Source organism: Candidatus Polarisedimenticolaceae bacterium (genome assembly GCA_036376135.1).
Taxonomy (GTDB): domain Bacteria; phylum Acidobacteriota; class Polarisedimenticolia; order Polarisedimenticolales; family DASRJG01; genus DASVAW01.
In genome coordinates this window covers 1-57,381 of the sequence record DASVAW010000153.1, presented here as the reverse complement: position 1 = coordinate 57,381, position 57,381 = coordinate 1, and the positions used below count along the sequence as shown (strand labels likewise).

The following is a 57,381-nucleotide window of genomic DNA, read 5'->3' as shown; positions in this document are numbered from 1 at the left end:
GTGCCGGTGGAGCGCCCACGGCGGAACGTCGAACTCGGCGATCGAGCGCCCCGCGCGAAGATCGGACACGATCTCGTCCACGAACTGCTGCTCCTCGCCCCGGTGGCCGGAGAAATGCCGCAGTCGGCGCAGCCGGAGCCGGTCGATGCTCTCGAGGGACTTGGCGCCGGCGAGCTGCGCCCAATACACGAGCGTCGGAAGGTCGAGCCCTTCGGTGCGCGACGCCGAGCGTGCGAGCGCCTCGGTCATGGCCGGCCCGCCGATCCTCCGTGCGGCCCAGGCCGCCGTCGCGCGGATCGGCGTCGTCTCGACGTCGTCGAAGGCGGGGTCGTCGAGCACCCGCTCGGCGAGAACCGCCGCCGCCGGCTGCGGATGACGTGCGAGTGCCGTCAGGATCGTCTCGCGGTCGTCGGGTCCTGCGGTGGCGAACCGCGTCTCGAGCGCGGCGAAGGCGGCCGGGCCTCCGATGCGGGCGAGGCGCTGCGCGGCCAGCTCGCGCATGTCCGCCTCGGGGGAGATCAGGAGCGCCGACCAGCCGGCGACGTCGCTTCCGATCTCGCGGATGCGGTCCAGGCGGTTCGCCGCCGAGCGCAGGAACGCCGCGGCGATCCCGTCGACCTGCTCGCCGGAAGCCTGGCGGAGCCGGGCGGCGGGCTCGACGTACCCGAACTCGACGAGGACGTCGAGCATCTGCCGCATGGGCGTCACCTTGGTGACGTCCGTGATCGGGCTGGCGAGGATCTCGCGGAACAGACGATCCGCGACGCGAGGCGCGACCCGGGCCTCGCTCCGTTCGACGAGCGCGTCGATCGCGGGCTTGGCGAGGGTCCACGGACGCGTGGCGGCGACCACGAGCAGCGTGTCGATCGCCCCGTCTCCGCCGAGGTCGCGAAGGACCTCGACCGCCCCGATCGCGACCTCGCCGTCGGGGTCCGCGAGCGCCGCGCGGGCCATCGCCACCACGCGCCGGTCGCCGGTGGCCCCCATCGTCCGCAGCCAATTCGTCCGGTCGATGAAGTCCGGCCTGCCGGCGTGGGACTTGAGGACGTCGAACGCCTTGGCGCCGAGCGCCCCCTCGACGGCCCGGTACAGCTGCACGCGGCACTCGGTGTCCTGGACGACGTCGAGCAGCGCGGCGACCGCGCCCGCCTGCTCTTTCGGGCGGATGCGGGCGAGAGACCACGCGGCGTTGCGCGCGACGAACCAGTCGCCGTCGCGGACGAGGGGGAGCAGGGTCGGAACGGAAGAGGCTTCCCCGATCCGTCCGAGCGCCCGCGCGACCTCCCGACGCACGGCGACGTCGGAATCGGCGGCGAAGGGGAGGATCTTCGGGAGCGCCCTGGGATCGCCGAGACTCCCGAGGGCCTCGATCACCCGCCCGAGCTTGCCGCGGTCCGCCGCGTCGGGAGCGGCGCGCTGCTCGAGCTGGGCGAGCAGGACCTCGTAGCTCGCGGGGTACGTGTAGAGGGCGAGAGGGGAGAGCAGCGGGAGGTGCGGGGTGAACTCGAAGGCGCTGATGTCCGTGGCCCCCGCGAGCGCGCGGGTGAGGGCGTCGGTTTCTCCGGCGGCCGCGAGCCCGAGAAGCGCCATCGTCCGGCGGTCGACGCCCCATGGACCGCCCTCGCGATCGGCGAGGTCGTCGGCGCGCCGGAGCGCGTCGGCCGCGCCGGGCGTGTCCAGCAGGCCGAGCGCCAGCGCGGCGATGTTGAACGTGAAGCGGTCGGGCAGCTCGAGCTCCGATTCGAGAAACGGCGCGACGTCGGGGCCGATCGAAACGAGCTTGCGGAGGTTCCGTGCGCCGAAGAAACGGCCTTCGAGACCGTCCGGCGGATTGCGCAGGTCCCGGAGGATCGCCTCGACGGCGGGCCGGATCCGCTCGCGCGCGGCGAGCTGCTCCGCGGTCGGCGGCGTCCACGCCGCTTCGTCCGGGGAAGCCCACGAGGGGAGGGAGATCAGGAAGCACGCGGCGATCGCCGCAGCGGCGCGGGGGGTGCCGGTCGGGCGCACGGGTTGTCTCCTCAAGCCGGGGAAGGCGCCGGAATATACCCCGCGCCCGGTGACCCGGCAAAAAAGGCTCCGCGACGGGGTTGAGTTTCGTCCCGTGTTCGCCTAGCCTTGGCTACGTCCAGGAGGTGGTCCATGGCGCTCACGCGACGCCAGCGCGAGGTTCTCGATGTCGTCCGCGATTTCATCCAGCGCAACGGCTACTCGCCCAGCCTCGAGGAGATCGGCCGGGAGCTCGGCCTCTCCTCGGTCGCGACCGTCCACAAACACGTCTCGCATCTGGTGGAGAAGGGGCTCGTCCGGCGGGTGTGGAATCAGAACCGATCGATCGAGCTGGCGGACGACGCCTCGAGGCGGGGCGCGATGGAGCTCCCGCTGATGGGGACGATCGCTGCGGGACGCCCGCTCGAGGCGATCCCGACCACCGAGACCATCTGCGTTCCCTCGGACCTCGTCGCGGGCCGGGGCCGCACGTTTGTGCTGAAGATCCAGGGCGATTCGATGGTCGGCGACTCGATCCGCGACGGCGACTACGTGATCATCGAGGAACGGCGCGTCGCGCGGGACGGCGAGACGGTCGTCGCCCTCGTGGACGGGACCGACGCGACCCTCAAGCGCATCTTCCGCGACGGGGCCAACGTGCGCCTCGAGCCGTCGAACCCGGCGATGCAGCCGATCGTGGTCGCCGCGGACCGGGTTCAGGTGCAGGGCGTCGTGGTCGGCCTGCTTCGCAAGTACGCCTGACGTTGCACCCGGCGCTGCGGTCCGCCATCGAGGCCGCGTCGGCGCTGCGCGAGCCGCACCTTCCGAGCCTCGTGTTTTCGGGCGACCCGGCCTACGACGGCGCGTGGCCCTCGCTCGTCGCGATCGAGCGCGCCGCGGCCGCGACGATCCCGCTCGATCGGATCGACCGGCGGGTCCGCGAGCGACGCCGTCGCGGCGGGCCCTCCGGGACCGGGGTGGCGGCGGTGTTCGCCTACGAATCCGCCGAAACCTGCCTGGCGCTCGAGGTGGACGCCGCCCTGACGTGGACCTCGGGGCAGCCCGAGATCGTGGCCACGGATCCTCCGACGCTTCGCCGGGCCCGAGCGCGCGTCTCGTCGGCACCGGCGCGCGAGCCGGGCGCCTTCCACGCGCGCGGCCCGTTGCGCACGAGTCTTCCGCGGGAGCGCTACGAGGCCGCCGTCGAGCGGATCCGCTCGCGGATCGCGCTGGGGGACTTCTATCAGGCGAACCTCACGCAACGCTTCGAGATCGGTTTCGACGGGGACCCCTTTGCGGCGTGGCGGGCGCTCCTCGAGGCGGGGCCTGCGCCCCGCGCGGCGTTTCTCGAGACCTCGCACGCGTCGCTCGCGTCGGTCTCGCCGGAGGTGTTCGTCGACGTCGATCGCGAGGGGCGCGTCACGACCCGCCCGATCAAGGGAACCCGTCCCCGCGGCGACGACGCCGCCTCCGACGCCGCCGCGGCCGCGGCGCTCCTCGCTTCGGAGAAGGACCGTGCCGAGCTCGTGATGATCGTCGACCTGGAACGGAACGACCTCGGTCGCGTCTGCGAGACCGGGAGCGTGAGGGTGCCGGAGATCGCGGCCTTGCGAACCTACCCGGCGGTCCACCATCTCGTCGCTCGGGTCGAGGGCCTGCTGCGTGCGGAGGTCGGCCCGGGGGAACTCGTGCGGGCGGTGTTCCCCGGTGGATCGATCACCGGTGCCCCGAAGCTCGCGGCGCGCGAGGCCCTGGCCGAGCTCGAGCCCGTTCCCCGAGGCTGGTACACCGGAAGCCTGTTCTGGTTCGCCGACGACGGCAGCACCGCCTCCAGCATCCTGATACGATCGGTCGTCCTGGAACGCGGGGTCGCATCGATCGGTGCGGGCGGCGGCGTGACCGCGGACTCGGACCCTCGCGGCGAGTGGGAAGAGTCGAACGCGAAGGCGCGGGCGATCCTGCGCGTGTTCGGTCGGGATCCCGAGGAGGCCCGTTGAGTTTTCCGGTCCCCGAAGGCGCGGTCCTGTTCGACGGCCGGTGGGTCGCCCCCGGGGAGGCCTCGCTCCCCCTCGCCGATCCGTCCGTGCAGTCGGGGCTCGGCGTCTTCGAGACGCTCGCCGTCCGCGAGGGGCGCGTGCTCGACCTCGACGATCACGTGGCCCGGCTGGGAGCGAGCGCGGCGCGCTTGGGAGTGCCGCTCCCGGAGCCCGAGGTGCTCGTCGCCGCCTGCCTCGGTTACGCGGCGCACGCCGGGGCGGGGACGGGGTGGATGAAGATCCTCGCCGTGCGCGGCGGCCACTGGGCGGTGTTCGGCGGCGCGATGAGCCCGGAGGAGGAGGGACGGCCGGCGACCGCGGTCGTGCTCCCCTGGTCCCGAAGCGTGGCGGACCCGCTCGGCGGAGTGAAGTCGACGAGTTACGGCCCGTTCGCGCTCGGCCTCGAGGAAGCCCGTCGCCGAGGCGCCGACGAAGGGCTCTGGCGCAACGCGCGCGGGCATCTGCTCGAAGGGTGCGCGAGCAACCTGTTCCTCGTGGGGGGCAGGGCGTTGTTCACCGCGTCGCCGCGGGAAGGGGTTCTCGCGGGAACGACACGCGCCCACGCCCTCGACGCGGCACGCGCGATGGGCCTGAGCATCCACGAAGGTCGCGTCCGGATGGAGCGCCTCCTGCGCGCCGAGGAGGCGTTCCTCACGTCGAGCCTGCGCGGCGTGCGCCCGCTGCTCGCCGTGGACGGCCGCCGCGTCGGGCGCGGCGTCCCCGGGCCGGTCACGATGGAGATCGCGCGCCGGGTCGCCCGGGCGCGCGAGGCGTCGGCCCGCGCCCCCGAAACCCTCGTCCCGGAGACCGAACGATGACGACCGTGCTGATCTCCCTCGCGATCTGGTTCGCGCTCGTGCTCGCCTACGGCCTGCTGCGGTCGCGCGGAGCCGCCCCCCAGGACCCGATCCGCCCGTCCGGCCCGATCGAGTAATCCCGAGCCCGGAGGAGTCGCCGGAAGCCGCGCCGCGTTCGTGTGCGTTTAATGTCGTATAACATTATTCGATTGTGATATAACGCGGTCGTGCATGCGAGCGCGACGCGCGAAGCCGGGTCCCAAGCCGCGCCCCGAGGCCGACCGCCTCGGCGTGTTGCTCGGGGTGCGGCTCCGGCGCGACGAGCTCGAGCGGCTGAGGGAACGCTCGGGAGGGCGCCCGGTCGCGTCGCTCGTGCGCGACCTGATCCGTCACTGGCTCGACGACGGGGGGCTGCTCGAGCGCGTGCGCGCCGAGGCGGAGCGTGTGCGCGCCGACCGGGAAGAAGTGCTCGCGATGCTCGAGGAGATCCGGGGGATGCGACGCGCGGCGCGCCGGACGATCGACACGCGCCGGGGTGGAAAGGAGGAGGGGCGATGATGAACCGTTTCTACTTCGACGATGCCGACGGGGTGGCCCTCGCCGCTTCCTCGGCGATCCGGTGGTACCTCAGTCTCGCGGCCGGGACGCCGCGCCGTACGCCGGACGGGCGCGTCCTTCTCGCGCTGCGCCAGATGCACGACGCTCACGCGGAGGCGTTCGCGGCGCGATTCGGCGCGGAGTACGCCGGCAGCGAAGGCAGGCCCCTCGACCCGGCGGAGCTGAACCACAGCTACGGTTCGCTCGAGGAGCAGCAGGCCAAGCTCGACCGCCGGCTCGAGAGCGTGCGGCGCGGCGAAATCCCGAAGCGGTGCGATCGCGAGACCCTCACCGACGAGATGCCCTTCTGGCCGGGAGCGATGGGGGCTTGAAGGTTCGAGTTGGTGGCTCGGGCCGGAATTGAACCAGCGACGCAGGGATTTTCAGTCCCTCGCTCTACCAACTGAGCTACCGAGCCACGGGAGCTGCGCGCGAGGCCGCGCATGGTGGCACGCGGCCTCGCGAATCGTCAAGAACGGCGGCGGATCAGGACGGACGGGCCGCGGGTCTCGGGCGCGCCTCGACGATCGCGGGGGCCGCCTTCGGCGCCTCCACGGCGGCGGGAGCCTCGGCGCCGTTCCCCTTCACCAGCCCCAGCGTCTGCCGGAGCTTCCGGTCGAGCTCGGTCGCGAGCTCGGGGTTGTCCTTCAGGAACTGCCGCGCGTTTTCCCGGCCCTGGCCCAGGCGGATCTCACCGTAGGAGAACCACGAGCCCGACTTGTCCACGAGCTTGTGCGCGATCCCGAGGTCGATCAGGTCGCCTTCCTTCGAGATGCCTTCGCCGTAGAGGATGTCGAACTCCGCCGAGCGGAACGGCGGGGCGACCTTGTTCTTGACGACGCGCAGGCGGGTGCGGGACCCCGTGGTCTCCTCGCCCTCCTTGATCGCGCCGATGCGGCGGATGTCGATGCGGATCGACGCGTAGAACTTCAGCGCGCGTCCGCCCGTCGTCGTCTCGGGGCTGCCGAACATCACGCCGATCTTGTCGCGGATTTGGTTGATGAAGACGAGCGCCGTCTTGCTCTTCGAGACGATGCCGGTGAGCTTGCGCAGCGCCTGCGACATGAGTCGGGCCTGCAGGCCGACGTGCGAATCGCCCATCTCGCCGTCGAGCTCGGCCTTCGGGACGAGCGCGGCGACCGAGTCGACGACGACGAGGTCGACGGCGCCCGAGCGGATCAGGATCTCGGCGATCTCGAGGGCCTGCTCGCCGGAGTCGGGTTGAGAGACCATGAGGTTGTCGGTGTCGCAGCCGAGCTTGCCGGCGTATTCGGGATCGAGGGCGTGCTCGGCGTCGATGAACGCCGCGATGCCGCCGAGCCTCTGGGTCTCGGCGACGATGTGCAGCGCGAGCGTCGTCTTGCCCGAGGATTCCGGTCCGAAGATCTCGACGACGCGGCCGCGGGGGATCCCGCCCACGCCGAGCGCGAAATCGACCGAGAGGGAGGTCGTGGAGATCGCGGCGACATCCACCTGCTGGCGGTCGCCGAGTTTCATGATGGAGCCCTTGCCGAACTGTCTCTCGATCTGGGAGACGGCGAGGTCCATCGCCTTCAGACGGTCCTTGAGATCCAGCGCCATGGGGAACTCTCCGGGGAGGCGGGGTGTTCGGGACGCGACGAAACCGAGCGGGAGGGTAGGCGAGCGAGGGAGGGGCTGTCAATACGAAAGGCGGAAGTAGGACGAAGATTCCCGCGCCTCGGACCCGGAAAGGTTTAAGTCTAGGAGAACACTAGGGTTTTAGGGTGGTTGAGATTTGACACTGGGGGGGGCGGCACCTAAGATTTGCCCCGCCCGAACCTATGGAGTCGCCGGTTTCGGCGGCGTGTTGACCCTGAGCCGGAGGACCCATGGAGCGACAGCAGCGGGGGGCGCGAGGCTTTTCCAAGCTGTCCTCGGCGTTTCTCCTGTTTGCCGCCCTGCCCCTCGCAGGGTGCGCCCTGCACGGGAAGGCACCGGTTTCCACCCCGGAGCCTGCCCCCGCACCGACTGCCCCCGCAACCCCCGCACCCCCCGCCGCCCCCGCGGACCCGACCGACGCGCAGCGACTGGCGGCGCTCGCCCATCTCGCCGCCGCCGATCAGGCCCGGCAGAGCGGCGACGCCGACGAGGCGGCGGCTCAGGAGCGCGCCGCCCGGGAGATCCTGGCTCCCGGCGCCCCCGACACGGCGGCGATCGAAGAGCTCCAGGCCGCGGCGGCCGAGGAGGAAGGCGAACCGACGCCCGGCGAGCCCGTGGAAGCCTCCCCGCTCGACGACATCGCCGACACGCCGGTGGAGCCCACCGAGGCCGAGATCGAGAAGGAGCGCGACCTCGTCGAGGAGAACCCGGTCGCGTTCGACTTCCCCGTGGAGATCAACCCGCGCGTCCTCGCCTACGTCGACTACTTCACCGGGCGTCACCGCGAGTTCTTCCAGAACAGCCTCGATCGATCGGGCCGCTATCTCGAAATGATCCACCGCGTCTTCGACGAGGAAGGGGTCCCCCGCGACCTCGCCTACATGGCTCACGTCGAGAGCGCCTTCAAGGTCACGGCGTATTCGCGCGCGAAGGCGCGTGGGATCTTCCAGTTCATCGCCGGGACGGGGCGCCGCTACGGACTTCGCATCGACGCCTACGTCGACGAGCGCTCCGATCCGGAGAAGGCGACGCGGGCCGCCGCCCGCTACCTCAAGGACCTCTACGGAATGTTCGGCGACTGGTACCTCGCCCTCGCCGCGTACAACACCGGCGAGGGGCGCATCCAGCGAGCGCTGAACCGGCTCGGCCCCAAGACGTTCTGGGAGCTGGCCAAGACCAACTCCCTGTACCGGGAAACGAAGAACTACGTCCCCGCGATCCTCGCGGCGACGGTCATCGCGAAGGATCCGGGCAAGTACGGGTTCGAGACGAATCCCGACGCGCCGCTCCGGTTCGAGACGGTCTCCGTCGAAGGCGCGGTCCATCTCAAGACGATCGCCCGGCTCGCCGAGAGCGATCTCGAGACGGTTCGTTATCTCAACCCGCACCTGCGCCGCCAGGTGACCCCGCCGCACGAGACGACGACGGTGAGGGTGCCGGTCGGCAGCGCCGAGCGGACGCTCGCGGCCCTCAAGGACCTCCCCGACAGCGAGAGGCTCGCCGAGGTCCGCCACAAGGTCCGCAAGGGGGAGACGATCACCTCGATCGCGCGTCGTTACGGGGTGACGACCTCGGAGCTGCGCGAGGCGAACGGCATGGGCCGCAAGTCCGTGCCTCGCGCCGGACAGTGGCTCACGATTCCCGGTGGGACGGCCCCGGTGGCTCTCGCGAAGGCGTCCTCCCCCAAGAAGGCTTCGGACCTGCGGCGGGACGGCGGCGCCGTCGCGTACCGCGTCCGTCGCGGCGACACGCTCGCGTCGATCGCGCGCCGGTACGGGACGACCCCCCAGGCGGTCGCGAGCGCTTCCGGCATCCGCGTCAACTCCACCCTGCAGGTCGGCCAGCGCCTCACGATCCCGGCGCGCGGCGGCGCCGCGATGCAGGCTCAGGCCCAGGCCGCCGAGAAGGTCGTGCACACCGTCCGTCGCGGCGAGAGCCTCACGCGGATCGCGACCCAGTACCGCGTCACGGTCGACGAGATCTGCGCGCTGAACGACATCAAGCCGAACATGACCCTGTATCCCGGCACGCGCCTGACGATCCGCACGAACTAGCCGACTCCCTTCCGGTCCCGCCCGCCTCCTCCGCGGGTGTTCCATGCTCGGACGCGCCACGGGCGCCGTCCTCGCCGGGATCGAGGCGCGCCTCGTCGCCGTCGAGGTCGATCTCGCCGGAGGCCTTCCCACGATCGCCGCGGTGGGGCTCCCCGACAGCGCGGTGCGCGAAGGGCTCGATCGCGTGCGCGCGGCGCTGCGCCACGCGGGGTTCAGGCTCCCGCAGCACCGCATCACGCTCAACCTCGCCCCCGCCGAGCTCCCGAAGCGCGGAACGGGGCTCGATCTCCCGATCGCCGCCGCGCTGCTGACGGCGGACGGCCAGGTGCCGGTGGGCCCGGTCCGTGCGGTTCTCGCCGGCGAGCTCGCCCTCGACGGCGCGTTGCGCCCGGTTCGGGGTGCGTTGTCGATCGCGCTGGCCGCGACCGACGCGCGCTTTGCGCGCCTCGTCGTCCCCGAGGAGAACGCCGCGGAGGCCGCCCTCGTCGAGGGGCTCGAGGTGTACGGCGCCGCGAGCCTCGCGGAAGCCCTCGCCCTCGTCGCGGGGCGTCCGACCAGGAGGCCGACGAGGGTCGAGCCGCACCGTCGCCTCGAGGACGCGCGACAACGAACGGGCGTCGCCGACCTCGCGGAGGTGAAGGGGCAGGCGAGCGCACGCCGCGCCCTCGAGATCGCCGCCGCCGGGGGACATCACCTGCTGCTCACGGGACCTCCGGGGTCGGGGAAGACGATGCTCGCGCGGCGCCTTCCGGGGATCCTCCCGCCGATGACGCTCGACGAGGCGCTGCGCGTGACGCAGGTCTGGAGCGCCGCGGGGCTCGCGGATGGGCTCGTCGTCGAGCGCCCCTTCCGCGCGCCCCACCACGGGATCTCGTTCGCGGGGCTCACCGGCGGCGGGCTTCGCCTCAAGCCCGGCGAGATCACCCTCGCGAGCGGGGGCGTGCTCTACCTCGACGAGCTGACCGAGTTCCGTCGCGACGCCCTCGAGGCGCTGCGTCAGCCCCTCGAGGAGGGAGCGATCACGATCGCCAGGCTCCACGAGCGTGCGACCTTCCCGGCGGAGTTCGCGCTGATCGCGTCGATGAACCCCTGTCCCTGCGGCCACCTCGGCGACCCGCGCGGCCGCTGCCGCTGCTCGCCGATCGAGGTCGATCGTTATCTCGCCAAGATCTCGGGTCCGCTGATCGACCGGTTCGATCTCGTGGTGGACGTGCCCGCGGTCGATCCGCTCGACCTCGCGGCGGCGAAGGCCGGGGAGGGGTCGCTGCCCGTGCGGCAGCGGGTGCTGGCCGCGCGGGCGGCGCAGGAGGCTCGAGGGTCCGTCAACTCCCGGCTCACCGGAGCCGAGCTCGACCGCGCCGCACCGCTCGAGGCGGAGGGAAGCCGGCTGCTCTCCGAGGCGTCGAAGCGGCTCGGCCTGTCCGCGAGAGGCTGGACGCGCGTGCGGCGGGTCGCGAGGACGATCGCGGATCTCGAAGGCGGGGAGACCGTCGAACCGCGACACCTCGCGGAGGCGGTGGGGTATCGCGAGGGCCGTTCCGGTGCCATGCGCGCTCCGAGGTAGACCCCGTGCCGAGAGCCTCCGAGTAGGAAGTCCGACGAACCCGGCGTCGCCTAGGGGCAGTCCTGCGCGATCGTCCGCGGGGTCCCCTCGCTCGTCCGTCCGTAAGTGCCCCGAGCGCAGGCGTTCCGGGCGCGGACGAGAAAATAGACCCCGGCACCCGCGGGCGGGGCCGGGGTGGGATCGGCCCCGTTCGGCGAGACGACGTTCCCCAGCAGGCAGGTCGCGCCGGCGAACGTCCCGTCGGTGCGGAGCTGCAGAAGTTCTCCCGTCACGAGGTCGTAGCGGAACCCCGGCCCTTCGCTCGTCCAAGAGAAGGCGCCGCCGCCGCCCTTGTCCACGAGGAACCCCTCGACCTCGGTCGGCAGACGCGCCGCCGAGGGATCGAGCGGGGCGCAGTCCTCGGCGTCCGCCGTTCCGTCGTCATCGTCGTCGTCGTCGCAGGCGTCCCCTTCGCCGTCCTCGTCGAGGTCGCCCTGGTCGGCGTTCGCCGCCGCCGGGCAGTTGTCGCCGCAGGTCGCTCCGCCGGGAGGCTCGCAGGACGGCGCGCAGAGGGCGCGGCCGTCGCCGTCTTCGTCGGGGCACACCGCGGGCGGCCACGCAGAGACGCTCGCCGCCGGCGGGGAGGCGGCCTCCTCGGCCGCGCGGGCGGCGAAGGCCGGGGGCTGCCCCGGCGGCGCGTAACGGATGACGCGCAACAACTCCAGGCGGAAGGACACGCCCCCGGCGGGATCGGTGTTCGGAATCGCCGCCGGGATCCAGATCCCGCTCTCCCCGTACTGCCAGGCGTCGCCGGTGCACTGCGTGTCGAGCGGATTCAGGCTGTCGGAGTAATACGCGACGCAGGCCAGCGCGGGGATGTCGGACACCACGCGCAGGGTCATCGCGAGCGTCCCCTGCGCACCGGTCACCATCTCCCAGGATTGCGGCGCCGACGAGACCGGGTCCGGGCTTCCGTCGATCGTCGCCCCGGCGACGTTGAAGTCGTTGTAATAGACCATCCCGGCCGCGCCCGGGGAGTAGTCGAACAGGTCCAGGATCCCCGGGATCGAGTGGACGCGCACGAACGTCCAGACGTCCTCGCGCGCCTCGTAGAAGGCGTGGATCCGGTGCGTGGTGATGCCGCTGTTCGCCCCGATGTACCCCCGGATCGCCCGCAGCGGGCCCGATCGGTTGACGATGAGCGCGCCGCCGTCGCTGCTGAAGGTCTGCTCGGTGCGGCTGCAGTCCCGCGGGCGCAGCTTGGTCTTGTGCCGGTCGAGGATGTCGACCCCCGTGGCGTTCCCCGCGGTCACGCGCGTCTCGTCGCGGATCCAGCGGTCGGAGAAGCGCACGCCGTAGCTCGAGGTCGTCACGACGGAGTTCTCGGGATTCGGCCCGACGGCGGTGTTGTAGGTGGTCTTGTAGTCCCCCGAGAGGAGGTTGAAAGCGTAGGCCACCCGCTGGGCCCCCGCCGCGGGGTCGAGGGTACCGTCGCCGGGGAAGAGGTAGACCCAGGCGCGCGCTCCGTCGAGCGGGTCGCGGATCTCGACCTCTACCCCCGCGGCCGGATCCACGTGTTCCGGAGGGTCGGCGAAGCCCGCGCGGGATCCCCCCGCGTCGATCGCCATGACGACGAGCTCGTCGTCCGCGTCGAACGCCGCGTCGGGATCGGCGCCGGTGAACGTCCCCGCGTCGGTGTAGGTCCGCACGGTCAGGCCGACCGGGGCGCTGCCGTAGATCGTGCCGAAGTCGACGAGCGCGCGCTCGTCCACCTGGAGGGGAATCTGGACCCAGCCTCCTTCGAAGCGGAAGGCCACGAGGCCAGCCGGGTTGTTCCCGACCAGCGTCGGCAGATCGGCGCCGGTCAACACGACCGGATCGGCGATGCGGTCGAGCGGCGACGCGGCCTCGGCGTCGGGGCGGATTGCCGACCCCGCCAGGACCATGACGAAGGCCAGTCCCCGCATCGGCATCCAGGCCCCCAGCGGTTCCCGAGGAAGGATGACTCGGCGCCGACCCCGGCGCATCGGGCGCTTGACGCTTGTCTAGCGCGCGCTCCGGGAAAACACGAACGTGAACCCCTTCGTTCCTTCTCCTCCGTCCACGACGGCGGTCAACGTCCCGTCCGCCCCGAGCCGGTAGGTGATCCGCTTCGGGAAATCGTGCTGCGGGTTCTCGAACACGGCCTCGCCCTCGGAGCTGCGGGTGAGCTTGAACTCCGTCCCGGGGCTGCGCGCTCCGGGATGCGCGATGTAGAAGATGCCGTCGGCGCGCGCGACGATCCGCAGATACTCGAACTCTCTCGTGCTCCCGTCGGCGACCGTGCGGCTCATGCCGAGCATCGAGCCCCCGGACGGTGCCGTCCAGTGTTCGTCGACCTGGCGCTTGCCGGGTTCGGTCCGCCAGTCGCCCGCCATCCACGCGAGCGCCGCGATTCCGGTCGCTCCCGCCGGAACCGCGACCGGCTTCGGCGCGCAATCGCATTCGGGGCATCCCTTGTCGAAGACGATCTTCCAGGAGCCGTCCGGCTGCCGGCGCCAGACGGAGTTGAACGTGCCGACGCGGTTTCCTGCGGGATCGAGCACCGGCCCGCTCGTGTATCCCAGAGTCCCGGAATCGAGGACCTCGACATCCGATGGAGCCCAGGAGAACGGCGCGGCGGGCCCCTCGTAGAACCGCTTCCATGCGGCGGCGACGGCGTCTTTGCCGCGCAGGACGCTCCGGCCGAAGAACACCGTCTCGTCCGCCAGGAACGAGGTGAACGCCGCGTGGTCCCGGTCGGCCATCGTCTTCGCGAAGGCGACCTCGGTCTTCCGGACCTGCTCCTTCAGGTCGGCATTCGGGGTGTCGGCGGAATCGGCGTTGTTGACGCCCGCCGCGACGAGGGCGAGCAGGACGAGGGTGTTCCGAAGCATGTCGAGGCCTCCACGCGCATCCTCGCATGCCATTGAGCCGCTTCTTCTTCCTTGCAGCAAACCGCCGCAGAGCCGTATATCTCCGTGGCCCTTCTGGGGTGGGGGTCCCGACATGGCAGGCGACGGGCAGGTTCGTGCCGGCGTGCTCGGCACGGGGAGTCACGTCCCCGACCGCATCGTCGACAACCGCGAGCTCGCGGAGCGCTACGGCTGCTCCGAAGACTGGATCCTCAAGCGGACGGGGATCCAGCAGCGTCGGTTCGCCGCGCCCGGGGTCGCCGCCTCCGACCTGGGACTTCTGGCCGCGCGGCAGGCGCTCGACGCCGCCGAGGTGGAGCCCAGGGAGCTCGACCTCGTCATCTGCGCGACCTACACCCCCGACATGGCCTTCCCCTCGACCGCGTGCCTGATCCAGGACCGACTCGGAGCGCAACCCGCCGCCTCGTTCGACCTGCAGGCGGCCTGCTCCGGGTTCGTCTACGCCCTCGTGACCGCGGCGCAGTTCATCGCGAACGGGGCGGCGCGACGGGTGCTCGTCGTCGGGTCGGACGTGAACTCCAGGATCATCGACCCGATGGACCAGAAGGTCACGGCCCTGTTCGGGGACGGCGCGGGGGCGGTGGTCCTCGGACCGGTCAACGGATCCACGGGCCTTCTCGGGTGGCACATGGGGGCCGACGGTTCCGGGGGGTCCCTCTTCAGGATGCCCGCCGGCGGATCGCGCAAACCCGCCTCCGCCGAGACGATCGAGGCCCGGGAGCACTTCATCCAGATGGACGGTCCGACGCTCTTCCGGTTCGCCGTCGAGGCCCTCGTCACCGCCTCGCGCCGTGCGCTCGACCGCTCGGGGCTGGCGCCGGACGCCGTCGACCTCTTCGTCCCGCATCAGGCCAACCTGCGGATCCTCGAGGCGGGGATCGAGCGTCTGAAGATCCCCCGCGACCGGATGCTCGTCACCGTCGATCGTTACGCCAACACCGCCGCGGCCACGATCCCGATCGCCCTGGACGAGGCGGTCCGGACCGGCCGGGTGTCCCCGGGGGCGAATCTGCTCATGACCGGGTTCGGGGCCGGGCTCACCTGGGGAGCCGCGGTGCTGCGTTGGACCGGCGGCAAGTCCGAGGGGGGCGGCCCAATTCGTTGACGGTTCCGCGCCGGGGCGGATATCCTCCCGCGGTTTACGGGAGGAATCTTGGCCGAAGCCGTCGTCCTCAGGTTTCCCAGCTCCGTCCGGTTCGTGGAGACCGCGCACGCCCTGGCGGAAAAACTGGGAGCCCAGGCCGGATTCTCGGACGACGAGGCCCTGAATCTCGCCATCGCGGTGCACGAGGGCGTGATCAACGCCCTCGTCCACGGAAACCGTCAGGATCCGAAGGTCCCGGTCGAGGTCCGTTTCGACCTCCTCAAGCGCGGGATCCGGGTGCGGATCCGCGACCGTGGGGAGGGATTCGACCCGCAGGCGACCCCCGATCCGACGGACAAGGAGCACATCCTCAACACGTCCGGTCGGGGGATCCTGATGATGCGTGCGTACACGGACCGGCTGGAGTTCCGGCGCAGGCCCGGACGCGGCATGGAAGTCACGATGCACAAGAAGGTACAATCCGGCCGCCGCGGCAACGCGAAGCGGCGCTGAACCGCAGAACTCGGAGGAGTTTCCCATGAGCCTCAAGTTGAACGTCCGCGAGGCCGGTCACGTCTCGGTCGTGGACCTCTCGGGCAAGATCACCATCGGCGAGGGCGATTCGCTGCTGCGGGAGAAGGTGCAGGCGCTGCTCGACGGCGGCAAGAAGAACATCCTGCTCAATCTCGAGGGCGTGTCGTACATGGATTCGGCCGGCATCGGCGAGCTCGTGGCCTGCTACAAGCGGGCTCGCGAGAAGGGCGGCACCGTCAAGCTGCTCAAGCCGGCGGGGAAGGTCCAGGACCTGCTCGCGCTCACCAAGCTCGAAGAGGTCTTCGACTCGTACCAGACCGAGAAGGACGCCCTCGTCGCCTTCTGACCGACGCTCGGCCTAGGCGCCGTCTCCGCGGGTGCGGAGGCGGCGCACCCACGCGTCCAGCCTCTGAAGGGCGTCGATCGGCGTGAGCCGGTCCGGATCACACGCCCGCAACTCCGCCAGGATCTCCGCCACGCTCGGATCGGGTGGCGGCGTGCGCGGCTCGGGCTCCGCCAGGGCGAACAGCGGCGTCTCGCCGCGGCGGTATCGCGTCGATCCGCCCCGGCGCGCGCGACGCGGAAGCCCGTCCCCGCCGAACTCGTCCTTCTCCAGGTTCTCGAGGATCTCGCGCGCCCGCGCCAGGACGGCCGCGGGCACCCCCGCGAGCCTCGCGACGTGGATGCCGTAGGAGCGGTCGGCCGCGCCGGACTCCACGCGGTGCGTGAAGACGACCTCGTGCCCGCGCTCGCGCACGGCCATGCGGAGGTTGCGCACGCCGGGGAGCGCCACGGCGAGCTCGGTCATCTCGTGGTAGTGCGTCGCGAAGAGCGTGCGCGGCGCTCCTCCCGCCCGGCCGTGGAGGTGCTCCGCGACCGCCCACGCGATCGCGAGGCCGTCGAAGGTCGAGGTCCCGCGGCCGATCTCGTCGAGGAGGACGAGGCTTCGCGGCCCGGCGTGGTGGAGGATGTTCGCCGTCTCGGTCATCTCCACCATGAACGTGCTTTGCCCTTCGGCCAGACTGTCCGACGCTCCCACGCGACAGAAGACGCGATCGACGATCCCGATCTCGGCCGATTCGGCGGGGACGAACGAGCCCGCCTGCGCGAGGACGACGATCAGCGCGACCTGCCTCAGGTAGGTCGACTTCCCCCCCATGTTCGGGCCGGTGAGGATGCCGATCGCCGAGGCGGGGGGGTCGAGGGAGGTGTCGTTCGGGACGAAGCGGCCGTGGCCGAGGGTCGCCTCGACGACCGGATGGCGTCCGCCCGCGATCCGCAGCTCGAGCCCCTCCGAGACGCGCGGGCGGCAGTACCCCTCGCGCACGGCGAGCTCGGCGAAGGCGCAGACGACGTCGAGGCGCGCGAGGGCGCGCGCGGTCGCCTTGAGCCGGTGGGCGTGGGCGGCGATCTCGGTCCGCAACGCGGCGAACAGCTCGTACTCGAGCTCCACGATCCGCTCCTGCGCGTGCAGGACCTTCGACTCGTAGTCCTTCAGCTCGGGGGTGACGTAACGCTCGCCCCCCGCGATCGTCTGCTTGCGGGTGTAGCGGTCGGGGACGCGGTCGAGGTTCGACCGCGAGATCTCGATGTAGTAGCCGAAGACCTTGTTGAACCGGACCTTCAGCGACGCGATTCCCGTCGCCTCGCGCTCGCGCGCCTCGAGGGCGGTGATCCACGCGCTGCCGTCCCGGCGGATCGCGCGCAGCTCGTCGAGCTCGGCGTGGAAGCCGTCGCGCAGGACCCCGCCGTCCTTCGCGCCGGCGGGGGGCTGGTCGACGAGCGCCGCCGCGAGGCGTTGCTCGAGGTCGGCGCACGGATCGAGCCCGTCGAGGGTCTCGCGAAGGAAGGCCATCGCGAGCGTCGATCCGGACTCGACGAGCGCCGGCACCGACTCGAGGGACGCGCGCAGGGCGACGAGCTCGCGCGGGCCCGCGCTCGCGGCGACGATTCTCCCCGTGAGACGCTCGATGTCGCGCACCGCCTCGAGGCGGGAGCGCATCGTCTCGCGCAGCGCCGCCCGCTCGACGAGCTCCTCGACCGCATCGTGGCGGCGCGCGATCTCGCGGGCGTCGAGGAGCGGCTCCAGGATCCACGCGCGGAGCAGCCGCGCTCCGGCGGCGGTGCGCGTGCGGTCGACGGCGTGGATCAGCGAGCCCGCGCGGGCGCCGTCGCGCAGCGAACGCTCGATCTCGAGGTTGCGGCGGGTGGCGCGATCCAGGGCGAGCGCGGCGCGCGGCTCGTGCAGCGCGATCCCGTCGAGGTGCTCGAGGCCGTGTTTCTGCGTGTCGCGGAGGTAGGCGAGCAGCCCCCCCGCGGCGGCGACCGCGACCGGCGCGTCGCGAAGGCCGAAGCCGTCCAGGGAGGCGACGCCGAAGTGGCGGCGAAGCAGCTCCCCGGCGGGATCGGGGAGGAACGCGTACCCGTCGACCGGCGTCAGCGCCGCGCGGCCGAGCTCCGCGAGACGCTCGCGGGCGGGAAGCTCCTCCGCGACGACGATCTCGCGGGGTGAGAACGCCTGGAGACGCTCGACGAGGGCTTCGCGGGCGTCCGGACCATCGGAGGACTGCCAGGCGAGGAACGACCCGGTCGAGAGGTCCGCGAAGGCGGCGCCCACCACCCCGCCGACCTCGGCCACCGAGGCGATCCAGGCCGGTTCCTTCTCGTCGAGCTCCCCGGGATCGGTCAGGGTCCCCGGGGTGACGACCCGGATCACTTCCCGTCTCACGAGCCCCTTGGCCTTGCGGGGGTCCTCGACCTGTTCGCAGACCGCCACGCGACGTCCGGCGCGCACGAGGCGCGCCGTGTACGCGTCGATCTGGTGGTGCGGGAACCCGCACATCGGCGCCTCGTGGGCGGTGCCCTTCCCGCGCGCGGTGAGCGCGAGCTCGAGGACGCGGCTGGCGTCGACCGCATCCTCGTAGAACATCTCGTAGAAGTCCCCCATCCGGAACAGCAGGAGCGTTCCCGGATGTTCCGCCTTCATGGTCCGGTACTGCCGGAACATCGGCGTCAGGGAGGATTCGGCCGGCATGGCGGGGGAGTATACCGCCCGCTAGAATCCGGCTCTTTTCCATTCGGGGGGCCTCATGAAGCGGTTCTTCGTCGCCGTCGTGGTTGCCAGCCTCGCTCACGTCGCCGTCCTCGCCGAGGACGCGCCTGCGAAGCCGTGGACCAACGCCACCGAGCTGGGCGTGATCGTCACGAGCGGGAACTCCGAGTCCACCAATTTCGCCTTCTCCAACAAGTACGGCTACAAGTGGACGAACGCGGAGTTCCTCTCCAACGCCGGAGCCCTGCGCACCGAATCCACCCCCAACGCGTTCAACCTCGACGGCGTGCTCGTCGAGCCCCCCAAGGAGACGACCGCGGAGTCGTATTTCCTCGACGGGAAGTACCGCCGTACCGTGACCGGCGATCTGTTCTGGTACGCGCTCGCCGGCTGGAACCGGAACCGCTTCCAGGGGATCGACTCCCGCCTGTTCGGCGGCGGCGGGATCGGGTACCGGTTCTTCGAGACCGACCGGACCAAGTTCTCCGGCGAGATCGGCGTGGACTACACGCAGGAGAGCCCCGTCGACGGCGAGGACCGCGACTTCGCCGGAGCGCGCGGTTTTCTCGCCTACGAGCAGAAGATCGGGGAGTCCTCGAAGTTCGTGCAGGAGCTCGAGATCCTGGAGAACCTGGACGACACCGACGATCTTCGCGCGCGCTCCTTGACGTCGATCCAGGCGAGCCTGAACGCGCGGCTCGCCCTGAAGTTCGCGGTGCGGGTCCTTTATGACAAGCAGCCCGCGACCGAGACCCTCAACGACGTCGACGACCTCGACGGGGTGGCCCCGCCGATCGTCCGGGAGCTCGACGAGCTCGACACGATCCTGACCGCCACCCTCGTGATCAATTTCTGAGGGTTGACCCGAAACGCGCCGGAAGCCTATAACGGCGGCCCATGGAAGAACGCGCGCTCACCGACGAGCTCACCGACCAGGACCGCGTCCTGCTCGTGTTCGGGTACCTCGGGCCGCTCGTGATCTTCTCGCTCGTCGCGGGCCGGAAGGAGTTCGTGAAGTGGCACGCCAAGCAGGGCGTGCTCGTGTCGGCCTTCCTCGCCGCGCTCTTCGTGGTGCTCCGGGGGCTCTACGGGATCGTCGCGCGTCACGCCTGGGCCACCGTCGCCGACCTCGTCTGGACGGCGTGCGGGCTCGTCGCGGTGGGGGCGGCGTTGCTGCTGTTCCTGTGCGTCGTGCGCGCGCTCGACGGGGAGCGGTTCAAGGTGCCGCTGCTCGGCGAGGTCGCCGACCTGTTCTGAGGCGACCGGCCCCTACTCCGCGGGGAGCGTCCACGGGGCGTCCTGGAAGATCAGCACCGCGATCCCTTCCTTGAAGGCGAACTCGCGCAGGCCCATGCCGCGAAGGGCGTATTCGAGCCCGGACGCGGTGAGGCGCCCGCGCGCCTCCCGGAGGTCGGCCTCGATCTTCGGTCTCTCCTCCCGGGGAGCGCTGCCGGCGCGATTGCGTGCGTCGCCCGCCCGCCGCTGCGCGTCGCGCAAGGTCTCCTCGAGCTCCGCCGTCGACAGGACGTTCCAGCCGCGGCCGTCCGGGGCGCGCTCTGGGAGCGAGCCGAGCTGGACCGCGACGTCGGCCAGGCGCGCCGCGTAACGCGGGTCGTCGGCATTGGCGGGATCGAGGCGCACCGCCTCCCTCCAGGCCCGGGCCGCCGCCTCCCAGCGACGCAGCCGTCCGTTCGCGAGCGCGAGCTGCCGGTAGTCGGCGGCGCCCGCGCCGGGGAAGGAGACGAGCGCCGCGAGGTGCGGCTCGGCGGCGGCGAAGTCCCCCCGGGACATCGCGCGCTCGGCGAGGTAACGACGGGCCCAGCGGGATTGACCGGGATAACCCGAGCCGAACCCTTCGACCGCGGTCGCGAAACTGGCGGAGGCGGCCTCCGCGTCCCCGGCCTCCTGCTGGAGCCGCCCCAGCTGGAAACTCTCCATCGGAGAGGCCGGCTTCGGCAATCCGCCCGAGCCGACCTTCCTCGCGGTCTCGACCGCGACCGTCCGCGCTTCGTCCTTCAGGCCGAGGTTGGCGTAGGCGTTCGCGAGGTAGAACGGGATCTCGAGGCTCTTCGCGGTCGTGTTCTCGCTCTCGAGCGAGGCGCGGGCCCGCTCGAGGGCGTCCTTGGCGGCGGGCTCGTCGCCGAGGACGCGGCGGCAGAAGAACAGGCGGTAGAGGAGGGGCCCGGACAGCTGCCCTTGCGCGTCGAGCGCCTCGAGCGCCGCTCGGGCCTCGGCGTATTTCCCGGCGTCGTAGAGGGCGACCGCGTCGGTTGGGGCCGCGGCGGCGGCGGCGAGGAGCAGGGCGGCGAGGCACATCGACGGTTCCTCCGGTACGATCGACCCATGATCCTACGCACCTTCGCCGCCGCCGTCCTCCTTTCCGCGCCGGTCGCGCCTGCGGCCGAGCCCGTCCCCGCCCTCGCGGCGGTCGAGTCCTGGCTGAAGGCGACCCGGACCCTCGAGGGGCGGTTCGAGCAGACGCTCCTGTCGGGAGCCCTGGGGACCGGGCTCACGGAATCCGGGCGGCTTTGGATCGAGAGGCCCGGTCGCATGCGATGGGACTACGAGCGGCCGGAGCGCAAGGTGGCGCTGGTCAACGGCGAGCACACGGCGCTGTACCTCGAAGCGGAGCAGCAGTGGATCCGGGGCAGGCTCGGGGAGGAGTCGGAGCTGCTTCCGGCGCTGCTGGCCGGAAACAAGCCGATGTCCGAGCTCTTTACCGCGTCCGACGCGGGAGCGGGTCGGCTGCGGTTGCGACCCCGCGAGGCGAACGCGGGGGCCCTCGAGGAGATCCTCCTCGTCTTCCGCCGGGACACCGGGGCGATCGAGGGGGCGGAGATCCTCGACGCCGCGGGGAACCGGACCGCCTACCGGTTCGAGGGATGGAAGCGGAACCGCAAGCTGCCGGACGGCGTTTTCGCCTTCGAGCCCCCTCCCGGGACGGAGTTCGTCGACGCCCAGAATCCTTGACGCACCGCGTTGGAGGGGCCCCGGTGGGGGTGTTAGTATCCTCGCCCGTTTCGGGAGGAGCGTTTGGGCGCGTCGAGCGGCATGCCGCAGCGGGTTGATCCCGCCGTCCAGGAGCCGGCGTATTCGCCGGCGGATATCGCCGCGCTCGTGGCCGACGAGTTGATCCGCGTCGAGGACCTGTTTCGCCTGTCGGTCGCCTCTCCCGTCCGGATCGTCGACGAAATCGGCTCGTTTGTCGCCGACGGAGGAGGCAAGCGGGTCCGCCCGATGCTCCACCTCCTCTGCGCCAAGCTCGTCGGTTATCGGGGTCCCCACGACGTCCTGATGGCGACGGTGCTCGAGTGCATCCACTCGGCCACCCTCATCCACGACGACATCATCGACGAGGCCACGACCCGCCGGGGGCGTCCTTCGGTCAACCATCGCTGGGGGAACAACATCACCGTCCTCTTCGGCGACTACCTCTACGCCAAGGCGATGGAGATGGCCCTGGACGCGGGAAGCCTGCGCATCATGCGCGTCCTCGCCGAGATCACGTTGCGCATGACCGAAGGGGAGATGCTCCAGACGCGCTACGTCGGCCGCCTCGATCTGAGCGTGCAGGAGTACCTCGACCTCGTCGAACGGAAAACCGCCGCGTTGTTCGGCGGGTGCTGCGAGATCGCGGGGATGCTGGGACAGGTGGGGGACGAGCGGGAGCAGGCGCTGCGCCGCTACGGGCTGAAGCTCGGACTCGCGTTCCAGCTGGTGGACGACCTCCTCGATTTCACCGGGGACGCCGCGGTCCTCGGCAAGCCTGCGGCGAGCGACCTGCGCGAGGGGAAGGCCACCCTCGCCGTGATCGACCTCCTTTCGGAAGGGCCGCCCCGGGCGACCGACCTCGCACGCACCGTGGTCGCCGCCGGGAACGGCGGGGCGGTGCGCGAGATCGCGGAGCTGACGGCCCTTCTCCACGAGACCGGAGCGATCGCCCGGGCCCGGGCCCGCGCCCACCGGTATGCCGAGGAGGCGGCGGCGGAGCTCCAGCGCTTCCCCGACGGGCCGGTCCGCCGGGCCCTCCAGGCGGTTCCGGACTTGCTGGTGTTCCGGGACCGCTGATCAGCCCCAACCTTTAGGGGTTTTCCGACTCCGACCCCCCAACATTTAGCGGTCCAGCCTTGGAACGGGGGCGCGGCGGGGTGTATATTCCGCGCGCCCCAGGCCATCACGGAGTGCCCCACGACATGCTCAGGCTCGAAAAGCTGCACATCGCCGGCTTCAAGTCGTTCGGAGACTCGGCGGAGGTGGTGTTCCCCGACGGGATCACCGCCGTGGTCGGGCCGAACGGCTGCGGGAAGTCCAACATCGGCGACGCGATCAACTGGGTTCTCGGAGAGCAGAGCGCCCGGATGCTCCGGGGATCGTCGATGCAGGACGTCATCTTCAACGGGACCGAGGGACGCAAGCCGGTCGGCCTCGCCGAGGTGAGCCTCCACCTCGTCGGCACGACGGGGATCGACGGCGACGACCCCAAGCGCATCGTGGTCACGCGGCGCCTCTATCGCGACGGCGAGAGCGAGTACCTCATGAACGGGCACAAGACCCGCCTGAGGGACATCCAGGACCTGCTCCGCGAGGAGCGGGTCGGCGCCCAGACCTACGCGACGATCGAGCAGGGTCGGATCGAGGCGATCCTCAACGCGAAGCCGAAGGACCGGCGCCTCATCATCGAGGAGGCCGCGGGGATCGCGGGATTCAAGCACAAGCGACGCCTGGCGGAGCTCAAGCTCGACGCCACGCAGGCCAACCTCCTCCGGGTCAACGACATCCTCCTGGAGGTCACGCGCCAGATCAACTCGCTCAAGCGCCAGGCCGCGAAGGCCCGCCGTTACTCGCGGCTGCGCGACGAGCTGCGCCAGAAGGAGGCGGTGCGTTTCGCGCTGCGGGCGCGGGCCCTCGACGCCGACCTGCTGCGGCTCCGCGAGCGCGAGGGGCAGGCGCGCGAGGAGGAGGCGGCGGCGAGCGCGCGGCTCGCGGCGATCGAGGCGTCCCTCGTCGAGGAGCGGCTCGCGCTCGAGGATGCCGAGCGGCGCGCCCGCGCGGCGGGGGAGGCGCTGCACCTTCTGGACATCGAGATCGACCGCAAGGAGTCGCGCGCCCGTGCGTGCCGCGAGCGGATCGTCGTCTCCGAGGAGGCGGATCGCCGTCTTTCGGGGGAGCTCGAGGCGATGCACGCCAGGCGTTCCGAGCTCGCCGCCGAACGCGGCTCGCTCGAAGCGGCGGCCGGTCGCGCCGACGAGGAGCTGCGCTCCGCCGAAGCGCGCCTGGACGCCCTGCAGCGCGAGGCGGCCGAGGCCGAGCGCGCCGTGATCGAACGGAGGGCCGAGGTGGAGACGCTGCGCCGGCGCCTTTTCGAGGCGACGGGCCACCTGTCCGACCAGAGGAATCGCCGGCGCTCGATCGAGGAGGCGCTCGAGCGGGCGCGCCATCACGCGGCGCGCCTGACCGCGGAGCGCGAGGCCGCCGCGGGCGAGCTCGCCTCGCGCGGCTCGGAAGCCGAGGTGCTCGGCCGCCAGGCCGAAGAACACCACCGCAGCGTCGAGGAGCTGCAGCAGGCGCTCGCGGCGTCGGAGACGTCGCTCCGGGACGTCCGCGCGACGCTGCGCGAGGATTCCGAGTCCCTCGCGACGGCGCGGCAGCACGAGAAATCGCACGGCGCGCGGCTGCGCACCCTCGAGGACGTGGCGACCCGGTTCGCCGGCGTCTCGGACGGCGTCCGTATGGTGCTCACGCGCGGGGCGGAGGCGGGCGTCCGCACGCTCGGCGTCGTGGCGGACTTCGTCGAAGCGGTCCCCGAGTTCGAGACCGCCGCCGAGGCCTACCTCCAGGGGCTCCTGCCGGCCGTGGTCGTCGGCGACGACGGCGACGCCGAGCGCGCCGCGCGCCTGGTGCGGGACGCCGGCGCGGGGCGCACCCTCCTGCTGAGCTCGATCCAGCCCGCGGGATCGCTGGCGGTCGGCGTTCCGGCCAACGGACACGCCCCGCTTCCCGATCACCTGCTCGGAGACCCCCGGATCGTCGGTCGCCTCAAGGACCGGATCACCATCAAGTCCGGGGACGGGTTCGTCCGGGAGCGCATCGGCGACGCCGTGCTCGTGGACAGCCTCGAGGCGGCGCTCGACCTCCACCGCCGGCATCCCCAGGCCGACTACCTGACGCCCACCGGTGAGGTCGTCTACGCCTCGGGGCTCGTCGCGGCGGGGGGCGCGGCGGGCGCGCAGGAGGGCCTTCTCGCGCACAACCGCAAGATCCACGAGGAGCGCCACGCCCTCGAGGAAGCGGCCGTGCTCGCGGCGAGCCTCCAGGAGCGGGTGGACGCCTCCCGCGCCGAGGAGCACCGGCTCGACGTCGAGGTCGCCAGGCGCCGCGCGGAGCTCGAGGTGGCTCAGCGCGTCCGCTCCGATCTCGACCTCAAGGTCCAGCGCACGGAGGACGATCGCGCCCGGGCGCTTCGGCGGGTGCAGGTCCTCGCCGAGGAGATCGAGAACCTCGAGGCCGACGGAAGGCGGATGGAGACCGAGCGGAACGCCGCCGACGAGGCGGTGGCGGCCGCCGAGGGAGCGTTCGCCGGGTTCGAAGCGACCCTCGCCGCCGAGGTCGACACCCTCGACCGGCTGCTCGAGGCGTTGCGCGCCGCGGGGGAGAGCGCGGCCGCGGTGCGCGCCGACGTCGGCGCGAGACGGCAGCGCCAGGCCGACGCCCGCAGGGAGCTCGAGCGCCTCTCGGGGGCGATCGGCGACGTCGAGGCGCGGATCGCGCAGGCGGAGTCCGAGCGGGAAGGGGCGAACCGCCGCCGCGACGAGGCGCAGGAGACCCTTCGGACGACCGAGCTCGAGCTCGGCGAGGACGTCGAGCGTCGGCAGGCGAACGCGCGCGCGCTTTCGGCCCTCGAGGCCGAAAACGACGCCGCGCGCGCCGCGTTGCAGGAGAAGGACGGGGCGGTGCGGGAGGCGCGCGCCGACCTCGACGCGTGCCGCGACGCCGCCCGGGACGCGGAGCTGGCGCGGGCGCGCTCGGAGTCCGACCGCGGCCACCTCGACGATCTCTGCGCGCAGGAGCTCGGCGTCGTGGCTTCGGAGGCGGCGGGACTCGCCGGCGAGGCGATGGCCGAGCTCGAGGCGCTCGAGCCCGGCGCCCTCGAGGAAGCGATCGCGCAGCTCAAGGAGCGGATCGACCAGATCGGGCCGGTCAACCTGATGGCGATCGACGAGTTCCAGGGGCTCGAGGAGCGCTTCACCTTCCTCACGAGCCAGAAGAAGGACCTCGAGGATTCGATCGAGTCGCTCAAGGAGTCGATCCGCCGCATCAATCGCCAGTCGCGCGAGAAGTTCCTCGAGGTCTTCGAGGCGGTCCGCACCTCCTATCAGGAGATCTTCCGCGTGTTGTTCAACGGCGGTCGGGCCGATCTCGTCCTCGAGGAGAGCGAGGACGTCCTCGAGGCCGGCATCGAGATGATCGCGCAGCCCCCCGGCAAGAAACTCGGCTCGGTGATGCTGATGTCCGGCGGCGAGAAGTCGATGTCGGCGTTGGCGCTGCTCTTCGCGATCTTCCGCATCCAGCCGTCGCCGTTCTGCCTCCTCGACGAGGTGGACGCCGCGCTCGACGAGCTGAACGTGACGCGCTTCACGCGGATGCTGAAGGAGTACGCGGAGCACACGCAGTTCATCCTGATCACCCACAACAAGCGATCGATGGAGGCCGCGAACCTCCTCTACGGCGTGACGATGGAGGAGCCCGGCGTCTCGCGCCTCGTGTCGATGCGCGTCTGAGAATGGGGACAGGCACCTATTTCAGAGGGGGACAGTCACCCCATTTTCCACGAACCCGTAACGTGCGCTTCGGATTCGGGGAAATAGGGTGACTGTCCCCCTCTGAAATAGGTGCCTGTCCCCATTTTCAGACTTCGAGCACAAGTCCATCGCGCGCGACGCGGATCCCGGGAGGAAGGCCGGCCTCGACCTCCGCATGCCCGACGTCGTGGCTCAGGTGGGTGAACCACGTCGCCTTCGCGCCGACGCGCTTCGCGATTGCGGTCGACTGCTCGAAGGTGAGGTGCGTCGGGTGCGGCCGGCGGCGAAGCGCGCTCAGCACGAGCACGTCGAGGCCTTCGAGCAACGGGTACGACGATTCCGGGATGCCGCTGACGTCGGTGAGATACGCGAACCCGCCCAGGCGCCACCCGGTGACCGGAAGGCGGCCGTGCATCGCGGGCACGGGCACGACCTCGCGGCCGAGGAGATCGAACGGCCGCTCGACCTCCTGCAGGGTGAGCCCGGGCTTGCCTCCGCCGGCTTCGACCTCCTCGAAGACGTACCAGAAGGTCCGGCGGAGCATCCCGAGCGTCGTCGCCGAGCCGTAGGCCGGGATCGGGCCGCCGCGTTTCCAGTTGTACATGCGAAGGTCGTCGAGACCCATGATGTGGTCGGCGTGGGCATGGGTGTACAGGATCGCGTCCACGCGCTCGATCCGGTACGTCAGCGCCTGCTCGCGCAGGTCGGTGCCCGTGTCGATCAGGACGGATGCGGCGTCCCATTCGAGCAGGACGGACGGCCGGAGGCGTCGGTCGCGCGGATCGGTCGAGGTGCACACCGCGCAGGTACAGGTCGGGACCGGGACTCCCGTGGAGGTGCCGGTTCCGAGGAAGGTCGCCCTCACGCGGGGCCCGTCGCCTCGATGTCCGCCGCGATCGCATCGGCGGCCGCGGCGGGGTCGGCCGCGCCGGTGATCGGCCGCCCGACGACGATCCGGTCGGCGCCCCACGCCACGGCCTCGCCGGGAGCGGCGATCCGCGCCTGATCGTCGGCGGGGCGCGCGCCGGAGGTCGCGGGGCGGATTCCCGGTACGACGAGCGTGGCCGAGGGGAAGATCGCGCGCGCTCGGACGATCTCGAGCGGGGAGCACACGAGCCCTCCCGCACGCGCCTCGCGCGCGACCGCGGCGAGACGCTCCACCGCCGGAAGGCACGGGCCGGCGACGCCCACGGACGCGAGACTGAGGTCGTCGTGGCTCGTGAGCACGGTCACCGCGAGCACGCACGGGGCCGGATGCCCGGCCGATTCGGCGCCCTCCGCGGAGGCTTCGACGGCGCGCCGGATCATCGACGCGGCGCCGAGCGCGTGGACCGTGAGGAACGCCACGCCCAGCCGCCCCGCCGCCGCCGCCGCCCCGGCGACGGTGTTCGGAATGTCGTGGAGTTTCAGGTCGAGGAAGACCGGCAGCCCGATCGCGCGGATCTCCTCGACGAGCGCCGGACCGTTCGCGACGAACGCCTCGAGGCCCACCTTGAAGCCCCCGACACGCCCGGTCAACGCGCGTGCGAGCGCCCTCGCGCGGGCCGGGTCCGGCGTGTCGATCGCGACGAAGATCCGCTCGCGGGCCTTCATCGCTTCCCCGGATGCGCCTCGCGGCGCAACGTGCCGACGAGCTCCCGGACCGTCGCGACGCCGTGCGACGCGAGCCAGTGCTCGAGCCCCTCGGCGACCTCGACCGCGGCGGCGGGCCTGACGAAGTTGGCCGTGCCGACCTGGACCGCGGTCGCACCCGCGAGGATGAACTCCAGCGCGTCGCGGGCGGTGAGGATGCCGCCCATGCCGACGATCGGGATCCGCACCGCCTGGCGCACCTGCCAGGTCATCCACACGGCGAGCGGCCGGATCGCGGGCCCCGAGAGCCCTCCGCTCGCGTTCGCGAGGACCGGGCGGCGCTTCTCGACGTCCACGACCATCCCGACGAAGGTGTTCACGAGCGACAGGGCGTCCGCTCCCTCCGACTCCGCCGCGCGCGCCGTGTCGCGGATGTCGCCGACGTTGGGGGAGAGCTTCACCCAGAGCGGGAGCTTCGTCGCCTTGCGGACGGTACGGGTGACCTTCGCGAGCGCGGCGGGGTCGTTCCCGAAGATCATCCCGCCGGCTTCGACGTTGGGGCACGAGACGTTGAGCTCGATCGCGTGCACGCCCGGCGCGTCGTCGAGCTTGCGGCAGACCTCGACGTATTCGGCTTCGGTCTCGCCGAAGACATTCGCGACGACCACGGTGTCGTGCTCGCGCAGCCTGGGAAGCTTCTCGGCGAGGAAGGCGTCGACGCCGACGTTCTGGAGGCCGATCGCGTTGAGCATCCCCGACGGGGTCTCGACGATCCGCTCCGGGGGATTGCCGGTGCGGGGCCTGGGCGAAAGGCCCTTCGTGACGAGGCCGCCCAGGCGCGCGAGGTCGAGGTAGGGAAGGAACTCGAGGCCGTAGCCGAACGTCCCCGACGCGGTCAGCACGGGGTTGCGCAGGCGGACCGCCCCGACCTCGACGGAAAGATCGGGGGTCACCATGCGAGCCTCGACGCCGGCATGACCGGTCCCTCCACGCAGCATCGGTCGTACCGCACCCCGCCTCCGCCGTCGTGGCACGGGACGACGCAACCGAGGCACACGCCGAAGCCGCACGCCATCGGGGCCTCGAGCGCGAGATCGCAGGGGACGTTCGCCGCGATCGCGATCTTCGCGACCGCCTTGAGCATCGGCGTGGGGCCGCACGCGTAGAGGTGCGGCCGCGGGCCTTCCTCGGCGAGCAGTTCCTCGAGCGCCGCCGTGACGAGCCCCTTCCGGCCCAGGCTCCCGTCGTCGGTCGCGACGACGGTCCGCGCGCAGTGCCCCTCGAACCAGTCGAGGAGCGGAAGGTCTCCTTTCGAGCGGGCGCCGTAAAGGAGCACCGGCCTGCGACCCGCCGCCGCGAGCCGCGTCGCGAAGCAGGGGAAGGCGGCGGAGCCGATCCCGCCCGCCACGAACACGGGGGTCGCGCCGGCGTCGGCGGGGGGCTCGAATCCGTTCCCGAGCGGGCCGAGCACCTGGAGGTGTGCGCCGGGCTTGAGCTGCGCCATCAGTCCCGTCGCGCGCCCGTAGACGCGGTAGAGGACCTGGACCGCGTCGCCGCCGGCGCCGACGAAGGTCCCCGGCAGGCCGCACACGCTGAATGGCCGGCGGAGCAGCACCTCGGTCCCGGGGATCCCGATCATGAAGAACTGGCCCGGACGCATCCCGGTGCGGATCTCCTCGGGCGCGTCGAACTCGATCAGGAAATTGCCGTGGCCGAGGTCCACGTTGCGTCGGACGGGGGCGTCGAAATCGAGGGGCATCGGTTCCTTCCGAGTGGCCGAGGAGGGTAGACCACCGGGTTGACGGCGGTCAATCGGCGCTGCTGCTATGCTCCGCGAGGTTTCCTTGAAGCGTGGCCCCGTGAGGCCGCAAGGAGGCACCGGATGAACGTCCCGCCCGACCGCGTCGTCCTGCTCGACGCGACCGCATTCGACCGAACCCTCAGCCGCATCGCGCACGAGATCCTCGAGCGCAACAAGACCCTCGCGGGGCTCGGCCTCGTCGGGGTCCAGACCCGCGGCGTGCCGATCGCGCGCCGCCTCGCCGGAAAACTCGCCGGGCTCGAAGGCGGCTCCCCGCCGCCGGTCGGCGTGCTGGACATCAACCTCTACCGCGACGACCTCGAACGCATCGGGTATCACCCGGTGATCGGCCGCACGGAGATCCCCTTCGATCTCGACGGAAAGGTCGTCGTGCTCGTGGACGACGTGCTCTACACCGGACGCACGGTCCGGGCCGCGCTCGACGGGATCATGGATCTCGGGCGCCCGAGCTGGATCCAGCTCGCCGTCCTCGTCGACCGCGGCCACCGGGAGCTCCCGATCAAGGCCGATTTCGTCGGCAAGAACGTCCCGACCTCCCGGACGGAGGACGTGAAGGTGCGGCTGCGGGAGGTCGACGGTGCGGACGAGGTCGTGCTCGTGCGCGGGGGCGAGGTGAAGGCATGAGGCTCAAGGGGCGCCACCTGCTGGGGATCGAACCGCTCGACGCGGAGGAGATCGCCCTCGTCCTCGACACCGCCGAGGGGTTCGCCGCGGTCTCCGAGCGCGAGATCAAGAAGGTCCCCACCCTTCGCGGGAAGACGGTCGTCAACTTCTTCGTCGAGCCCTCGACCCGGACGCGGTCGTCGTTCGAGCTGGCCGAGAAACGCCTGAGCGCCGACTCGCTGAACTTCTCCACGTCGACGTCGAGCCTCGTGAAGGGCGAGACGCTGCTCGACACCGCCCGGAACCTCGAGGCGATGCAGCCCGACTTCATCGTGATGCGGCACTCGGAAGCGGGGGCGCCGCACTTCCTGGCAGGGCATTGCCGGGCCTCGATCGTCAACGCCGGGGACGGCGCCCACGAGCACCCCACGCAGGCGCTGCTCGACGCCTTCACGATCCGCAAGCACAAGGGGAGGCTCGCCGGGCTCCGCATCGCGATCATCGGCGACATCCTGCACAGCCGCGTCGCGCGCTCGAACGCCAATCTGCTTCGGAAGGTCGGCGCGGACGTCGTGTTGTGCGGGCCGCCGACGCTGATGCCGCGCGACGCCTCGACCTTCGGCTGCGAGGTGACCCACCGCATGGACGCGGCGGTGGAAGGGGCCGACGTCGTGATGATGCTCCGGATCCAGCTGGAGCGGATGCAGAGCGGGTTCTTCCCGACGCTCCGCGAGTACGCGGCGCTGTACGGGCTCGACGCGACGCGACTCAAGCGCGCGAAGCCGGACGCGATCGTCATGCACCCGGGGCCGATCAACCGCGGCGTCGAGATCATGGGCGACGTCGCCGACGGCGCCGCCTCGGTGATCCTCGACCAGGTGACGAACGGGGTGGCCGTGCGGATGGCGGTCCTGTACCTGCTGGCCGGAGGAGGCGGAAGTGAAGCTGCTGCTTAGGAACGGACGCGTGGTCGATCCCGCGTCGGGGCACGACGGCGTCGCCGACGTCCTGATCGAGGACGGCCGCATCGCGAAGGTGGGCGGGGCCATTCCCGATTCCGGGGCCACCGTCCACGACCTCGAGGGACTCGTCGTCTGCCCCGGTTTTCTCGACATGCACGTGCACCTGCGCGAGCCCGGCCAGGAGTGGAAGGAGACGGTCGAGAGCGGGACGCGCGCCGCGGCGGCCGGCGGCTTCACCGGCGTGGCGTGCATGCCCAACACCGAGCCCCCCAACGACTCGCGGGCGGTGACCGAGCTGATCCTCGCGCAGGCGCGCGACCACGGCGTGGTTCCGGTCTACCCGATCGGCTGCGTGACCAAGGGGCAGAAGGGGCTCGAGCTCGCCGAGATGGGGGACATGGCCGCGGCGGGCGCCCGCGGGTTCTCCGACGACGGCAAGCCGGTCGTGTCGAGCCAGCTGATGCGCAAGGCGCTCGAATACGCGCAGATCTTCGACCTTCCGGTGATCGACCACTGCGAGGATCCGTCGCTCGTGGCGGGCGGTCAGGTGCACGAAGGCGAGGTCTCCACGCGGCTGGGGCTGCGCGGCTGGCCGGGCGTCGCCGAGGACGTCATGGTGCAGCGCGACATCCTCCTGGCCGAATACACCGGCGGCCACGTGCACATCGCCCACATGTCGACGGCGAAGTCGGCTGCGTTCGTCCGCCGCGGCAAGGCCGAAGGGGTCCGCGTGACCTGCGAGGTCACCCCGCACCATCTCGTGCTCACCCACGAGGCGGTCCTCGAATACGACACCAACGCGAAGATGAACCCGCCGCTGCGCGCGCCGCGCGACCGCGAAGGGCTGCTCGAGGCGATCGCCGACGGCACGGTGGACGCGATCGCGACCGACCACGCCCCGCATCACCACGACGAGAAGTGCGTGGAGTTCTCCCACGCCCCCTTCGGGATCGTGGGGCTCGAGACCGCGGTCTCGATCGGCCTCGACCGCCTGGTGCACGCCGGCGTGATCCCGCTGCGGCGTTTCGTCGAGTTGTTCACGACCGGCCCCGCCCGGGTCCTGCGCCTGGACCGCGGGACGCTCGCGAAGGGGGCGCCGGCCGACCTCACGATCCTCGACCTCGGGCGGACGGTCACGATCGATCCCAAGGACTTCCGCTCGAAGAGCGCCAACACCCCCTTCGCGTCGTGGACGCTGAAGGGAGCGCCGGTGATGACGATCGTCGCCGGTCGCGTCCTCCACGACGCCCGCTGAGGGAACGCGCGTGCCGGGATTCCGCGGCCGGCGCGTGCTCGTGATCGCCAACCCCGCGGCGGGGCTCAGGCGCGGCCGCGACGCGGGAGGCGACGCCGCCCGGGGCGCCGGGCGGGCGGGCGGACGGTGCGAGCTGGTTCGCACGGGAGCGCCCGGGGACGCGCGCGTGATGGCGGCGCGCGCGGCGGCGGAAGGATTCGACCTCGTGATCGCCGCCGGGGGCGACGGAACGGCGCACGAGGCCGCGAACGGGCTCGCGGGAACCGCCACGGCGCTGGGGGTGGCGCCGGCCGGGACGATGAACCTGCTCGCGCGCGTGCTGGGACTGCCCATCGACGCGGCGGCGGCGGCGGAGTGGACGGTAGGCTCCGGGACGACCCGCGAGGTCGTTCCCGGGGATGCGGAGGGCCGCTTGTTCTTGCTCATGGCGGGAGCGGGATTCGATGCGTGGGTCCTGCGCGAGCTGCTCGGGCGGGTGCGCGGGAAGATCCGCTTCCGCGATTACGCGACGGGGGCGGTCCGCGGCCTGTTGGGTTTCCCGTTCCCTCGCCTCGCGGTCGCGGCCGACGGCGCGGCCCTCCCGGCGCACTCCGTCGTCGTCGGGCGCGCCCCGCTGTACGGGGGATTCCTGCGCCCGACTCCCGGCGCGGAGCTCGGGTCGGCGCGTTTCCAGGTCTGCGGGCTCGACGGCGGCGCGGTCGGGCTCGCGCGCTCTCTGGCGGCCATGTGGAGCGGCTCGCACGGCGACCTTCCGGGCGCGCGGCTGAGGTTCGCGTCGCACGTCGCCATCGCGGCCGAGCGCGACGACCTCCCGTACCAGCTCGACGGCGAGCTGGCCGGGACGCTCCCGATCCATCTCACCCTGTCCGATCGACGCCTCCTCCTCGCGGGAGGCGGCCGGAGTCCAAGATGAGCGCGATCCCCTCGACCGTCTACCGGACCGAGCTTCCCGGCATTCCGCTCGTCGGGCGGGGGAAGGTCCGCGACATCTTCGATCTTGGCGACCGGCTGCTGTTCGTGGCGAGCGACCGGTTGTCGGCCTTCGACGTGGTCTTCCCGACGCCGATCCCGGACAAGGGCAAGGTGCTCAACCAGCTCTCGGCTTTCTGGTTCGAGCGTTTCGCGTCCTGGATGCCGAACCACGTGGTCGAGACGGACGTGTCGCGATTCCCGGAAGCGCTGCTCCCGTTCGCGGGGCTGCTGGCCGGTCGCTCGATGGTCGTGCGCAAGCTGAGGATGCTCCCGGTGGAGTGCGTGGCGCGCGGGTACCTCGCCGGGTCGGGGTGGAAGGAGTACCGGGAGCACGGAACCGTCTGCGGCATCCCTCTCCCCCCAGGACTCCGCGAGGCGGACCGGCTCCCCGAGCCGATCTTCACCCCGGCGACGAAGGCGGAGACGGGGCACGACGTCAACATCCCCTATGCCGATGTCGTGGCGCTGCTCGGGGAAGCCCTGGCGTCCCGCATTCGCGACGCGACCCTGCGCGTGTACGGAGAGGCCGCCGCCCACGCCCGGGAGCGGGGAGTGATCATCGCCGACACGAAGTTCGAGTTCGGCCTCGACGGCGACCGGCTCGTCCTCGCCGACGAGGTGCTGACCCCGGACTCCTCCAGGTATTGGCCGGTGGCGGGGTACGCTCCGGGTGGTTCGCCCCCATCGCTCGACAAGCAGTTCATTCGTGACTGGCTCGAGTCGATCGGCTGGGCGAAGACCCCTCCGGCCCCACCGCTCCCCCTGGAGATCGTGGAGGGGGCGACCCGTCGATACCGCGAGATCTTCCGCATCCTCGCGGCGAAGGAGCTCGACGAAAGTTGACGGTTCCGACGACGAAAATCGTCAACGGAGTGACGAAAGGGGTGCGATTTGGGTCAAAACCCCGCGTTAAGGCAGGGCACGGAACGTGCAGCGGACTTGAGCGCGGAGATTTGACCGGACCGGGGGCGCGTGTTAGGTTTTCCGGCCTTTTCGGCCGCAGGCACGGACGCGGGAGGAGATCGATGTCCCGGAAGTTCTACACGATCTTCATCTTGCCCAATGCCCAGGCACGCTTCCGAAAACTCCACGTCTCGCGCAACTTCCTCGTGACCGTCGCCGCCATCGCCGCGTTCGTCGTCGGGCTGAGCGTCCTCTCGCCGCATCTGCTCCTCCGAGCTCGCGCTCAAGGGGAGCGCCTGGCGCTCCTTCAGGCCGAAAACACCAAGCTCCGGCAGGACAACGAGCGTTTCGAGGCTTCGCTCGCGCGGATCGGCGACCAGGTGAGCGCGATCGAGTCGGCCGCCGGCCGGATCGCGAAGGTCGTCGGCATCGACCAGCTCCCGTTCACCCGCCCCACGGGCGGCTCGAACTCGACGCTCCCGCCGGACGCCACCGAGCGCGCGATGCTCGAGGAGGAGCTCGACGCGCTCCGCCAGCGCACGGCCTCGCTCGACGAGTCGATCTCCGAGATCCACGCGGCCGTCGAAGCGCGGCTGCGCCAGCTCGCGTCCACTCCGAGCATCCGCCCCGTCGAAGGCTGGTTCTCCGACTCCTACGGCTGGCGGAACGACCCCTTCGACGGCAGCCGCGAGTTCCACCGCGGCCTGGACATCGTGGCGGCGTCGGGAACCCCCGTGCGGGCCGCAGCCGACGGTCTCGTCACCGTCGCCGGACGCCAGGCGGGGTACGGGAAAGTGGTGCACCTGTCGCACGGCTCCGGCCTCTCGACGCGTTACGGACACCTCAGCGAGGTGCTCGTCCGGCCCGGCCAGAGGGTGAAGCAGGGGGACGTCGTCGGTCGGGTCGGCTCCACCGGGCGCTCGACCGGCCCCCACCTGCACTACGAGGTGCTCCGGGCGGGTCGCCAGGTGAACCCGCGCAAGTACCTCGACGTCCCCGCCTTCGGAGGCTGATCCCGGTCTTCGTGTACCCTGCCTGGCCATGAACCCGGACGAGCCGGTCCTCGACCCCGAGGTCCTCGCCGATCCCGTCGACGAGCCGGAACCCGAGGACGACCCACGCCGCGACCTGCCGGTCCCCACGGGCGAACGCGCGCTCGTCCCTTCCGACCCCTTTCGCAGATACCTCGCCGAGATCCGCAAGTACCCACCGCTGACCCGCGAGGAGGAGCAGGCCCTCGCGCGTCGGTACCGCGAAACGGGGGATCGCGAGGCGCTGCTGCGCCTGGTGACCGCGAACCTGATGCTGGTCGTGCGCGTCGCCCTGTCCTTCCGCCGCGCGGCCCGGAACCTACTCGACCTCGTGCAGGAGGGAAACGTCGGCCTGCTCCAGGCGATCGAGCGGTTCGACCCCGACGTGGGCGTCCGCCTTCCCACCTACGCCGCGTGGTGGGTCCGCGCGTACATCATCAAGTTCCTTCTCGACAACGTGCGCCTCGTCCGGGTGGGCACGACGAACGCCCGCCGCAAGCTCCTCTACAACCTTCGCCGGGAACGCGCGCGGCTCGAGGCGGAAGGATTCGAGGTCGGACCGAAGATGCTCGCCGAGCACTTCGGCGTCTCGGAGGAGGACGTCCAGGACGTGCAGCGCGCCCTCGCGGGAGGGGACGTCTCCCTCGACGCACCGCTCGGGGACGACGAGGACCGCACGCGCGGCGAACTGCTTCCGTCCGCGGCACCCTCCGCGGAGGAGGAGGTCGCCCGGCGCGATCTCCAGGAGCGCGTGCAGGCGTCGATCGCGCGGTTCCGGGAGGGGCTCGGGGATCGCGACCGCGCGTTGCTCGACGAACGCCTCCTCGCCGAGGAACCGGTGACGCTCCAGGAGATCGGGGACCGGTTCGGCACGACCCGCGAGGCGGTCCGTCAGGCCGAGACGCGGCTCATGGCTCGGCTGCGCACCCATCTGACCGGGGAGATCGGCGATCTCGCTAGCGTGAAGGTCGGACCCCGCTGATCGGTTCGGACCCTTCCAGATTCCGTTTCGCCGGCTCGTACTGCGGGTTCAGTGCGAGGGCGCGCTCGAAGGCCGCGCGTGCCTCGGACTCGCGGCCGAGCCCGCGCATCGCGATCCCGAAACCGTTCCACGCGGGAAGGAAGAACGGATTCGAGGCGAGCGCGCGACGGTAGGCCGTTTCGGCCCGAGGCCAGTCCCGCGCCTGGAGCGCCACCCGGCCGAGCGCGACGTGCGCACGCCACTCGTTCGCGAGCTCCGGCCGTCGGGTCAGCTCCTCGAGGCGCACCGTGGCCGCGGCGTCACCCAGAGCGCTCGCGCTTGCCGCCGCCTCGAGGGCGAGCCACGGATCGCTCGCGCGCAGGGGCGCCGAGCCCGGACGGACCCGCCCGACGAGCCTTGCCCCCCATCGCAGCAGAATCGCGTCCGACGCATCGAGCAACGTCCCGGCCGGCTCGATCCCCGAAGGGGACGCGCCGCGGTCGAGCAGCGCGCCGATCGCCCCCGCGGCGATCGCCCGGATCGAGACCGATTCTCCCGGGTCTCCGGCGATCCGGGCCATCGCGGCGATCGCCTCCGGATCGCCGCGCTCCGCCGCCGCCGTCGCCTCCGCGATCGCGGTTCGACGGCGCGCCGCGGCGGATCTCAGGGCGCGCGCGTTCCACGCCGCCGCGATCGTGGACGCGCCCGTCCCTCCCGCGTGACAGGCGGCGCATGCCGCGGGGACCGTTCCGGCCGGCGCCGTCGGCGGCGCGAGGGAATGGTCCCTCGATCGCTCGCGCGCCGGGCCGGTCACGATCGGGGCGAGGTGGCAGGCGAAGCAGCGGGAGCCCGGCGACCCTTCGGCGTGAAGGGTGTGGTCGGAGGTCTTCGCGACGATCGCCCCGTGGCAGGGGGCGCAGACCGCGTCCCCGAGCCGCGCGTCCGACGCGACCGGAGTGAGCCCGCCGCCGTGAGAGTCGTGGCAGGCTGCGCAGGTCAAGCCGCCCTTGCGCGCGCACCCGCTCTGCTCGAACGCCGCCGCCTGTTGCCCGAAGGTCGCGGGGCGGAAGTCCGCGAAGGTCGCCTGGCGATGCTCGAAGTCGGCGGGCACTCGCGGGAGCGGATCGCCGAACGTCGCGAGCGGGGCGCCGTAACGGTGCGCCGGCTCCGCGCCGAACGGCGAGGCGAGCACTTCGCGAAGCGCGTGGCAGCCGTCGCACGAGCGTCGCGGATCGTGCGGCGGCGGCACGGGCTTCCCGCCGCCCCCGCGCGCCGCGTCCACGTGGGGACCGGCGGGGCCGTGGCAGGCCTCGCACCCGACGCCCGCTTCCACCCAGGTCGAACGCGGTATCGCCGCCTCGACGCTCGAGGATCCGTTCGCGATGCGGTGGCCGGTCGCATGACACCCGTAGCAGATCAGGTCGGCGTTCCGGCCGAATCGGCTCCAGTGGTCGAGCGAATCGGCGGGTGCCGGGCGCCCGGTCCCCTCGCGATACGGCTGGAAGGGCTCCTTGCGCGCGACATCCCACGACCACGGAAACACCTGGAGGCGACCGTCGTCGAGTCGAACCCAGAGATCCTCCCGCCGGCGTCCGCCCGCGACGTAGGCGGCTCGCCCCAGGAGAGGGCCGCCGTTCGCCCCCGGTCCGATCACCGTCCCGTCGGAGGCGACGGAGGCGCCTTCGCCGAGCGCGGCGCCCGCGAGTTTCGGGACGACGTCCCCCCCGACGGGGCGAAGGGCGGCGGCGTGGGGGCTCACGGCCCAGCGTCGATGCTCCTCGGCGTGGCAGTCGAGGCACGCGGCCGAGCCGACGAAGCGGCCGGTGGCGGTTCCGACCGGGGCGGCGGCGGGGTCCTTGGGCAAGTGGGGGGGCTCCGCCGGGCGATTCCGACACGCGAAGAGGACGAGGGTGGAAAGAAGAACACGGAATCGGGGGCGACGGTTCGGCATGGCGGCGGGACTATACGGAAAAGAACGCCCGTGTGTACCTTTTTTCGGTCGAAGCCTTGATTGGCCCGGCTCTTGCCTCTAGATTGCCCCCGGCGCTGAATCGCCTCGAACGCGGAAAGGGCCGACACCGCCGGGACGCGCGAAGGAGTTGAGGCAAATGCAGTTGATTCTGGTCGTTGGCGCGATCGTCCTGAGCGTGACCGCCGCCTTGGGCACCGCGACCCTCGCCTTGAGCCTGCTCCTCCGCCTGATGTCGAAATTACGCTAGACGGGTTATCTTTACCCGTTCGGCGGAAGGGGGGCGGGGTGATCGTGCTCCCCGAGGGTCCAGGTCTACAACCGCGGTGAGTTCATGGCGGAACGCATTCTGGTCGTTGACGACGAGAGCGGGCCGCGCGAAGGTCTTCGCCGATTGCTCGAGGCGTGGGGGTACGACACGGCCAGCGCCGCGTCGGCCGACGAAGCGCTCGAGCAGATCGAACGCGAACGTCCCAGCGCCGTCATCACCGACCTCGTCATGCCCGGGATGGACGGGCTCGAATTCGTCCGGCGCGTGCACCTGGAGCACGCGTTGCCGGTCGTCGTGTTCTCGGGCCAGGGGACGATCGACTCCGCCGTCGAGGCGATGAAGCTCGGCGCCGTCGACTTCCTCGAAAAGCCGGTCGAGCCTGCCCGGCTGAAGATCCTCCTCCAGAAGTTCGCGAGCACGCGGGAGCTCATTGCCGACAACCGGCGCCTGCGCGCGGAACTGCGCGAGCGTGGCGCGCTCGGACGCCTGCGCGGGGCGTCCGAGAAGATGCGCATCGTCTACCGCCAGATCGAGCAGGTCGCGCCGAGCACGCTGTCGGTGCTGATCGTCGGCGAGAGCGGCACCGGCAAGGAGCTCGTCGCGCAGACGCTCCACGACCTTTCTCCGCGCAAGAAGTCCGAGTTCGTGGCGATCAACTGCGCGGCGATTCCCTCCTCGCTCCTCGAGAGCGAGATCTTCGGACACGAGCGCGGCGCGTTCACCGGCGCGGTGCAGCGCAAGATCGGCTGCTTCGAGATGGCGCACCGGGGCACGTTGTTCCTCGACGAGATCTCCGAGATGGACGAGCTCCTGCAGGCCAAGCTGCTGCGGGTGCTGCAGGAGCAGAAGTTCCGGCGCGTGGGGGGGCGCGAGATCATCGAGTGCGACGTCCGCGTGATCGCCGCGACCAACCGCGAGCCGATGCGGGCGATCGCCGAAGGGAAGCTGCGCGAGGATCTCTACTACCGCCTGAACGTCTTCGCGATCCATCTCCCGTCCCTTCGCGAGCGTCCCGAGGACATCGTGATGCTCGCGCGACACTTCGCGGAGGAATACGCGTCGCGCACGGGGACGCCGATCTCCCCCCTGCACCCGACCACGCTCGAGCGCCTGCTCACGCACGGCTGGCCCGGGAACATCCGGGAGCTCAAGAACGCGATCGAACGCTCCGCGCTCCTCGCCGGGGGAACGCCGATCCTTCCGGAGCACCTCCCGCAGGAGGTCTGCCGCGCCGCCGCCGAGCGGCCGGGTCCCGCGGCCTTCACCCCCGTCGTCTTCCAGGGCGGCGCGCAGGCGTCGCCGGTCGCGCCCATGGTGGCGCTGCGCGTGGGCGTTCCGATGGAGGAGGCCGAGCGCGAGCTGATCCGCTCGACGCTCGCCCACACCTCCGGGAACAAGACGCGCGCCGCGAAGATCCTCGGCATCTCGCTGAAGACGATGCACAACAAGGTCAAGAAGTTCGGGTTATGAGAGGCCCGTCGCTTCCCTTCAAGATCCTCGCCGTCCACCTCGCGTTCGTGGTCGCGGCCGGCGTCGTCGCGGCCTGGCTCGTCCGGGGGCAGTTCGAGAAATACAACCGGCGCTGGGAGGCCAACGTCGCCACGATTCCCGCCGAGAAGCTCCTCATGGGGTTCGGGGTCGAAGCGAGCCGCGCGCTCCTCCTGCGCGAGCTCGAGAAGTTCCCCGAGGTCGCCGAGCGCGACCAGCCGCGCATCTCGTTCGGTCTGCGGGCGTTGCTGCAGGAGCTCCCGAGCGTGAAGTACCTCGCGATCGTCGACCGCGAGGCGCGGATCCGCTTCGCGAGCGATCCGACCCAGGTCGACCTCGCCTACATCCGCGACGAATGGCGGGCGTTGTTCGCCTCCGACCGCTCCGTGCGTCGCGTGTTGTCCACCGGCCCGTCGGGAGCGTTGACCGAGCTGATGATCCCGATCTTCGACGAGGCTCCGGGCGTCGCGGAGCGGCGCCGGCTGGGCTCGGTCTACGTCCGCTTCGAGCCGGACCCCGCGATCCTCGCGCGCTTCCCCGAGCTCCAGCCCCCCTCGATCCCGTTCGAGGCGTACCTCTGGCCGCTGCTGGTGTTCGTGGTCGCCGTGGCCGCCGGCGCGATCGCGGTGAACGCCATCACCATCCTCCCGGTACGCCGACTCGAGCGGGTGCTCGGCGAGTTCCGCGAGCGGGGATTCCGCGGGCCGATCGACGTGGAGCACCTGGGGCTCGGGTCGGAGTTCGCCTCCACGGTGCGGACGATCAACGAGATGGGAGGGCGACTGGAGGCTCTCGACGGCGCGGGGCGGGAGCGGGAGGCGCTTCTCGCGACGCTCTCGCAGTCCCTCGAGGACGGCATGGTCGCCATCGACGCGGGGGGGCGACCCGTGGCCTGGAACGAAGCGGCGGTGCGGCTGCTGGCCCCGGAGACGGGCGCCGCCGGCGTCGAGGCGAGGATCCGCCAGGCGATCGTGGCGATCCCGGGCCTCCTCGGCCCCGGCGGAACGCCGTCCTCCCGCGAGATCGAGATCGCGGGCTCGAACGGCGAGCGGACGCCGGTTCGCGTCACCGAGGTGCCGTTCGAGGCTCGCCCCGGCGAGTCGGGCGCGCTGCTCCTGCTGCGCGACGTCGCGATGATCCGCAAGATCGAGACGCATCTGCTCGAGGCGGGGCGCTTCGCCGTGCTCGCCCACCTGGCGGGAAGTCTGGCCCACGAGATCCGCAACCCGCTGCATTCGATCGGGCTGAACGCGTCGGTCGTCGAACAGTACGTCGGTGCACCGTCGACGGCGGCCTCCGAGCAGGCGGTGCGGGACTCGCTCCGGACGATCCAGGAGGAGACGCGCCGCCTGACCGACCTTCTCAACAACTACCTCGGCCTGCTGAAGTCCTCCCCCGAGCCCGCGCCCGTGGACCTGCGCGACCTGTGTCGGCGCGTACTCCGCCTGCTCGCGTACGCCGCCCTGAAGGCGCGCGTGGAGCTGCGGCTCGAGGGGGAGGAGGACCTCCCGCCGGTCGTCGGCGTCCCGGATCGGCTGCAGCAGGCGGTGCTCAACCTCGCCCTCAACGCGATCCAGGCGATGCCCCAGGGGGGCGTCGTGGCGCTGCGTACCCACTACGCCGGCGGGGTCGTTCGGCTGTCGGTGGCGGACACGGGGCCGGGGCTCCCTCCCGGGCTCGAGGAGGCGCTGTTCGACACGCGGGTGACCACGAAGCCTGGAGGCTCCGGTCTCGGCCTGCCGCTCGTGCGCCTCATCGCCGAGGCGCATGGAGGGAGCGTCTGGTATCGATCGGAGCCCGGACGGGGAGCCACCTTCACGCTCGTCCTGCCCGCGGAGAGCCAGCAGGCGGCCTGAGGCCTCAAGACGTCACTCCAGCTGGCTGCGCGTCGCCGGTGACTCGAGTCGCTCGCGCGCGAGACGGTGGGCGTCGTATTCGTCGGGGAGCTCGAGCACCCTTCGATACTGCGCGAGCGCCTCCTCGCGGCGACCCTGCACGTCGAAGATCCGGCCCAGCTGGTAGTGCGAGAAGATCCGGAAGCGCGACTCCCCGGAGGCGAGGGGAAGCGACAGCAGGCGCCGGAAGGCGGCCTCCGCCGCGTCGAGGGCGTTCGTTCGCATTCGGGCGGAGGCGAGGTTGAACAACGTCTGGGGATCCTCCGGCTTCGCCGCGAGCGCGTGTTCGAGCGCCGTCGCGGCCCCCGCGTAGTCCCCGGCGCGAAGGCGCTCCTGGGCGTCGCGCTCGGCGCGCGCGAACGCCACGTCGGCGGAGCGTCGCGCGGCGGTCTGCTCCAGCCAGGCGCGGAACGCGGTGTCGAGGTCGGCGGCCGAGAGGTCGAGCACCGCGCCGACGGTCGCCGCGCTCACCTCTTCGAGTCCGTAGATCTTCGGAAACAGCGCGGGGCGCGTCGCGCGCAGCCAGCGGACGAAAAGCCCGGCGGTCGCGAAACCGCCCGTGTCCCCGATGCGGCGCAGGCGCTCCTCGTCGAGCAGGTCGGACGGCGCGGCAACGCGCCCGGAGGCGAGCAGGAGCGCCACCGTGACCTCGAGGTCCTGACCGCGCCAGACCCCCTCGAGATCGAGGGCGAGGCCCTCGTACAGCGCCGTCGAGAAGCAGGGGCCGAGTCGCGCGCGCGCGAGGAGGTGAATCTCCTCGTGGGGCGACGGCGATCGCGCGAGCCGCCGGATCATGTGGAGCTCGCGTCGGCTCGGCACCGAGTGCGCGGGGTCGCCGACCCCCGTGCGTTCGCGCTTCGCGTCCTCGTCCTTGTGGACCCCGAGATCGACGACGAAATCGGCGGGGAGCTCCACGCCGAGCTTCTTCGCGGCGTTGTTGATCGCCTGCTCGCGCGCGGCGGCGATCGCGTCGAGGTCCGCCCCGGCCAGGTCGGGCATCGATCGGATGCGCACGTGGGGCGTGGTCCTCACGACCGCGAACGGGGGCAAGTTCGCGTCGATCACTTCGTGATCCGCCTCGGCGCGTTTGTCGCGGACCGGCGGCCACAGTGGGCCCGGGGCGCACATCCCCTGGCGGATGGGACGGTATCCGCGCACGACCGCCCAGTCGGAGCCGATCCGGGGCCACGGCATGAATCGGTCGGACTCGGGGTCGATGCGCGACCAGAAGAGCAGGACGCGCTCCCCGGCGTACGGGTTGATGCCGAACAGCAGGAGGTCGTCTCCCGCCGCCGCGGTCACGCCGTCGAAGAGGGTCCAGCCGTCGTCGGTGCGCCGGAACGGGCGCGGTGCCTTCGACGTTCCGAGGACCCGGTTCGTCCAGCCCAGCAGCAGCAGGTTCGCATCGAGGTCGGCGGGGGTGGCGTCCACGTCGGCGAGGACACGCGTCTTCACGCCGTGCTGGACCTCGAGGAATCGTGCCCTCGCGACGGCGGAGCGACGGTTGCGCTCGGCGTCGTCGCCGTCGCCGGCCGGGTAGACGACGGTGGCGTCCTTCAGCTCGAAGACGATCATGGCGCCCGAGTAGGCCTCCGGACGGGAAGGAGGCTCGGGCGGGGCGTCCGGAGCGGCGGGGGCGGCGACGGTGGCGGCGAGGAGCATCGCGAGGGTCGGGATCACGGCGGGGAACCTCCGGAGCCCTGGAGCATACCGGGGCCGCGGCCATCGCGCACCGGCCGTTACAATGCCCGCGTGCCGACCCTCCACGCCCTCGCGGACCTCCACCTGTCGCTCGACGGGTCGAAGCCGATGGACGTGTTCGGCGAGCTCTGGCGCGAGCATGCGGTTCGCATGGCGCGCGCGTGGGATGCCGCCGTCGCTCCGGACGACGTGGTCCTCCTCCCGGGGGATCTCTCCTGGGCGACGAGCCTCGAGCAGGCCGCAGTCGATCTCCGCTGGATCGGCGCGCGCCCGGGGCGCAAGGTGCTCCTGCGAGGCAACCACGACGCCTGGTGGGCCTCCGCCTCCAAGGTGCGGCGCGCCCTCCCCGAGGGGTGCGTGATCCTCCAGAACGACGCCGTGGATCTGGGTGGTCTCGTCCTCGTCGGGGCGCGCGGGTGGACCGCCCCCGACGATCCGACGGCGCAGCCCGGGGACGCGGCGATCTTCCGCCGCGAGCTGGAGCGACTGAGGCTGTCGGTCGCCGACGCCGATCGGCGATTCGGACGGGACCTCCCGCGTGCGGCGATGACGCATTTCCCGCCCTGGATCGTCGGGCGGGCGCCGAGCGAGGTCGTGGAGATCCTCCGAGGCGCCGGAGTGACCGTGTGCGTCTACGGCCATCTGCACGGCGCCGACCACGCGCTGGGCGTGCGGGGGGAGCACGACGGGATCCGCTTCGTGCTCGCCGCGGCCGACGCGGTCGGATTCGCGCCGGTGCCGCTGACGGAAAAGCTCCGTTCGGTTGCTAGACTCCCCGCGTGAATCGACACCCACGCCCTCCGCGTTCCGGGCCCGTCCGTCCCGCGTATCCGCCGCGTCCGTCGCGCCCGCGGGTAACGGTCGATCGGGATGCCGGACTCGCCGATCGGCTCGAGGCGCTCGACGGCAGACCGTTCGCCGCCTACCGGACGCTGCGCGGAGAACACGCGCTCGACGAATTCCGGCTCGTGCTCGACCAGGTGCCGGGGGATCCGGCGACGGGACCGGCGCGGGCGCGGATCCGGCTCCCGCTTTCGAACGCCGGAATCCCCGCCGCTTACGGGAGCGACCCCGTGGCGCGTCTGGCCTGCGAGGATTTCCTCGCGCGCGCGGCGGCGAGAGCGGCGGAAACCCTCCTCGCGCCGGAGGGGCATGCGGCGCCCGGCTCGGGTCGCATCGTCGTGGAACGGCCGGGGCCGGCGATCGTGGAGCGCACTTCCTGCCGGGTGCTCGACGGGTTCGCGGAGCTCCGGGTGGCGCTCGATCTCCCGGCGTGGGAGCGCACGGTACGGGGACGTCACGCCCGCGCGCTCCTGACCGAGGCGCTTCCGAGATTCGCCCGCGCCGCGTTGCTCCTCGGCTCATCGCGCCGCGAGGAGCTGGAGCAGCACCACCGCACGGTCGTGGAGCATCGCGAGATCCGCGAAGCGCTGCGCGGTCGGGGCCTCGTCGCCTTCGTCCCGGACGGTGCGCAGCTGGAGGGACTCCGGGAGCGGTGCCGTGCTCCGGACGGCCGTGCGGTCGAGTTCCACGTCGGGGGGCGCACGATCCGAGGGCTGGGGATCCCGGGAGGCGTCACGCTGCTCGTGGGCGGCCCGCGCTCGGGCGCGCCCGAGGTCGTGCGCGCGATCGCGGCGGGGACGGAGCCCCGTCCGGCGGGGACGCCCGGGCACGGCGTGGTGGCGGCGGAGGGCGCGGTGGAGGTTGCCGCCGAAGGGGGCGCCGAGAGCCAGCGCGAGCGCCTGCGACGCGCGCTCGAGGGGGGCGCTCGCGTGCTCCTCCTCGACGAGGACCGCAGCGCGCCGGCTTTCCTCGGACGGGATCCGAGGCTCGGGCGGTTGCTCGCCGACCAGCCGGTCGCGGGATGGACCTTCGCGGACATCGCGCGTGATCTCGATCGCACCCGGGGCGTCGCGTCGATCGTCGCCGCGGAGGCCACCGGCGAGCTGCTCGGAGCCTCCGACGTCGTATTCGTCGCGATGGACGGGGGAATCGAGGACGCGACCGAAGCCGCGCGGCGCGGCACGGCCGGGTCGCCGACGTCGCGGCGATTCGAACCTCTCGAATCGCGATCGGTGACCATCCTGTCCTCGCCGACGGGGGAGGACCGCCGCGCCGAACTGGCCGGCGCGTCGTCGCTGCGTGTCGGCGGCGCGCGCGTGACCCTGCCGGCCTTCGAGCCCCCGCTCGACGACGCGAGGCGCAGGGGGCTCGCCTACGCGCTCGCGAGGGCGGCGGCGCTCGGGGCCGAGCCGATCGGCGTCGCGGAGCTGATCGACACCCTCGAGCGCGAGCTCGACGCCGGCGCGCTCGACACGTGGGGCGAGCGGCGGGGCGATCTCGCGCGGCCCCCTCGCTCCGCGATCGTCGAAGCCTTGTACCGGCTCCCGTCCGCGCGTTTCCAAGCGACGCGCCTCGAGCGCCCGAGTCCACCCGGAGGCCGCCCATGAGCGAATTCACGTTCGAGCCCCCCGCCCCTCCGAGCCCGCCCCCCGTGCCGCCGCTCCCCTGGGAGCGTCCCGGCGCGGGAGTCGGCGACCTCTGGCCGACGCTCACCCTGCTGCTGGGGCGGCCGGGGGAGGCGTTCCTCCGCCTGAGCCCCACGGCAAGTGTCGGGAGGGCGCTCGTCTTCGGTCTCGTGGTCTACGTGATCTCGAACGCGCTCGCCCAGCTGTGGACGCTCGCCCTCAGCAGCGCGATGCAGGGGATGCTCGACCGGCTCGGAGGCGGAGCCTTCTCGGAATTCCAGCAGTTCCAGCTCTCGCCGGGGGTGCAGTACATCCTGAACGTGTTCCTGTCGCCGTTCATCTTCGTCATCGGCACGCTCATCGGTGCCGGAGTCGTCCACCTGATCCTCCTGCTGCTCGGAGGAGCACCGGGTGGGTTCGAAACGACCCTGCGCGTGAACGCCTACAGCGCGGCGCCGACCGTCGCGATGGTGATCCCTTTCCTCGGCGGCGTGATCGCCATGATCTGGTGGATCGTCCTGCTCATCGTGGGGCTCGCCGCCGCGCACCGCATCCCCACGGGGCGTGCGGCGGCGGCGGTGCTGATCCCGGTGGCGTTGTGCTGCGTGTGCCTGATCGTCGGCATCGCCGTGTTCGCGGCGAGCCTCACGGCGATGCTCGGCGCTGCCGCGAAGTGACGCCGCCGACGGCGGCGCGGTCCCCGCGCGTGCTGGCGTGGTGGTGGTTCGCGGCCTCTTCGATGGTGCTCGCGGCGCTCCCGCTGGCGCCGGCGATCGCCGGTGCGGTTCCCGCGTGCCCGCTGCGCCGCTGGACCGGGATTCCGTGCCTGACCTGCGGGGGGACGAGGGCGATCGTCGCCCTCGCGCGCGGCGACGTGTTTGGTGCCGTCGCCCTCAATCCCCTGGTGGCCGTGGCGGCGATCGCCTTCGTCGCGTTCGGGCTGGCCGCTCCGATCTGGGTCGCCTTCGGGGGGAACGTGCCGCGTCTCACGGCGATCTCCCCGCGGGCGCGCGTCGCGGTCGCCGTCGCGATCCTCGCGGCGTGGGCATGGGTGGTGTTCGGTCCCGCGTGACGGGAGGCTCAGCCGACGAGCGCCTCCAACTCGACGATCCGCCGTTCGAGCTCCCGGAAGGTGGCCGTGAACGGCTCCGGGCTCTCGAGGTCCACCCCCGCGCGGCGGAGCAGCTCGAGCGGATAGTCCGAGCCCCCCGACCCGAGAAAGGCGAGGTAGCGGTCGCGGGCGCCGGGAGCCCCCGACAGGACGTCGGCGGCGAGGCTCGTCGCCGCGACGATCCCGGTCGCGTACTGGTAGACGTAGAAGTCGTAATAGAAGTGCGGGACGGCGGCCCACTCGATGCCGTAGAGGTCGTCCACCCGGCAGGCGCCGACGTCGTGCCCCTGGTGTTCCCAGAACAACGCGAGGTAGAGCTCGGCGAGGGCCTCCCCGGTGAGCGCCTCGCCGCGCTCGGCCCGCTCGTGGATCACGAGCTCGAACTCGGCGAAGAAGGTCTGCCGGAACAGCGTCGCACGGATCTGGTCGATCCAGCTCGCGATGAGGTACGCCTTTTCCCGAGGGCCTTCCGCGCGGCGCTCCATCGCCTCGTGCAGCAGGGCCTCGTTGAAGGTCGACGCGACCTCCGCCACGAAGATGGAGTAATCCGCGCTCGCGAACGGTTGCGTGCGGTTGCTGAAGTACGAGTGCATCGCGTGGCCGGCTTCGTGGGCGAGCGTGGAGACCGCGTCGAAGTCCCCGTTGAAGTTCAGCAGCATGTACGGGTGGGCGTCGTAGGCGGAGCCGTTGGCATAGGCTCCGGAGCGTTTCCCCGGCGACGGGTGCCAGTCGATCCAGCGCTCCTCGAACGCGCGGGCGAGCGCGGTCCCGTATTCTCGGCCCAGCGGCGCCATCGCCTCGCGGACCACGCGCGCGGCCTCGGCAACGCCGAATCTGCGGTCGGAGCCGGTGACGATGGGACAGTGGAGGTCGTGGTAGGCCAGCTCCCCGACCCCCAGCGCCCGCGCCCGCACGGCGTAGTAGCGGTGGAGGATCGGAAGGTGCTCGCGCACGCGGGCGATCAGGTTCGTGTACACCGACTTCGGAACCCGGTCGCCGTCCAGCGCCGCCTCGACCGCCGAGGGATACCGCCGGACCCGCGCGCGGAAGACGTGGCCCTTGAGGCACTCGAAAAGCGTGGCGCCGACGGTCTCCCGGAAGGGGAGGTAGCTGCCGTAATAGGCCTCGAAGAGCCGCTTGCGCTCGTCGCGGTCGGACGACGTCCGCCAACGCGCGAAGTTCGCGGGAGAAAGCGGCGCGGTCTCCCCGCTCGCGGAGGTGAACTCGGGGCGGGGGATCTCGGCGTTGAGGAGGACCCCGTGGAGCGTTCCCGGCCCGCCGAGCAGCAACCCCGCTTCCGCGACGATCCGTTCCTCGCTCGGCCCGAGCACGTGCGGGCGCTGGCGGTCGAGGTTGCGGAGGAACTGCCGGTACGGCTCGAGCCTCGGCTCGGAGGCGAGCGCGCCCGGGATCGTGCCTTCCGGCAGGGCGAGCAGCTCCGGACGGAGCCACGACGTGTGACGCGCGAATTCCGTTCCGAGCATGTCGAGCTCGGCGCGGACCGCCTGGCGGGCGGCCTGTCGCACGTCCTCGTCGGCACGCATCCCGGCCCAGGCCTGCAGGCGGTAGTAGCGGCGCGTCTCGGCGGTGATCGCGTCGAGCGCGTCGGCGAGGATCGCCGGGGACTCGTTCAGGCGCCCGCGCCAGCTCTCCAGTCCGCCGAGGGCGGCCGCGAATGCGTCCCGGTCGGTCTGATAGGCACCTTCGGACGGATAGATATCGTCGAGGTTCCAAGTCTCGGCGGGTCTGGCGGCGCGCTCCGCGACGGCGCCGGGGGAGTCGTTCATCATCGTCCTTCCGTGGGGCCGTTCCGAGGTGTCGTCACGTTAGGTTCCCGCAGGTGCTTCGGCAACGGGTCGGCGGTTATACCTCGCAATTGCGGCGCTGTGGAGGGATTTGGTGCTCGGGTCGGGACCGAAACCCCTCACGGTGAATGGAGCGGACGCGGGCGACGCGCCCTGCCTCCGGCGATCGTTGCACTATTGGAAGCTGGCGCGGCCACGCGGCCACGCGGCTCGCGAGCTCGACGCGCCCGCGATCGTGCGCGCATCGCGCCGCGGAGTGTTGGAGTTACGGTTGGTGCCGGAGGTGGGACTTGAACCCACACGAAGCTAGGCCTCGGGGGATTTTGAGTCCCCTGCGTCTGCCATTCCGCCACTCCGGCGGCGGGAGCGCGCGAGAGTAGTTCCCGCCGAACGAAATCGTCAAGCGGGACGCCCCCTACCCGATCCCCCCGGCAGACGCTAAAGCCTTCAGTTCTTGCGGTTTCCATCGTTTTCGCTGTATAATTCCTCGACTCCGTCCGGCTGAAATCCCCAAGGCGGAGTCGGGAGGACTGATTGGACTTCAAGGTCGGAGACAAGGTCGTCTACCCGAATCACGGCGTGGGTGTGATCGAGCAGGTGACCAACAAGACCATCGGCGAGACCGTGGCGTCGTTCTACTGCCTCCGCATCCTCTCGACGGACAGCACGGTGATGGTCCCCGTCGGCAACACCGCCGCCGTGGGGCTGCGCAAGGTCCTGACCAAGCGCGAGATCAACAAGGTGATGGAAGTCCTCCGTAACGGCGAGGTCGCGACCTACGACGATTGGAAGGGTCGCTTCCAGGCGAACTCGGAGAAGATGCGCACGGGGGACATCCGCGCCGTCGCCGAGGTGCTCAAGAGCCTCACGATGCTCGCCGAGGTGAAGCCGCTGTCCTACCGCGAGCGCAAGATGCTCGACCGGGCTCGGTTCCTCCTCGTCTCGGAGCTCGCCGAGGCCTCGAACAAGACGACCGAGAAGGTCGAAGGCGAGATCGACGCGTCCATCGCGGACTCGCTCAAGGGCGCGAAGGTCAAGGTCGAGCACTGACCTCGGCCCCGCCCGGGATGCGGACTCTCGACGGCCCGGCTCGCGCCGGGCCGTTTTCATCTCCGGGTACTCCGTCGTGGACCTGCTGGTTCTTCTCCGTGTCGTTCCCGCGCTCGACGCCGCCCTGGCCGGGGCGAGGCTCGAGTCGTACCGGGAGGAATCGGCGACCCGGACCCGACTCGTCTTCGTAAACGGAACCGACGGTCGCCCCCGTTCGGTCGCCGTCTCGCTGCGTCCCGAGCTTCCGTGGATCGGTCGGCCCGCTCGGCGGCACGACGGCGCGCCGTGGTCGCCGTCTCCGTTCGGGGGGGCGTGTCGGCGTGAGCTCGAAGGGCTCGTGCTCGAGAGCGCTCGGCTCGTCGGCCGGGACCGCGTCGTCGCCCTGCAGTTCGGTGGAGGCGTGCGACTCATCGCCGAGCTCGCGACCCACGGCGCCAATCTCGTCCTCCTCCACGCCGACGGCACGGTGGCCGCTTCGGCGCACCAGCCGAAGCGCTCGGCGGAGCGGGTGCGCCCCGGCGCGCGGTGGTCGCCGCCGTCGCTTCCCCCCGGCACGGCCTCCCCGTTCGGGATGGCCGCCTCGGAGATCGACGCGCGATTCGAGGCCCTCGTCGCGGCCGGGGAACCGCCGCTCGAGGCGCTCCGCCGGCACTGGTTCGGCATCGGCACGGCGGGCGCCACGCTCGTCCTCCAGGAGTCGGCGGCTGCGGGGGAGACGCCGGGCCGCGTGCTCGAGCGACGTCTTCGTGGGCTCGAGGAGGGATCCCTCGACCCGGTGATCGAAGGGGACGAGGATCCGCTGGAGGCCGCCGAGCGAGGCCCCCTCGACCCGTCCCGTTTCCGGCTGCTGCCGTGGTCCCCCGAGGGCGCCGGCCCCGCGGCGTCAACGCGGCGCGACGATCCGGCCGCGACTGCCGGGCTCTGGCACGAGGCGGTCGAGCGCGGACTCGCGCTCGCCGCGCGTGTGGAGTCGCTGCGCGCGATCCTCCGCGCGGAGCGCCGCCGGGCGTGGGACGCCGAGCATCGGGCCCAGGAGGACCTCGCCGGGTTCGAGGACCCGGACCTCTGGCGCCGTCGTGGGGAGGCGTTGCTCGCCGGCCTCCGGGAGGCGCGTCGCTGCGACGGCGTCGTAACCGTCCCGGACCCGTACGACGCCGCGGGCGGGGAGATCACGTTCCCCGCTCCCGCCGGCGTGTCGCTCCCCGCGGTCGCCGAGGATTGCTTCCGACGCCACCGACGCGCGCGGCGCGGCCTGGAAGGAGCGCGCGGCCGCCTCGAGAGCCTCGCGCGTCGCCGCGCGCGCCTCGAGGAGATCGGCGAGAGCGTGGCGAGCGACGCCGCGGCGGAGGAGCGGCGGCTCACGCAGTCGCTCTCCGAAATCGGCGTCGCGGTCGGCCTGAGGGCCGGCACGCGCGTGCAGCGCGCGGCGCGATCGGCGGCGCTCCCCCGGGTCGAAGGGGTGCGCCTGGCGACCTCGACCGACGGGTGGACCTTCCTCGTCGGTCGAACCGGCCGGGACAACGACCGCCTGACGTTCAAGGTCGCGGGCCCGGACGACTTCTGGCTCCACGCTCTCGGGGTCCCGGGGGCACACGTGGTGATTCGCAACCCCGACCGGGCCTCCCGGCCGCCGCGCGCGACCCTCGAGGAGGCCGCCGCGGCCGCGGCCTGGTTCAGCGATGCGCGCGGCCACGGGGCCGTCGACGTGACGTGGACGCGGCGAAAACACGTGCGGCGCGCGCGGGGGCAGCCGCCGGGGACGGTGGTCGTGAAACGATCGGAGGTCGTGCGCGTGCGCCCCGCCGCGCCGGGAGCCCTCGAATGAACCTCACGGCGTCGCGATTCGATCACGCGGTGCTCGGGCCGGATCGCCCCCACGCGGAGATCCTCGCCGAAGCGGCCCGGGCCGCCTCGCACGCCGTCCGTGGGCTGTGCGTCCTCCCCCGCGCGGCCGTCGTCGCGAGGGAGCCGCTTCGGGGGTCGAGAACGCTCCTGGTCGTCGTCGTGAACTTCCCGGCGGCCGCCTCGACGGCCGAGCTCGCCGCGATCGAGGCGAGGCGCGCCGTCGATGACGGGGCGGGAGAGGTGGACGCCGTCGTCCCTGCGGGTTGGCTCCGGGCGGGGGAGTTTTCCCGGGCGCTCGACTACGTGGCCGGGATCGTTCGGGCGGCCGGGGTTCCCGTGAAGGCGATCGTCGAGGCGGCGATGTTCGACGATCCCGTCCTCGCGCGGGTGGGCCGCGAGGTGGTCGGGCCGTCGGGGGCGGCCTTCTTCAAGACCGGCACGGGAGTCTACGGAGGCGCGCTGGCTCCGGAACGGATCCGGGCCCTCCGATCCGCGCTGCCGGCGACGCTGCTTCTGAAGGTCTCTGGAGGGATCCGGGACGCCGAACAGGCGTTGCGGGCCGTCGAATCCGGGGCCGACGTCCTCGGCACCAGCCGAACGTTCGCGATTCTCGGTCTCGAATAGGACCCATCGCGCTGAAGATCGCCCCCATCGCTCCGAAGATTCGGGGTTCTCGGTTGATTCCGCCGGAGGAACTACCCTACATTGGCGCTCTCATGAAACAGGTGCTGTCGTTCGTGCTCGGCCTCGCGCTCGCGGCGGCGATCTTCGTTTGGGTCCTGCACGACACCGATCTCCGAGCCGTCGGGACGGGCCTGGCCGGGGCGTCGGTCGGCGGCCTGCTGCTCGGCGCCGCCCTCAATCTGGGTCACAACGTCTTTCGGGTCTGGCGATGGAGGTACCTGCTCGAGCCCGTCCGCAAGGACGTGCCGTTCCGTCCGATGGGCACGTCGGTCGTCGTCGGTTACCTCGTCTCGTGGGTGGTTCCGGGGCGCCTCGGCGAGGTGGTGCGACCGATGCTCCTCTCGAGCCGGGAGAAGCTCCCGCTGGGACCCTGTCTCGGGACCGTGGCCGCGGACCGTCTCCTGGACGGCGTCGCGATCGTCGTCCTCGCCGCGATCGGCCTGCTCCTCGCGCCGCTGCACGGCGAGGCCGCCGCGCACGCCGGCTCGGTCAAGACGACCGCATGGTCGCTCGTCGGCGTGCTCGCCGCGGGAATCGTGCTCCTGATGACCCTTTCCGCCGCAGGAACCTGGGTCGAGCGGCGCCTGATCGCCTTCCCGGGGCCCGTCCGATGGGGGGTGCGGGCGCTCCTGTCGCTCGCCCGCGGAACCGACGCGCTCCGGAGCCCGCGCATCCTCGCGATCGCCTCGGCGCACAGCGCGCTCGCGTGGCTGACGATCGCCGCGGGGACGTGGGTCGGCGTCCGCGCCGCCGGCGCCGACGTCCCCTTCGGCGCGATCCTCGTGATGCTGCCGCTGCTCGCCCTCGGGGTCGCGGTACCGACCCCCGGCGGCGCCGGGGGCTACCACGGTGCGATGAAGTGGGGGCTGACCGTCCTGTTCGGGGTGCCGCCGGATATCGCCGTCGCGGCCGGGCTGCTCATGCACCTGGCGATCGTGGTCCCGATCCTCGTGCTCGGTCCCGTGCTCCTGCACACCGATCGCATTTCCTGGGGCGATCTGATCGACGGCGCCCGCAACGTCCGCGCCCTCGGCTCCGCTCCCGCCGGCTCGGAGGTGGCGTCGTGAAGTGTCCGTTCTGCGGGCATACGAAGGACAAGGTCGTCGACTCGCGGGAGACCGGCGCGGGGGATTCGATCCGGCGGCGCCGCGAGTGTCTCCAGTGCGGACGGCGCTTCACCTCCTACGAGCGCGTCGAGGAGATCCCGTACTTCGTGATCAAGAAGGACGGCCGCCGCGAGCCGTTCGAGCGGCAGAAGCTGCTCGCCGGTCTCCATCGCGCCTGCGAGAAACGGCCGGTCTCGGCGAAGGCGCTGCAGGCGATCGCCGACGAGATCGAGCAGATGGTCTCGGACTCGGCGGATCGCGAGGTCGAGTCCAACCGGATCGGCGAGCGGATCATGGAGCGGCTGCGCGACCTGGACAAGGTGGCGTACGTGCGGTTCGCCTCGGTGTACCGTCAGTTCGAGGACGTCCAGGAGTTCATGGCGGAGTTGCGCGGCCTGCTCGAGACGCGCAAGCCCTGAGGGGGCGGGAGAAGCGATGAGCAACACGTTCGGCCCGTTGTTCGAGGTCGCGCGGATCCAGAGCGAGATCAACCGGCTCTTCGACAACCTCATCGACCTCGGCTCGAAACCGGAGGACGCCGCCGCCGGCACCTGGACGCCGATCGTGGACGTGGTCGAGACCGAGGACCATCTGCTCGTGCGCGTCGAGCTTCCCGGCGTCCCGGGGGACCGCGTGCAGGTCAGCGCGCACGCGGGAAACGTGATCGTCCGCGGCGAGAAGCCGCGTCCGCAGCCCCCGCAGTCCCCGCGGTTCCACGTCGCCGAGCGCGCATTCGGGCGGTTCCGGCGGGTCATCCCGCTCGGGACCCCGGTCAACACCCACAAGGCGGAGGCCGTCCTCGCCGACGGATTCCTGAGGATCTCGTTCCCCAAGGTCCCGAACCGTCGCGGCGAAGAGGTTCCCATCGAGGTCCAGTCGGCATGAGCGCCACCGATCGTCCCTCCGAGGAACGGCTCGACATCCCGTCCGAGCTCCCGGTGCTTCCGCTCCGGGACATGGTCGTCTATCCGTTCATCATCGCGCCGCTGTCGGTGGCGCGGGAGATGTCCATCCAGGCGGTCGACCGGGCGCTCGCCGAGAACCGGATGATCGTGCTCGCGGCGCAGCGCGACAAGGACGAGGAGGACCCCGCCGGCTCGGACCTGTTCGACATCGGCACCGTCGCGGTGATCATGCGGATGCTCAAGCTCCCCGACGAGCGCATCCGCGTGCTCGTCCAGGGGGTGGCGCGGTGCCGGCTGCGCGAGTTCACGACCGCCCGCCCGTTCCTCCAGGCCAAGCTCGAGCGGCTCAACGATCTTCCGTTCGACGAAGCCTCGATCGAGAAGGAGGCCCTGCTCCGATCGGTGAAGCGCGCGATCGAGCGTGCGGGCAGCCTCGGCAAGAACCTGCCGAGCGAGGTGCAGGTCATCGCCAACAACCTGGAGGACCCCGGCCGGCTCGCCGACCTCGTCGCCTCCAACCTCGAATTGAAGGTGGAGGAGTCCCAGGAGGTCCTCGAGACCCTCGACCCCGTCGCGCGCCTGAAGCGGGTTCACGACTTCCTGAACCGGGAGATGAACCTCCTCAACATGCAGCGCGAGATCGATTCGATGGCGAAGGACGAGATGGACCGCTCGCAGCGGGAGTATTACCTCCGCCACCAGATGAAGGCGATCCTCCAGGAACTGGGCGAGGGGAACGAGCTCGTCGAGGAGGTCGAGCACTACCGCGAGAAGGCGCGCGCCGCGGAGATGCCCGCGGGGGCGAAGGAGGAGCTCGACCGTCAGCTCCGGCGGCTCGAGCGGATGCACCCCGATTCCGCCGAAACGGCGACGGTGCGCAACTACCTGGACTGGCTGACCGGGATGCCCTGGGCGAAACACTCCAAGGACAATCTCGACCTCAAGAAGGCGAGGAAGATCCTCGACGAGGATCACTACGGGCTCGAGAAGATCAAGGACCGCATCCTCGAGTACCTTGCGGTGCGCAAGCTCTCCAAGAAAGGCAAGGGGCCGATCCTGTGCTTCGTCGGCCCGCCCGGCGTCGGGAAGACCTCGCTCGGACGGTCGATCGCGCGGGCCCTCGGGCGCCAGTTCGTCAGGCTGTCGCTCGGAGGGGTGAAGGACGAGGCCGAGATCCGCGGGCACCGCAGGACCTATGTGGGGGCGATGCCGGGGCGGATCATCCAGGGGATCCACCAGGCGGGGACCGCGAACCCGGTCTTCATGCTCGACGAGGTCGACAAGATCGGACAGGACTTCCGCGGCGACCCCTCCGCCGCGCTGCTCGAGGTCCTCGACCCCGAGCAGAATTTCTCGTTCCGCGATCACTACCTCGGCGTGCCGTACGACCTCTCGGACGTCCTGTTCATCACCACGGCGAACCTGCTCGATCCGATCCAGCCGGCGTTTCGCGACCGGATGGAGGTCATCCGCCTGTCCGGGTACACGGAGGAAGAGAAGCTCGTCATCGGCAAGCGTCACATCGTGCCGAAGCAGGTCGGAGAGAACGGCCTCAAGTCGGGGCAGATCGAGTTCTCCGACAACGCGCTGCGGGCGCTGATCGCCGGCTACACGCGCGAGGCCGGGCTTCGCAATCTCGAGCGCCACGTCGCGCAGGTGTGTCGCAAGGTCGCGCGCCAGGTCGCCGAAGGGCGCAGGCGGAGGATGCGCGTGATCGAGTCGAGTCTCGAGGCCTATCTCGGCCCGGCGCCCGCCACGCGCGAGGACGCCCTCGCGGAGCACCAGGTCGGGGTGGCCACCGGGCTGGCGTGGACGGAGTCCGGGGGCGACGTGTTGTTCGTCGAGGCGACGGTGATGCGCGGGCGCGGGGGGCTCACCCTCACCGGACAGCTCGGCGAAGTGATGCGGGAGTCCGCGCAGGCGGCGTTGTCGTTCGCGCGGGCGCACGCGGCCGAGCTCGGCATTCCCGAGGACTACTTCGAAGGCAAGGACCTCCACGTGCACGTCCCCGAGGGCGCGATCCCGAAGGACGGCCCGTCGGCGGGGATCACCCTCGCCACCGCGATGGTCTCGGCGTTCACGGGGCGTCCGGTCCGCCGGGACGTCGCCATGACCGGGGAGATCACCCTCAGGGGGAACGTCCTGCCGATCGGGGGGGTGAAGGAGAAGGTGCTCGCGGCGCGTCGGTCGGGGATCCGGACGGTCCTGCTCCCCGAAGCGAACCGGAAGAACCTCGAGGAGATCCCGAAGGCGCTGCGCCGGGACCTCCTCTTCTCCTTCGTGAAGGACGTCCGGGAGGTCTTCGAGGCCGCCTTGCTCGACCCGTCGCGCGAGGTGGTGACGGCGGTCCAGGCCCCGAAGGCGAAGGCGCGGCGAAGCGCCCCGCAACCCGCCCACTGACGCCGCTGCTACACTTCGCCGTTCGTCCGCGGGGTTTTTCTCCCTCCGGCTAGACGCGCCCCCCGGCCCGCGCGTACCACGCGTCGGTCTCCGGCGTCGGCGTCCCGTCCGGCCGCCCCGCGGCGGTCGGAGCGATGCGGGACGACGCGGCACTGGTCGACAGGCTCCGGGCGGCGGCTCGGGGCGACCGCAAGGCGTTCGAGGAGGTCGTCCTCCTCCGGCGCGATGGGGTCGTCCGGATCGCCCGCCGGATCGTCGGGGACCCGGAGGACGCCCGGGACGTCGCCCAGGCGGTCTTCCTGAAGCTCTGGAAGGTCCTCCGCCGCTTCGACGTCGAGCGGCGCTTCGACACGTGGCTCTACAGGATCACCGTGAACGCCGCCATCGACCATCTTCGCGAGCGCGGGCCCCGGGGGATGATCCAGCCCCTGCCCGACGACCCCTCCGCCCTCGCGACGGCGGGGTCCGACGGTGCCGCCCGCGAAGTCGACCTCGCGGAACTACGGCGCGCGTTCCTTCGCCTCGCGGCGGGCCTCGCCCCCAAGC

General features: G+C 71.6%; 49 protein-coding genes and 2 tRNA genes (1 of these 51 only partly in view). 36 read left to right on the top strand and 15 right to left on the bottom strand.

Translation table 11 applies throughout. The features are described 5' to 3' along the window. Positions 1-2,007: the 5' portion of a HEAT repeat domain-containing protein gene (locus VF139_16140; GenBank protein HEX6852927.1), read on the bottom strand. It extends 3 nt beyond the left edge of the window; 2,007 of the gene's 2,010 nt are visible here — the first part of the coding sequence; the start codon lies at positions 2,005-2,007; its stop codon lies beyond the left edge, outside the window. Between the two features lie 132 nt (positions 2,008-2,139). Here VF139_16140 and lexA point away from each other — a divergent pair, with 132 nt between their 5' ends. The 5 genes from lexA to VF139_16115 all read left to right on the top strand — a co-directional run bounded on the left by lexA (position 2,140) and on the right by VF139_16115 (position 5,748). Continuing rightward, positions 2,140-2,748 (top strand): transcriptional repressor LexA, encoded by a 609-nt coding sequence (gene lexA / locus VF139_16135; protein ID HEX6852926.1) that lies wholly within the window; start codon positions 2,140-2,142, stop codon positions 2,746-2,748. A gap of 2 nt (positions 2,749-2,750) precedes the next feature. Further along, positions 2,751-3,983, top strand: a complete 1,233-nt coding sequence (locus VF139_16130; GenBank protein HEX6852925.1) for an anthranilate synthase component I family protein — start codon at positions 2,751-2,753, stop codon at positions 3,981-3,983. Then, the gene (locus VF139_16125) at positions 3,980-4,840 is read left to right on the top strand and encodes an aminotransferase class IV (GenBank protein HEX6852924.1); all 861 of its coding nucleotides are present in this window, start codon (positions 3,980-3,982) and stop codon (positions 4,838-4,840) included. The genes VF139_16130 and VF139_16125 overlap by 4 nt, the downstream gene beginning before the upstream one ends. Positions 4,841-5,050: 210 nt before the next feature. Then, positions 5,051-5,377, top strand: a complete 327-nt coding sequence (locus VF139_16120; protein HEX6852923.1) for a hypothetical protein — start codon at positions 5,051-5,053, stop codon at positions 5,375-5,377. Continuing rightward, positions 5,377-5,748, top strand: a complete 372-nt coding sequence (locus VF139_16115) for a hypothetical protein (GenBank protein ID HEX6852922.1) — start codon at positions 5,377-5,379, stop codon at positions 5,746-5,748. Before VF139_16120 ends, VF139_16115 begins: the two co-directional genes overlap by 1 nt. Before the next feature lie 10 nt (positions 5,749-5,758). Here VF139_16115 and VF139_16110 read toward each other — a convergent pair. Continuing rightward, positions 5,759-5,834 (bottom strand) — tRNA-Phe (locus VF139_16110). Positions 5,835-5,902: 68 nt separating this feature from the next. Then, on the bottom strand, positions 5,903-6,997 hold the full coding sequence (gene recA / locus VF139_16105; protein ID HEX6852921.1) for a recombinase RecA: 1,095 nt from the start codon (positions 6,995-6,997) through the stop codon (positions 5,903-5,905). A gap of 269 nt (positions 6,998-7,266) precedes the next feature. Here recA and VF139_16100 point away from each other — a divergent pair, with 269 nt between their 5' ends. Together VF139_16100 and VF139_16095 are read left to right on the top strand one after the other, a co-directional pair. Then, positions 7,267-9,090, top strand: a complete 1,824-nt coding sequence (locus VF139_16100; protein ID HEX6852920.1) for a LysM peptidoglycan-binding domain-containing protein — start codon at positions 7,267-7,269, stop codon at positions 9,088-9,090. Positions 9,091-9,133: 43 nt separating this feature from the next. Next, positions 9,134-10,654 (top strand): YifB family Mg chelatase-like AAA ATPase, encoded by a 1,521-nt coding sequence (locus VF139_16095; GenBank protein ID HEX6852919.1) that lies wholly within the window; start codon positions 9,134-9,136, stop codon positions 10,652-10,654. A gap of 50 nt (positions 10,655-10,704) precedes the next feature. Here the strand turns inward: VF139_16095 and VF139_16090 are convergent, their stop codons facing one another. Together VF139_16090 and VF139_16085 are read right to left on the bottom strand one after the other, a co-directional pair. Beyond that, positions 10,705-12,606 (bottom strand): hypothetical protein, encoded by a 1,902-nt coding sequence (locus VF139_16090; protein ID HEX6852918.1) that lies wholly within the window; start codon positions 12,604-12,606, stop codon positions 10,705-10,707. A gap of 72 nt (positions 12,607-12,678) precedes the next feature. Then, positions 12,679-13,548 (bottom strand): DUF6265 family protein, encoded by an 870-nt coding sequence (locus VF139_16085; GenBank protein ID HEX6852917.1) that lies wholly within the window; start codon positions 13,546-13,548, stop codon positions 12,679-12,681. A 112-nt stretch (positions 13,549-13,660) separates the two neighbouring features. On the opposite strand from VF139_16085, the gene VF139_16080 reads away from it, so the two are divergent. Genes VF139_16080 through VF139_16070 form a run of 3 tightly spaced genes read left to right on the top strand, consistent with a single transcriptional unit; the run spans position 13,661 to position 15,551 of the window. Further along, a complete protein-coding gene (locus VF139_16080) occupies positions 13,661-14,692 on the top strand; it encodes a beta-ketoacyl-ACP synthase III (protein HEX6852916.1) in 1,032 nt (343 codons plus the stop codon). A gap of 48 nt (positions 14,693-14,740) precedes the next feature. Then, positions 14,741-15,184 carry an ATP-binding protein gene (locus VF139_16075; protein HEX6852915.1) on the top strand — a complete coding sequence of 148 codons (444 nt, stop codon included), beginning with the start codon at positions 14,741-14,743 and terminating at the stop codon, positions 15,182-15,184. 25 nt (positions 15,185-15,209) lie between these two features. Beyond that, the gene (locus VF139_16070; protein HEX6852914.1) at positions 15,210-15,551 is read left to right on the top strand and encodes an STAS domain-containing protein; all 342 of its coding nucleotides are present in this window, start codon (positions 15,210-15,212) and stop codon (positions 15,549-15,551) included. A 12-nt stretch (positions 15,552-15,563) separates the two neighbouring features. Here the strand turns inward: VF139_16070 and mutS are convergent, their stop codons facing one another. After that, the gene (mutS, locus tag VF139_16065; protein ID HEX6852913.1) at positions 15,564-18,239 is read right to left on the bottom strand and encodes a DNA mismatch repair protein MutS; all 2,676 of its coding nucleotides are present in this window, start codon (positions 18,237-18,239) and stop codon (positions 15,564-15,566) included. Positions 18,240-18,294: 55 nt separating this feature from the next. Here mutS and VF139_16060 point away from each other — a divergent pair, with 55 nt between their 5' ends. Together VF139_16060 and VF139_16055 are read left to right on the top strand one after the other, a co-directional pair. Beyond that, on the top strand, positions 18,295-19,113 hold the full coding sequence (locus tag VF139_16060; protein ID HEX6852912.1) for a DUF481 domain-containing protein: 819 nt from the start codon (positions 18,295-18,297) through the stop codon (positions 19,111-19,113). Between the two features lie 41 nt (positions 19,114-19,154). Then, complete coding sequence (locus tag VF139_16055; GenBank protein ID HEX6852911.1) at positions 19,155-19,514, top strand: hypothetical protein; 360 nt, start codon at positions 19,155-19,157, stop codon at positions 19,512-19,514. 12 nt (positions 19,515-19,526) lie between these two features. On the opposite strand, the gene VF139_16050 is transcribed toward VF139_16055, so the two are convergent. Further along, positions 19,527-20,573, bottom strand: a complete 1,047-nt coding sequence (locus VF139_16050) for a hypothetical protein (protein ID HEX6852910.1) — start codon at positions 20,571-20,573, stop codon at positions 19,527-19,529. Positions 20,574-20,600: 27 nt separating this feature from the next. On the opposite strand from VF139_16050, the gene VF139_16045 reads away from it, so the two are divergent. The 3 genes from VF139_16045 to smc all read left to right on the top strand — a co-directional run bounded on the left by VF139_16045 (position 20,601) and on the right by smc (position 26,035). Beyond that, positions 20,601-21,227: an outer membrane lipoprotein carrier protein LolA gene (locus VF139_16045; protein ID HEX6852909.1), complete on the top strand. Its 627-nt coding sequence runs from the start codon at positions 20,601-20,603 to the stop codon at positions 21,225-21,227. An 81-nt stretch (positions 21,228-21,308) separates the two neighbouring features. Then, entirely contained in the window at positions 21,309-22,325 is a 1,017-nt protein-coding gene (locus tag VF139_16040) for a polyprenyl synthetase family protein (GenBank protein ID HEX6852908.1), read from the top strand. A 125-nt stretch (positions 22,326-22,450) separates the two neighbouring features. After that, positions 22,451-26,035, top strand: a complete 3,585-nt coding sequence (smc, locus tag VF139_16035) for a chromosome segregation protein SMC (protein HEX6852907.1) — start codon at positions 22,451-22,453, stop codon at positions 26,033-26,035. 127 nt (positions 26,036-26,162) lie between these two features. On the opposite strand, the gene VF139_16030 is transcribed toward smc, so the two are convergent. Genes VF139_16030 through VF139_16015 form a run of 4 tightly spaced genes read right to left on the bottom strand, consistent with a single transcriptional unit; the run spans position 26,163 to position 29,387 of the window. Further along, the gene (locus VF139_16030; protein HEX6852906.1) at positions 26,163-26,921 is read right to left on the bottom strand and encodes an MBL fold metallo-hydrolase; all 759 of its coding nucleotides are present in this window, start codon (positions 26,919-26,921) and stop codon (positions 26,163-26,165) included. Next, on the bottom strand, positions 26,918-27,649 hold the full coding sequence (gene pyrF / locus VF139_16025; GenBank protein HEX6852905.1) for an orotidine-5'-phosphate decarboxylase: 732 nt from the start codon (positions 27,647-27,649) through the stop codon (positions 26,918-26,920). The genes VF139_16030 and pyrF overlap by 4 nt, the downstream gene beginning before the upstream one ends. Further along, the gene (locus VF139_16020; protein HEX6852904.1) at positions 27,646-28,584 is read right to left on the bottom strand and encodes a dihydroorotate dehydrogenase; all 939 of its coding nucleotides are present in this window, start codon (positions 28,582-28,584) and stop codon (positions 27,646-27,648) included. Before VF139_16020 ends, pyrF begins: the two co-directional genes overlap by 4 nt. Further along, entirely contained in the window at positions 28,578-29,387 is an 810-nt protein-coding gene (locus VF139_16015; protein HEX6852903.1) for a dihydroorotate dehydrogenase electron transfer subunit, read from the bottom strand. Before VF139_16015 ends, VF139_16020 begins: the two co-directional genes overlap by 7 nt. 123 nt (positions 29,388-29,510) lie before the next feature. Here VF139_16015 and pyrR point away from each other — a divergent pair, with 123 nt between their 5' ends. From pyrR to VF139_15980, 7 genes are all read left to right on the top strand, one after another. Continuing rightward, entirely contained in the window at positions 29,511-30,074 is a 564-nt protein-coding gene (pyrR, locus tag VF139_16010) for a bifunctional pyr operon transcriptional regulator/uracil phosphoribosyltransferase PyrR (GenBank protein ID HEX6852902.1), read from the top strand. Then, positions 30,071-31,009: an aspartate carbamoyltransferase catalytic subunit gene (locus VF139_16005; protein HEX6852901.1), complete on the top strand. Its 939-nt coding sequence runs from the start codon at positions 30,071-30,073 to the stop codon at positions 31,007-31,009. The genes pyrR and VF139_16005 overlap by 4 nt, the downstream gene beginning before the upstream one ends. After that, positions 30,993-32,270, top strand: coding sequence for a dihydroorotase (locus tag VF139_16000; protein ID HEX6852900.1), 1,278 nt, complete (start codon positions 30,993-30,995; stop codon positions 32,268-32,270). The genes VF139_16005 and VF139_16000 overlap by 17 nt, the downstream gene beginning before the upstream one ends. 10 nt (positions 32,271-32,280) lie before the next feature. Then, a complete protein-coding gene (locus tag VF139_15995; GenBank protein ID HEX6852899.1) occupies positions 32,281-33,183 on the top strand; it encodes a diacylglycerol kinase family protein in 903 nt (300 codons plus the stop codon). Next, positions 33,180-34,085, top strand: a complete 906-nt coding sequence (locus VF139_15990) for a phosphoribosylaminoimidazolesuccinocarboxamide synthase (protein ID HEX6852898.1) — start codon at positions 33,180-33,182, stop codon at positions 34,083-34,085. The genes VF139_15995 and VF139_15990 overlap by 4 nt, the downstream gene beginning before the upstream one ends. 182 nt (positions 34,086-34,267) lie before the next feature. Beyond that, on the top strand, positions 34,268-35,158 hold the full coding sequence (locus VF139_15985) for a M23 family metallopeptidase (GenBank protein ID HEX6852897.1): 891 nt from the start codon (positions 34,268-34,270) through the stop codon (positions 35,156-35,158). Positions 35,159-35,186: 28 nt separating this feature from the next. Further along, the gene (locus VF139_15980; GenBank protein ID HEX6852896.1) at positions 35,187-36,158 is read left to right on the top strand and encodes a sigma-70 family RNA polymerase sigma factor; all 972 of its coding nucleotides are present in this window, start codon (positions 35,187-35,189) and stop codon (positions 36,156-36,158) included. On the opposite strand, the gene VF139_15975 is transcribed toward VF139_15980, so the two are convergent. After that, entirely contained in the window at positions 36,133-38,001 is a 1,869-nt protein-coding gene (locus VF139_15975; protein ID HEX6852895.1) for a tetratricopeptide repeat protein, read from the bottom strand. The genes VF139_15980 and VF139_15975 overlap by 26 nt on opposite strands. A gap of 439 nt (positions 38,002-38,440) precedes the next feature. Here VF139_15975 and VF139_15970 point away from each other — a divergent pair, with 439 nt between their 5' ends. Next, complete coding sequence (locus tag VF139_15970) at positions 38,441-39,847, top strand: sigma-54 dependent transcriptional regulator (protein HEX6852894.1); 1,407 nt, start codon at positions 38,441-38,443, stop codon at positions 39,845-39,847. After that, complete coding sequence (locus VF139_15965) at positions 39,844-41,721, top strand: ATP-binding protein (protein HEX6852893.1); 1,878 nt, start codon at positions 39,844-39,846, stop codon at positions 41,719-41,721. Before VF139_15970 ends, VF139_15965 begins: the two co-directional genes overlap by 4 nt. A 12-nt stretch (positions 41,722-41,733) precedes the next feature. Here the strand turns inward: VF139_15965 and VF139_15960 are convergent, their stop codons facing one another. Further along, positions 41,734-43,440: a tetratricopeptide repeat protein gene (locus VF139_15960; GenBank protein HEX6852892.1), complete on the bottom strand. Its 1,707-nt coding sequence runs from the start codon at positions 43,438-43,440 to the stop codon at positions 41,734-41,736. A 72-nt stretch (positions 43,441-43,512) separates the two neighbouring features. Here VF139_15960 and VF139_15955 point away from each other — a divergent pair, with 72 nt between their 5' ends. Genes VF139_15955 through VF139_15940 form a run of 4 tightly spaced genes read left to right on the top strand, consistent with a single transcriptional unit; the run spans position 43,513 to position 47,001 of the window. Continuing rightward, positions 43,513-44,244: a metallophosphoesterase gene (locus tag VF139_15955; protein ID HEX6852891.1), complete on the top strand. Its 732-nt coding sequence runs from the start codon at positions 43,513-43,515 to the stop codon at positions 44,242-44,244. Further along, a complete protein-coding gene (locus VF139_15950; protein HEX6852890.1) occupies positions 44,241-45,911 on the top strand; it encodes an ABC-ATPase domain-containing protein in 1,671 nt (556 codons plus the stop codon). Before VF139_15955 ends, VF139_15950 begins: the two co-directional genes overlap by 4 nt. Beyond that, the gene (locus tag VF139_15945; GenBank protein ID HEX6852889.1) at positions 45,908-46,606 is read left to right on the top strand and encodes a YIP1 family protein; all 699 of its coding nucleotides are present in this window, start codon (positions 45,908-45,910) and stop codon (positions 46,604-46,606) included. The genes VF139_15950 and VF139_15945 overlap by 4 nt, the downstream gene beginning before the upstream one ends. Next, on the top strand, positions 46,603-47,001 hold the full coding sequence (locus tag VF139_15940) for a DUF2752 domain-containing protein (GenBank protein HEX6852888.1): 399 nt from the start codon (positions 46,603-46,605) through the stop codon (positions 46,999-47,001). Before VF139_15945 ends, VF139_15940 begins: the two co-directional genes overlap by 4 nt. An 8-nt stretch (positions 47,002-47,009) precedes the next feature. Here the strand turns inward: VF139_15940 and pepF are convergent, their stop codons facing one another. Further along, a complete protein-coding gene (gene pepF, locus VF139_15935) occupies positions 47,010-48,827 on the bottom strand; it encodes an oligoendopeptidase F (GenBank protein HEX6852887.1) in 1,818 nt (605 codons plus the stop codon). 290 nt (positions 48,828-49,117) lie between these two features. Next, positions 49,118-49,204, bottom strand: a tRNA-Leu gene (locus VF139_15930). Between the two features lie 175 nt (positions 49,205-49,379). Here VF139_15930 and VF139_15925 point away from each other — a divergent pair. The 8 genes from VF139_15925 to VF139_15890 all read left to right on the top strand — a co-directional run. Further along, entirely contained in the window at positions 49,380-49,895 is a 516-nt protein-coding gene (locus VF139_15925) for a CarD family transcriptional regulator (protein ID HEX6852886.1), read from the top strand. Positions 49,896-49,971: 76 nt separating this feature from the next. Then, positions 49,972-51,720: an NFACT RNA binding domain-containing protein gene (locus VF139_15920; protein ID HEX6852885.1), complete on the top strand. Its 1,749-nt coding sequence runs from the start codon at positions 49,972-49,974 to the stop codon at positions 51,718-51,720. Next, positions 51,717-52,364 (top strand): deoxyribose-phosphate aldolase, encoded by a 648-nt coding sequence (gene deoC / locus VF139_15915; GenBank protein ID HEX6852884.1) that lies wholly within the window; start codon positions 51,717-51,719, stop codon positions 52,362-52,364. Before VF139_15920 ends, deoC begins: the two co-directional genes overlap by 4 nt. 92 nt (positions 52,365-52,456) lie before the next feature. Continuing rightward, positions 52,457-53,491: a lysylphosphatidylglycerol synthase transmembrane domain-containing protein gene (locus tag VF139_15910; GenBank protein ID HEX6852883.1), complete on the top strand. Its 1,035-nt coding sequence runs from the start codon at positions 52,457-52,459 to the stop codon at positions 53,489-53,491. After that, positions 53,488-53,949: a transcriptional regulator NrdR gene (nrdR, locus tag VF139_15905; protein ID HEX6852882.1), complete on the top strand. Its 462-nt coding sequence runs from the start codon at positions 53,488-53,490 to the stop codon at positions 53,947-53,949. The genes VF139_15910 and nrdR overlap by 4 nt, the downstream gene beginning before the upstream one ends. A gap of 16 nt (positions 53,950-53,965) precedes the next feature. After that, the gene (locus tag VF139_15900) at positions 53,966-54,415 is read left to right on the top strand and encodes an Hsp20/alpha crystallin family protein (GenBank protein HEX6852881.1); all 450 of its coding nucleotides are present in this window, start codon (positions 53,966-53,968) and stop codon (positions 54,413-54,415) included. Further along, complete coding sequence (gene lon / locus VF139_15895) at positions 54,412-56,835, top strand: endopeptidase La (protein HEX6852880.1); 2,424 nt, start codon at positions 54,412-54,414, stop codon at positions 56,833-56,835. The genes VF139_15900 and lon overlap by 4 nt, the downstream gene beginning before the upstream one ends. A gap of 134 nt (positions 56,836-56,969) precedes the next feature. Next, the coding region (locus tag VF139_15890) for a sigma-70 family RNA polymerase sigma factor (GenBank protein HEX6852879.1) at positions 56,970-57,381 on the top strand (412 nt) is incomplete at its 3' end.

Bases quoted from the DNA above. Each gene is read 5' to 3' on its own strand.
- VF139_16050 (HEX6852910.1), bottom strand. From the start codon at position 20,573: ATGTGCCTCGCCGCCCTGCTCCTCGCCGCCGCCGCCGCGGCCCCAACC.
- VF139_16055 (HEX6852911.1), top strand. From the start codon at position 19,155: ATGGAAGAACGCGCGCTCACCGACGAGCTCACCGACCAGGACCGCGTC.
- VF139_16095 (HEX6852919.1), top strand. From the start codon at position 9,134: ATGCTCGGACGCGCCACGGGCGCCGTCCTCGCCGGGATCGAGGCGCGC.
- VF139_16040 (HEX6852908.1), top strand. From the start codon at position 21,309: ATGCCGCAGCGGGTTGATCCCGCCGTCCAGGAGCCGGCGTATTCGCCG.
- VF139_16015 (HEX6852903.1), bottom strand. From the start codon at position 29,387: ATGCCCCTCGATTTCGACGCCCCCGTCCGACGCAACGTGGACCTCGGC.
- pyrR (HEX6852902.1), top strand. From the start codon at position 29,511: ATGAACGTCCCGCCCGACCGCGTCGTCCTGCTCGACGCGACCGCATTC.
- deoC (HEX6852884.1), top strand. From the start codon at position 51,717: ATGAACCTCACGGCGTCGCGATTCGATCACGCGGTGCTCGGGCCGGAT.
- lon (HEX6852880.1), top strand. From the start codon at position 54,412: ATGAGCGCCACCGATCGTCCCTCCGAGGAACGGCTCGACATCCCGTCC.
- VF139_15900 (HEX6852881.1), top strand. From the start codon at position 53,966: ATGAGCAACACGTTCGGCCCGTTGTTCGAGGTCGCGCGGATCCAGAGC.
- VF139_15985 (HEX6852897.1), top strand. From the start codon at position 34,268: ATGTCCCGGAAGTTCTACACGATCTTCATCTTGCCCAATGCCCAGGCA.
- VF139_16100 (HEX6852920.1), top strand. From the start codon at position 7,267: ATGGAGCGACAGCAGCGGGGGGCGCGAGGCTTTTCCAAGCTGTCCTCG.
- pepF (HEX6852887.1), bottom strand. From the start codon at position 48,827: ATGAACGACTCCCCCGGCGCCGTCGCGGAGCGCGCCGCCAGACCCGCC.
- mutS (HEX6852913.1), bottom strand. From the start codon at position 18,239: ATGCCGGCCGAATCCTCCCTGACGCCGATGTTCCGGCAGTACCGGACC.
- smc (HEX6852907.1), top strand. From the start codon at position 22,451: ATGCTCAGGCTCGAAAAGCTGCACATCGCCGGCTTCAAGTCGTTCGGA.
- VF139_16045 (HEX6852909.1), top strand. From the start codon at position 20,601: ATGATCCTACGCACCTTCGCCGCCGCCGTCCTCCTTTCCGCGCCGGTC.
- VF139_16020 (HEX6852904.1), bottom strand. From the start codon at position 28,584: ATGGTGACCCCCGATCTTTCCGTCGAGGTCGGGGCGGTCCGCCTGCGC.
- recA (HEX6852921.1), bottom strand. From the start codon at position 6,997: ATGGCGCTGGATCTCAAGGACCGTCTGAAGGCGATGGACCTCGCCGTC.
- VF139_16120 (HEX6852923.1), top strand. From the start codon at position 5,051: ATGCGAGCGCGACGCGCGAAGCCGGGTCCCAAGCCGCGCCCCGAGGCC.
- VF139_15945 (HEX6852889.1), top strand. From the start codon at position 45,908: ATGAGCGAATTCACGTTCGAGCCCCCCGCCCCTCCGAGCCCGCCCCCC.
- VF139_15910 (HEX6852883.1), top strand. From the start codon at position 52,457: ATGAAACAGGTGCTGTCGTTCGTGCTCGGCCTCGCGCTCGCGGCGGCG.
- VF139_16085 (HEX6852917.1), bottom strand. From the start codon at position 13,548: ATGCTTCGGAACACCCTCGTCCTGCTCGCCCTCGTCGCGGCGGGCGTC.
- VF139_16080 (HEX6852916.1), top strand. From the start codon at position 13,661: ATGGCAGGCGACGGGCAGGTTCGTGCCGGCGTGCTCGGCACGGGGAGT.
- lexA (HEX6852926.1), top strand. From the start codon at position 2,140: ATGGCGCTCACGCGACGCCAGCGCGAGGTTCTCGATGTCGTCCGCGAT.
- pyrF (HEX6852905.1), bottom strand. From the start codon at position 27,649: ATGAAGGCCCGCGAGCGGATCTTCGTCGCGATCGACACGCCGGACCCG.
- VF139_15980 (HEX6852896.1), top strand. From the start codon at position 35,187: ATGAACCCGGACGAGCCGGTCCTCGACCCCGAGGTCCTCGCCGATCCC.
- VF139_15965 (HEX6852893.1), top strand. From the start codon at position 39,844: ATGAGAGGCCCGTCGCTTCCCTTCAAGATCCTCGCCGTCCACCTCGCG.
- VF139_16115 (HEX6852922.1), top strand. From the start codon at position 5,377: ATGAACCGTTTCTACTTCGACGATGCCGACGGGGTGGCCCTCGCCGCT.
- VF139_16070 (HEX6852914.1), top strand. From the start codon at position 15,210: ATGAGCCTCAAGTTGAACGTCCGCGAGGCCGGTCACGTCTCGGTCGTG.
- VF139_16005 (HEX6852901.1), top strand. From the start codon at position 30,071: ATGAGGCTCAAGGGGCGCCACCTGCTGGGGATCGAACCGCTCGACGCG.
- VF139_16090 (HEX6852918.1), bottom strand. From the start codon at position 12,606: ATGCCGATGCGGGGACTGGCCTTCGTCATGGTCCTGGCGGGGTCGGCA.
- VF139_16060 (HEX6852912.1), top strand. From the start codon at position 18,295: ATGAAGCGGTTCTTCGTCGCCGTCGTGGTTGCCAGCCTCGCTCACGTC.
- VF139_15970 (HEX6852894.1), top strand. From the start codon at position 38,441: ATGGCGGAACGCATTCTGGTCGTTGACGACGAGAGCGGGCCGCGCGAA.
- VF139_15990 (HEX6852898.1), top strand. From the start codon at position 33,180: ATGAGCGCGATCCCCTCGACCGTCTACCGGACCGAGCTTCCCGGCATT.